Below are 57,671 nucleotides of genomic sequence, written 5' to 3'. Positions count from 1 at the left end.
CAGGTCGCAGGGCACGGCCCAGGGTCGACCCTCATGAAACGAGCACCCGAAGTGCTCGGCATATTCGGCAATGCGGCCACGGCGCACCAGTTTGAGATCCTTCATCCAGGCCAGCTTCTCCATGTCCAGCCCATCCGGGTCGTGAATGTACCCGGACGAGTCAGACAACGTCACCACCTTGCCACCCAGTTGGATGAGCTTTTCTGCGCAGAATATGGCCACGTTACCTGACCCTGAGACCACGCAGGTCTTGCCCTCGATACCGTCACCCCGATGGGCCAGCATCTCCTGCATGAAGAAGGCGTTACCGTAACCTGTGGCCTCGGTGCGAATAAGGCTGCCCCCGAACTCAAGTGCCTTGCCGGTGAGCACGCCGGTGAATTCCTTGGCCAGCCGCTTGTACTGGCCAAACATATAGCTGATCTCGCGGGCACCAACACCGATATCGCCCGCCGGGATGTCTACGTTGGCGCCGATGTGGTGCCACAGTTCCGTCATGTAGGACTGGCAGAAGCGCATTACCTCGGCATCTGATTTGCCCTTGGGGTTAAAGTCAGCGCCGCCCTTGCCGGAACCTATGGGCAGAGTGGTGAGGCTGTTCTTGAAGGTCTGCTCAAAGCCGAGGAACTTGAGAATGGACAAATTTACCGAGGGGTGAAAGCGCAGCCCGCCTTTATAGGGGCCGATGGCGTTGTTGAACTGCACTCGATAGCCGCGATTGATACGCACATTGCCCTCGTCATCTTCCCACACCACGCGGAAGATCACCGTGCGGTCCGGCTCGGTCATCCGCTCCAGAATGCGTGACTTGCGATAGCGTTCGTGGTCACGAACGTACGGGATGACACTGGCGGCAACCTCGTGCACGGCCTGGTGAAATTCCGTTTCGCCGGGATTGCGCTTGGCCAATCCCTCCATGAAATGGTCCAGGTTGAGCTCATCGTAGTTCATCGGCGTGGCCTTCTTATAATTAGTTTATCCAGCCCTCATATTAGACCCGATCAGGGAGATGACAAGAACACCGTCAACCCGTCGCGTTTTTGCCCGCACAGCATTGACAAAAAATCAGCGGGCCAGTAAAGTTCGCGCCCTCAAGGATCAGCAACGTCGATCCCGGAGTCCCGGCACGAGCAAGCCCTGAACCTGGTTCAGCAGACTGCGCTCCCCGGGGAGGTGCATGGCATCTAACTCTGCCCAGGTGGTGAAATTGGTAGACACGCTAGCTTCAGGTGCTAGTGCTCGCAAGGGCGTGGAGGTTCAAGTCCTCTCCTGGGCACCAATTTTAAAAAGGTCGAGCTAACGCTCGGCCTTTTTTGTTTGCGCGTTCGGGCCGGAATCCCTGCCGGCCAAAACGATGGCGCATAGTCTCTCACCGCACCATCGACACTTCTGGCAGGGTGTATTCCCCAGACAGCACCGCAGCGCCGGGCCGGTAGATCCGCAGCAGAAAATTCCAGCCCTCGCTGATGTCGACCCGGTTCGCCCTGGCGCCGCAGGCATCTTCAGAACCGAAATACGCGGTGAAGCTGCCGTCTTCGTTGAGCGTGACATTGCGGTCATTAATCACGTTCACATTGCTTTTCATAAATCCGTCGCTGCCATAAACAGTGATCGACCAGAACGCCTGCGTCTCCGGGGTGTCATAGGTTGCGGTATAGCAGCGCTGCGGGTCGGACGGACCCGCATAATTTATATAGACCGCATCCTTTGCCGGAAACAGCCCCCACGCGCCGGCCGCGGCGAGATGACGTGTCTCTTCATTCACTTCACCACGCGGGCCCATCCAGTCGGGCTCGAATTGCGCAAACTTGCTGAACTCCACTTCATACCGGGAACGTAGCGCCAGCATGCTCTCCAGGTCCCACTGCGGTGCGGTAAACGGCACGGCACTGCCCGCCTTGACTACAAACTGGTCCTGCAGTTGATTGGCAGCGGCCACATCCGCGGGATCGGCGTAGTCAAGCAGCTGCACGCGGTACAGCAGCGTCACATAACGCGTATCGCCCGACAAATCGTAGGTACCGGGTTCGTAGAAAACGGCCGGCGCATAGTGATCATTGTCGAGGACCAGCACAGACAGGTAGCGCCCGTCATCCGTCCCGGGAACCGTGACGGTGGCCCCGCCTGCGGTGTCGATCACGGCGCTGCCATACAGCGTGTCGCGATTCATGCGGATAACCGGCTGATCGGCGAGCAACGCGGGCTCACGCACAAAGGCATTGGTATTGACCTTACCTCCTGCGCGCTGCTGGAAATTGGCGAAAGCGGTGTCCGTTTCGGCGCGAATGTAAGTCTCCGGGGTAACGGTAACGCCATCAGCTATAGCAGCATGGGTCACTCCGGCAAAAACGGCTAATGCCAGGCTGTTTCGCAACTTGTGCATGATGGTGATCCTTTTGTATTGATAGTAATCGTTTCCCGGCATTCCACGGCAACGCACGTCGAGGGGTTTGCGACAGCGAACCTCCTCCTTCTTGACTTGCTGATGACACCGGTCTTATTGTCGGTACCGATCCATCTAGTCTTTACAAATATAACACCCCGAAGCTGAGAGCGAACCGATGTTTGGCGACAACCCCAATGATGCACAGCTCAAGGCGAGCTGGGATGATTTCTGCGAGCAACTCAAGAGCGCCGGCGACCTGGTGTTCCGGGATTCCACGCCCAACGATGATATAGACCGCGCCAAAGGCTTTCGCCTGCTGGCGCGGAACATCGCCCTTGCCCTGCAGTTCAACCTCGAAAATACCGACCCGGACTTCCCCGAACTGCTCCACTACTTTGATCCACTGCGCAAACAGGGGGGCGACAACCCGGATGCACTTTACGTGGGCGCGCCCATCAACGGGGAGCACACCTATCGCATCAGCGGCAACCGCGGCACAGCGCGCTATTTCGCGATCACCGTGCTCGAAGATGGCAACACCCCGTGGGGCGGGGGCGTGGTCGGCAACCTTATCGACAGCGACCTCCACGTTGAGGAAGACGGCTCGTTCGAGCTGATCGTGGGACCGGATGAGCACCCGGGGAACTTCATCAAAACAACAGCGGACACCTGGCGCATCACTTTCCGCCAGTTCTTTGCCGACTGGGAAAATGAAGTGCCCATGAAAGCGCGCATTGATTGCCTGAGCGACGTGGAACACAACCCGGTTTTGAGTCCATCACGCCTGCAGGCCGGGCTGGCCGACTCCGCTGCCTGGGTCAAAGAGTCCACATTCTATTGGGCCGACATGCTGGACCGCTGGAAAGCGCGTCCCAACGACTTTGTCTCCTACCGCCAACTGGACGACAACGCGATCGATGCAACGCCGGGCGGCGAACCCCTGATCTGCTATTGGCAACTCCCCAGAGACGAAGTGCTGGTGATACGTGTGGTCCCGCCGCTGGCCAGCTACTGGGCTGTGGAGTTCGGCAACTACTGGTGGGAATCCATGGACTACCGCTACCAGTTGTGCAACACCAATTGTCACCAGGCCCAGCTTGAAGACGACGGAGAACTGCTGCTGGTTGTTGCCCACGACGATCCGGGCGTGCCGAACTGGCTGGATCCGTCCGGCCACCGCGAAGGCTATATCGCCCTGCGCTGGATCAACGCCGACCACTATCCAAAACCCGAATGCCAGCAGATGAAAGCCGCGGATCTGGCTGCATATTTACCTGCCAATACCAGGCGCATCACCTCGACACAGCGTAAAGCCCAGCTTGCCGCGCGTCGCCTGGGCGTGATCAAGCGGTTTCCTTACTGAGTCGAGAGGCTGATAGCAGCAATGCGCTATGCTCCCAACGAGATAAAACGGCATAAGCAGACTGCCGTTGTAAAAATAGCCAGCTGCTCACGCCTGCGTGTCTGTGCCGGGATCTGTTTGAAGACTGGCGGGCACCCGCAGCGCGCGGGCGGGGCAATCCCGCTTAAATCTCAGGGGTATTGGACAGGTATAAGGTAACCCTTCTACCGGTGCGGCGGTTGTGGCACCATCGGGTCTTTCGTCTGTGGTCATCTAACTGCCATGCATATCCAATGTAGTCGTCACGACCGGCGTGCCAATACCGGTTGGCCAGAAAGGCTCGCTCACTAAATGCGCGATTACTTCCTCAGGCGCCTGCTATTGGTACCGCCCACCTTGCTGGGTATCACCATTATTGTGTTTGCTATTACCCGCCTGGTACCCGGTGGTCCGCTGGAACGCGCCATCATGGAAGCACAGCAGATGGATGCCGCCACTGGCATGAGCAGCCAGGCCGCCGGCCAGGGTATGGCCATATCCGAGGCGCAACTGGACAAACTCAAGGCTTACTACGGTTTCGACAAGCCGGTGCTGCAAAGCTACGTGGAGTGGGTGGGCAAGGTCGCCTCCGGAGACCTGGGCACCTCTTACCGCTATAACGAACCGGTGTGGGATGTGATCGTGGATCGCTTCCCGGTGTCCTTGTACTACGGCCTGGTGACGCTGGTGCTCACCTACGTGGTGTGTATACCACTGGGAGTGGTAAAGGCGATCAAGCACCGCACGGCGGTGGATAACGCCACCTCGGTACTGATCTTCATCGGCTATGCGATTCCCGGCTACGCCCTGGGCTCATTGCTGTTGCTGTATTTCTCCGTGCGCCTGGACTGGTTCCCCATGGGCGGCTTTGTCAGCTACGACTTCGCAGACAAGGACCTGGGCGGCAAGGCGCTGGACCTGTTGCAGCACTCGATACTCCCCTTGACCTGTTATATGGTCGGTGCGTTCGCACTGGTCACCATGCTGCTGAAGAACCACCTGATGGACAACCTGGCGGCAGACTACATGCGCACCGCCGTGGCCAAGGGCGTGTCCTTCAGGCGCTCGGTCACCCGCCACGCCATGCGTAATTCGCTGATCCCCATCGCCACCACCTTCGGCCAGAACATTACCCTGCTGGTGTCCGGCTCCTTCCTGATCGAGACAATCTTCGACATCGACGGCTTCGGGCTGCTGGCACTCACCGCCGTACTGGACCGCGATTACCCTGTGGTCATGGGCGTGGTGCTCATTAGCAGCCTGCTGCTACTGGTGGGCAACATCCTGTCGGATGTGCTGGTCGCCCTGGTCGACCCGCGGATACGGTTCAACTAACGCATGTTTTCCTTCAACCCACAGACACTGAAAAAGCTGCGCCGCTTCCGCCAGATCAAGCGCGGCTATTACAGCTTTCTGTTCTTGTCAGTGCTGTTGCTGGTGCTCGCTTTCGGTGAACTGCTGGTCAACAGCCGCGCACTGCTGGTGAGCTATGAAGGCGAGCTGTTCTTTCCCACTTACACTGCCTTCCATCCGGGCACTGACTTTGGCCTGGACTACAGCTACGAGACCAACTACCGGGAACTGAAAGCACACTTCGCGGCACAGGGGGGTAACAACTGGGTCATCATGCCGCTGGTGCCTTACAACGCTTATGAAAACAACGCACAGGGGGGCATGTTCAAGCCGGTGCCACCGTCCCTGGACAATCAACACTACCTGGGCACAGACACCACCAGCCGGGACATTCTCGCGCGCTTGTTCTACGGCACCCGCATCGCGCTGGTATTTGCCCTGGTTTTTACCGCCTGGGTCTACCTGATCGGCATCTCCGTGGGTTGCGCCATGGGGTACTTCGGCGGTGTTTTCGATTTGTTCTTCCAGCGCGTCATCGAGATCTGGTCGAACATCCCGTTCCTGTACATGGTGATCATCGTGTTCTCGGTGATCCCCTCAAGTCTGGCTATCCCCTCGCGTATCGGCATTCTGTTATTCATTATGGTGCTATTTTCATGGACCGGCATGACCTACAACATGCGCACCGAAACGTATAAGGAAAAGTCGAGGGACTATATTGCCGCGGCGCGTATTCTCGGCGCCTCCGACACCCGCATTGTGTTCCGCCATATCCTGCCCAACGTGCTGGCCACGCTGGTCACCTTTATGCCCTTCGTGGTGGTGTCGGCAATCTCGGCGATCACCGCGCTGGACTTCCTCGGCTTTGGTCTGCCGCCGCCCACGCCCAGCCTGGGTGAGTTGCTCAAGCAGGGCACTGCCAATCTGCGCACCGCGCCATGGATAGTCTCCGCCGCCTTCACCACGCTGGTGGTATTGCTCACCGTGGTGACGTTTATCGGCGAGGCGGTACGCGAGTCCTTCGACCCGAAAAAATTTACTGTATATCGATAAGGAATCCGCAATGAGTAAAGCACGCCCTGAGCGCCCCTGGCTGCGACTGCTGGCCGCCAGCGTTACCACCTTGGCTCTGGCCGCCTGCGGTGGAGATGATGCCGGCACGACAGAGTCCGCTGCGGTAACGGAAGCGCTCGACAACAGCGCAGAAGTACAGGCCTATTACGCGGCCAACCCGGACTTTTTCATATTCAAGAGCATTGCTGACCTGCCAGCCGACCTCACCTGGGAAAGCGGTGCAGAACTGCCGGAAATGGGCTCCCCCGAAGCCCGAAAAGGCGGGACTGAATATCGGGCACTGCAGGATTTCCCACGCACGCTGCGCACTATAGGCCCGGACTCCAATGGCGGCTTCCGGCCGCTGCTGCTGGATGACGTGGAAATGCGCATCGGCTTCCGCCACCAGGACGCCTTCGACTTCATTCCCGGGCTGGCCAGCGAGTGGGCACGGGGTGAAGACGGCAAAACCTTCTATATCCGCCTTGACCCAAGGGGGCGGTGGTCAGATGGCGAGCCGGTGACCACCGACGACTTTCTGTTCATGTTCTGGTTCCACCGCTCGCCTTATATCACCGCGCCCTGGTACAACAATTACTACAGCACCATGTACACCAATATCACCCGCTACGACGACCTGACGTTTTCCGTCACCACGGCGGCGGCCAAGCCCGATGCCGACTCCAAGGTACTGGAACTGACACCCAAGCCACAGCACTTCTACTCAGAGGTGGGTGAAGACTTTGTCGATCGTTACCAGTGGCGTGTCGCGCCTACTACCGGGGCCTACACAGTGCGCGAGCAGGACATCAAGAAGGGCCGCTCCATCGCGCTGACGCGCGTCAAGGACTGGTGGGCCAACGATAAAAAACACTTCCGCTATCGCTTCAATGCCGACCGTATTCACTTCACGGTCATCCGCGACACGGAGAAAATCTTCGAGGCCTTCCGCCGCGGTGACCTGGACCAGAGCGGCCTGAACCTGGCGGAATACTGGTACGACAAACTGCCCGACGATGCCGCCGACGTGCAGGCAGGCTATATTCACAAGTCGGTATTCTACAACCAGCGCCCGCGCCCCAACATGGGCCTGTGGATGAACACCGCCCGTCCACTGCTGGATAATCTGGACGTGCGCCTGGGCATACAGTACGCCACCAACTTTCAACTGGTGATCGACAAGTTCTTTCGCGGCGACTACAACCGCCTGCAGAGCGCACAGGACGGCTTCGGCGAGTTCTCTGCCTCCGGCATCCGTTCACGGGAGTACGATGTAGACAAAGCCCTGGCGCACTTCGCCAGGGCAGGATTCACCGAGCGCGGCGCCGACGGCATTCTGGTCAACGCGGACGGCCAGCGCCTGGCATTCACCGTCTCCACCGGTTACCAGACCATGAAAGACGTGCTGACGATACTCAAGGAAGAAGCCGCCAGAGCAGGCCTGGAGTTCCGCGTGGAAGTACTGGACGGCACCGCCGGCTGGAAAAAAGTACAGGAAAAGCAGCACGATATTCACTTTGCCGGCTTTGGCGTGTTCCTGGAGATGTACCCGCGCTTCTGGGAGCACTTCCACTCGGATAACGCGTACGACGACGCCTTTCTCGACGACGGCAGTATTAATCCCGAACGCAAGATAAAGACCCAGACCAACAACCTGGAAACCTTTGCCGTATTCGAGGTCGATGCACTGATCGAGCGTTACCGGGCCTCCGCGGACACGGAGGAAATGATCGCAATCGCCAACCAGATAGGTAATATTCTCCACGACCATGCGTCCTATGTGCCGGGTTTCTATCAACCGTTCTATCGCGTAGGCAGCTGGCGCTGGATTCGCTACCCGGAGTTTTTCAACCACAAGCACAGCCGCAGTTCCGGCCAGCTGTTTGTGCACTGGGTGGACGAGGAGATGAAACAGGAGACGCTGGATGCGATGAAGGACGGAAAGACCTTCGAACCGCAGATCCGTTACTACGACCAGTGGAAAGAGTAAGCAGCGCCCATGCCCCAGCTTGAGGTAGACAGCCTGGTCACCGAATTCGACACCGACGAGGGCCGCGTACGCGCCGTCGACGGCGTCAGTTTCTCTGTGGAGGCTGGCGAGACGCTGGGGATTGTCGGTGAGTCCGGTTGCGGCAAGAGCGTCACCGCACACTCCATCATGCGCCTGCTGCCTCAACCCATGGGCAAGATCGTCAGCGGCGCGGTGCGTTTTGCCGGCCGCGACCTGACCACCTTGCCGATTGCAGAGATGGAGAAGGTGCGCGGCAACGACATCGGTATGGTCTTCCAGGAACCGATGACCGCGCTCAACCCGGTACAGACCATCGGCAAGCAACTCACTGAGGTCATGCTGCTGCATCGCGATATCAGTGCTGACCAGGCCATACGCGACGCAGTGGAAATCCTTGCCCGCGTGGGCATTCCCTCGCCGGATGTGCGCATGGGCGAGTACCCGCACCAGCTCTCTGGCGGCATGCGCCAGCGGGTGGTGATTGCCATTGCCCTGGCCTGTGAACCGGCGCTGCTGATTGCCGACGAACCGACCACGGCCCTGGATGTCACTATCCAGGCGCAGATCCTCGAGTTGATCCGCGAACTGCAGGCAGACATGGGCATGGCAGTGATACTGATCACCCACGACCTGGGCGTAATCGCCGAGACCAGCAACAACGTGGTGGTGATGTACGCCGGCCGCGTGGCGGAACAGGGCAGCGTCTACGACATTTTTGATCGCCCTGCCCACCCTTACACCCAGGGCTTGCTGGCCTCCATTCCCCGCCTGGAAACCGAACCCAAGTCACGCCTGAGCATCATCGAGGGTATGGTGCCCAGCCTGCAGGACCTGCCCTCCGGCTGCCGCTTCCAGAATCGCTGTACCCACGCCATAGCGGCCTGCGGCGAGCAGGCCCCGGCGATTGAAACCATAGCCGACCAACACCGGGTCAGCTGTGGCCGCTGGAGAGAACTGTGAGCACACCGCTGCTGGAAGTGAACAAGCTGCAAATGCACTTTCCGGTAAAGGAGGGCATCCTGCTGCGCGCCAGCAAGTCCAATCGCGCCGTGGACGACGTCTCGCTGACCATTCGACCCGGCGAGACGCTGGGCCTGGTGGGAGAATCCGGCTGTGGCAAGTCCACGTTGGGCCGCTGCATCAGCCGCCTGTATACGCCAACCGGCGGCAAGGTGTTGTTCGAGGGCACCGATATCACCCACCTGCGCGGCAAGGCCCTTATGCCACACCGCAGACATATACAGATGATTTTCCAGGATCCCATGGAGTCGCTGAACGCGCGCCACACGGTAGGCGAAATTCTGGAAGAGCCCTTTATCATCCACAAACTCGGCGACAAGGCGTTTCGCAGCCAGCGTGTGCGTGGGTTGCTGGACACCGTTGGGCTGCCGGCGCGCTCGGCGACCCGGTACCCCTTTGAATTCTCCGGCGGCCAGCGCCAGCGCATCGGCATTGCTCGCGCCATCGCGCTGAACCCCAGGCTCATCGTGTGCGACGAACCAGTCTCGGCGCTGGATGTGTCCATACAGAGCCAGGTGCTCAACCTGCTCAACGACCTGCAGCAGGAGTTCAAACTGGCCTACCTGTTCATCGCCCATGACCTGGCGGTGGTCAAGCATATCTCTGACCGGGTCGCGATCATGTACCTGGGCAAAATCGTGGAAACAGCGGACGCCGAAACAATCTACCGGCAACCCCGCCACCCCTACACCCGCTCCCTGATCTCAGCGATTCCGGTACCCGACCCGCATCGCAAGGTGCAGCGCCAGGTGCTCGAAGGGGACGTTCCCTCACCCATCGATCCGCCGTCGGGCTGCGCCTTCCACCCACGCTGCCCGGAAGCCATCGCCCGCTGCAAGGTGGAGGCGCCAGAACTGATCGCCGTGGACGGTGATCACCAGAGCGCCTGCCACCTGAGCGAATGCCCCTGAGCGGATCAACAGCCGGCTGCGAGCATGCCTTCAAGCACGATGCAGCAAGACCAGCAGGGCCGGTTACTCCAGCGGCCTTGCTTGTATCCGCCCGGTTAAACTCAAAGATGCATTATGTATCCTTCTTTAGGCTATACTAGACCATTGTTTTTTTGTGGGCATTGCCAATGAGACTGACAGCGTACACAGATTACGCCCTGCGGGTATTGATTTACCTGGCCGTCAGCCCGGAGGAAAAGATCACTATTCGCGGTATTGCCGAGCACTACGGGATATCGCGAAACCATCTGATGAAAGTGGTCCAGGATCTCAGCCAGCGCGGATACGTAGTCGCCCTGCGGGGCAAAAATGGCGGCCTGTCTCTGAATATATCCACTGCAGAGATAAGAATTGGCGATCTGGTGGAGGCAATGGAAAAGGACATGGCACTGACAGAGTGCCTGGGCGACAACAATCAATGCATCCTCACCCCGGCCTGCGGCTTGAAATGTATACTGGATGAGGGCTTGCGCGCTTTCCTGGACACACTCAATCGCTACACTCTTGAAGACGTCGTAGCAGGCCCGCGCAAAGCAGAGCTGATAAAAACCCTCGATCTTCAGTAAGCAGCGCAGCTTTCACACTGGCAAAACCAGTGCGAGTCAATATAATGCATTGTATATACCTCTTATAGACCAGCCCTGCAGCGGCGGGCTGCAGCGACTCTCCATGGAACCGAATATGCCTTCAACTTCCACCGCTCCAGCCTCGGCAGGCGCTGAGACACAAGACAAAAGCACACCCGGGCGCGGCTATGTCGTCGTCATCTATGGTCTGTATATTGGCAGCATCATGGCCGTGGTGACCGCGCCCCTGGGCGCACTCATCGCCCACCTTCGACTGGGCCGCAGCGCTGCGTGGCTGGACACCCACCTGCAGTTTCAGGTGCGCACATTCTGGCTGGGTATCGCAGCCGCGATTATCGCGCTGCTGATATGGCAGGCAGCCGGACAGCTGGGCGTCTCCTCGATTTACGCATGGACATTTGGCTACCTGTTTTTCACCGTCGGCATTATCTGGATGATGGCCCGCTGCGCCGTCGGTATTCACCGGCTTACGTCAAACCAGGCCATAGACGCCCCAAAAAGCTTGTTGTTCGGCCTGGGCAGAAAGGTTTGACGCCAGCACAGGAAGACGACTGGGGGCCACTGTCGACGCTACCGGGAAACCCACTGATGTGGGTGCTTATTCTCAGCGAAATGTTGGTCTTCTCTGCCTTCTTTATCCTTTTCGCCTGGCAAAGGGCGCAAGAGCCTGCTCTTTTCAATGCCTCCCAGCAGCTGCTGGACCCGGTGGCCGGCGGCCTCAATACGATGGTGCTGCTCACCAGCGGGCTTGGCGCGGCGCTGGCTGTACAGGCCATTGCCGCCGGAAATTCAAGGCGCTGCCGGCAGTGGCTCACGCTGACTATGGTCCTGGGCCTGGTTTTCTGCGTGATTAAAATCATCGAGTATGCCGACAAACTGGGTGCCGGCCTGACGCCTGAAACCAACACTTTTTTCAGCTATTACTATCTGCTGACCGCATTTCACCTGGCGCACGTGGTATTCGGACTGGGCCTGCTGGCATTGGCCACCTGGCATAACTCACGGGAAAACGTGGAAACGGTCACCGCCTTCTGGCACATGGTCGACCTCATCTGGGTCATGCTGTATCCACTACTGTACCTGTTGCGCTGAGGCCCGGAACGCATGGACAAACACCTTCCCGATGACCTTCCTGGCCAATCCCGCCTGCTGAAGACCTGGTTAATGCTGATGGCTTTGACGCTTTTTTCCATGTGGTCGGCACAGTTAAGCGACGAATCACGCGCGCTGTCGCTGCCGATATGGAGCGTCGCCCTGGTGTTGCTGAGCGTGGGTTTCAAGGTACAGCAGATTCTGATGGTCTATCTCAACCTGCGCGTGTCCAGCGCCGGCTGGCGCGGGGGATTTCTGTGTCTGCTGGCGGTAACGATCCTGCTGGTAGGCTTGGGCTACTGGTCGGCGAAGGGTTAGCCAGGGGCCGTCCGTAAACACATTATCCGGTCATACCTCCCAGGCAGCCAATAACCTGCCCGGAAATGACCATGCGCTTGCAACACCGGCTTATCGGAGTGGCTTCTGGCTACGCTTCTTCATCGGGATAGTCGGGGTCTGGTGGCAGGGTGTCGGGCTCGTTGCGGGCCCAGCGTTCCAGTTTTTTACCTGCCCACAGCAGCAGCCAGACGAACGCCGGCGCCGCCAACACAAGGCTCACCCCCCAGTCGAAGTAGTTGATGGCGAGTACAAAGGGGGTAACAGCCAGGATACACAGGGCGATACCGGCGACCAGCGCAACCGCCTCGCGGGATACTTTCATCGTGCTTTCGCCATGCGCAGCATCTCAGCTGGCAACGATCTGGCGGTAGATACCGGGCAACGCCTGTGACAGGTGCTCCGGCTTATGCACCATGGCGTAACCGCCGCGGCCAAACAACTGACCGATGTAATCCTGCGCGTCCCGGTCTATGGTCACGCCGAACACTTTCAGCTCCTGCCGCCTGGCATCCAGAATCGCGCGCCGGGTATCTTCAATACCATAGCGCCCCTCGTAGTAGTCGCTATCGTTGGGCTTGCCGTCGGTGAGGACCAGAAGCAGGCGATGCCGGTTGGGGCGCTTGGCCAGGTCTACCGCTGCGTGCCGGATAGCCGCCCCCATACGGGTGTAGTGTCCGGGTTTCAGCGCAGCTATCCGGCGCTCGGTGAGTTCGTTCATCGGCTCGTCAAAGGACTTGAGCGTATTGACCCAGACCCGGTGACGCCGGTGCGAGGTAAAACTCTGGATACTGTAGTCGTCACCGCAGGCGGCGAGACCGTGCGCCAGCACCAGCAGCGCTTCTTTTTCAATATCGATCACCCGGCGGTCTTCCACCCAGGCGTCGGTAGACAGCGACACATCGATGAGTATGGAGATAGCCAGGTCCCGCGCCTGGGCGCGGGTACTCATATACAGGCCGGTGCTGTTTTCGCCCACCGCGGCCAGGTCACAGTGGGCACGCACCACCGCGTCCATATCCAGTTCATTGCCATCTACCTGCCCTCGCAGCCATTCGCGGCGGGGCCTGAGTGCCTCAAACTGCTGCCTCACGCGGCGAATACGGCGGCGCGTTTGCTCATCGTGCGCCCGGTGGTCGCCCTCTTCCTCGTGTACGCCACTCAACACCCGACAGTGACCGGGCTGATAACGCTGCTTGCGAAAATTCCACTCCGGATAAGTATGTTCGCCAGTCAATTGCCCCTCCGCTACCGCGCCGGGTGAGAGATCGAGATCCATCTTCAACTGCGATGCGGCGCGCTGCTGGTTGGGACTGAGAGTAATCTCATCCATCTGCTCCGCGTTGCTCTTGGCGTGCTCATCCTCGTCCTCATCGACCATCCGGTTAACGTTAACCATTTCTGCGAACGACAAGATTTTCTCAAAACGATTGAAGACCAGTGGGTCATCGCGTTCCGACTGGTCCTGACGGCGGCGCTCGGCCTTGCGCTTGTCCTGGATTTGCTCGCTGGCGGGCGCTGGCGGCTCCGCCGAATCATCGTCTTCGGCTTCAAAACCGACAGCTGTTCCCAGGTGATTGAGGTTAGCCCATAACGGCACTGGCAGCGGCTGCCGGTAATTTTGCGGGGCTCGATACTCCCGCAGGCTCATGTCGGTATCGCGCACCGCGGTGTAGTATCTTGTGGCCTCTGCGGACAGCGCGTTCTCAGCGCCCAGCAGGTGACAGATCACTTCCTCCATTGCCGCTTCGGCAGGGGGCAAGTCGCGCTGTGGCCGCATCGATAACATTTCCCGCTGCAGCCAGGCGTGAGTGCCACGCAAGCCGGGAAAGCCATCCAGCGCGGCCTCGGTCGCTGCCACCACCTGACGCAACGCAGCAAGGTTCTGGCGCAGCGGGTCCTTGAACTCACGCGTGGGCGTCATGGCAGCGAGCATTGCCGCCAGCCAGAAATACAGATCACGATTGCGACGGGGGTCATCGAACAGGGCGATACGCGGCGGCAACAGCAGGTTCTCTTCATCGAGCCGGGCCATGTCCAGCATCTCCTCGTCCAGCCCCAGCCGCTGGCGCAGATTGAGTCGGTGCGTGGATGCTCTTGCAGCAATGGACGCGACGGCAACACCGCCCGGACCTCCGCCGGCGCGGAAAAATACCGCCAGCGGCCCTGAAATACTGTCCAGTGTGACGGCTGCTTCCGGAAAACTGGGGAAACTGGCGCTGTGCGCAGAGACCCAGCGGTGCCAGAATCGCCCTACATTCTCTTCAAATTCCAGCCACTCAAACACGGGGGCGGGGCCGTCAGTCTTCGCCGAAGGTGGCGCGAATCGCCTCCATCAGCCCCTCCTGAACGTCGGCGTCATCGCTCAGTGGCTCAACCAGCGTCGCCTGTGCAGCCTGGGTAGCCGGCATGCCATCAGCCATCAGGGTGGCGCAGTAGATCAGCAGGCGGGTGGAGACGCCCTCCTCCAGGTCCTGCCCTTTCATTTCCCGCAGGCGAGCTGCAAGGTTGACCAACGCAGCGCACTGCTGTGCAGCCAGCCCGCTTTCGGAGGCGACAATATTGCGCTCCAGTTCCGGCGGAGGAAAGTCAAAACTCTTGGCGACAAAACGCTGCCGGGTACTGGGCTTGAGTGACTTGAGTATGTGTTGGTAACCCGGGTTATAGGACACCACCAGCATAAAATCGTCCGGGGCTTCCAGCAGTTCACCCGTGCGCTCCAGCGGAAGCAGTCGACGATCATCGGTTAGCGGGTGCAGGACCACGGTAACATCCTTGCGAGCCTCCACAACTTCGTCGAGATAACAGATGCCACCCTCACGCACGGCCTGGGTCAAAGGCCCGTCTACCCAGCGCGTTTCACCGCCCTGCAACAGGTAGCGTCCGGTGAGGTCCGCGGCGGTGAGATCATCATGACAGGAAACGGTAAACAGCGGACGACCGAGCTTGGCCGCCATATGGCTGACAAAGCGGGTTTTGCCGCAGCCGGTGGGGCCTTTCAGCAGCAGCGGCAGGCGCTGCTGGTAGGCGCGCTCGAAGAGCTGGCACTCGTTCCCCACGGGTTCATAAAAGGGGATCTCGTGCGGTATATGAGACTCAGCAGTCGCTGCGGTGTCCATTGCTTAACTCCTGCAACTCGGATTCCAGGCATCCCCACGCCGGCGGTGGTCCGCCATGGCGGGAATCCTTTGATTATATCAGATGTCGTCCCCGCGAAAGCGGGGACTAGAGCGACGCGGATAGCAGCCGCGCCGTGTGTGAACTAGCTTTCGCCAGTGGCCGCGGCTTGTTCCTTCACCGGGCCGAAGATAGAGATGAAGAAAATTATGGCGGCTACGGCGACTACAACGCCCGATCCCAGGCGCATAAAGTAGAACAACTGCAGCTGGTCCTGTACTTCCATGAAGTTCATTCCCATCACGCGTTGCAAGTGGGTTTGCACCACACCAGCAAAAGTAAGGGTGAAGGTCATAAAGCACATTGCCGAACTCATCAGCCAGAAACTCCACATGTTGAGAATCTGGTTATAGGGCTGTACCCGGCGCAACTGGGGCATGGCATAGGTTATCACTGCCAGAATCATCATCACATAGGCACCAAAGAACGCCAGGTGTCCATGTGCAGCGGTGACCTGAGTACCATGGGTATAGTAGTTGACGAATGACAGGGTGTGCATGAAGCCCCAGACGCCCGCACCGAAGAATGCCAGCGTGGCGCTGCCCAGCGTCCACAGCATGGCGCTCTTGTTGGGGTGATTACGACGGCCTTTCCAGAACATGAAGAAGGCAAACATCACCATGGCGAAGAAAGGCAGAACTTCCAGGGTAGAGAAGATGCTGGACAGGGGCTGCCAGTAACTCGGTGCACCAATCCAGTAGTAATGGTGCCCGGTACCCAGCAAGCCGGAGAAAAGTGCCAGGCCGATAATCACATAGAGCCACTTTTCGATCACTTCCCGGTCTACACCGGTCATCTTGATCAGCAGGTAGGCCAGCAGAGACGCCATGATCAGCTCCCACACACCTTCCACCCAAAGGTGAACGACCCACCACCAGTACAACTTGTCGACAGCGAGGTTACTGGGATTAAAGAAGGCGAACAGCCAGAACACCGCCGCCAGCCAGAGACCCAGCATCAATACCAGGTTAATGGCGGTTTTGCGCCCTTTGACCAGCGTTATGCTGGTGTTATACAGGAACATCAGGAAAGACACGGTAATCAGGATTTTGGACCAGAGTGGCTGTTCCAGGAACTCCCTCCCCTCGTGAATACCCAGCTGGTAGCTGAGCAACGCACCCGCACCGGCGACTGCAAAAATAGCCAACTGCACATAGGCAATCATGGGGCTGTGAATTTCCTGCTCGGCTTCTTCCGGCATCAGGTAATACGTACAGCCCATAAAACCCAGGAGCAGCCATACCACCAATAAGTTGGTGTGGCTCATCCGCATGATATGGAAAGGCATGGCCTCTGCCAGAAACTCGGGCATGATATAGACCGTTGCTGCCATAATCCCGAACACGATCTGCAAGGCAAAGAGTGCCATTGCGACCGCGAAGAACGGATAGGCCACCCGCTGTGTTTCATATTTCATTGTTATAACCCTCTAACAGTAAACTTGTTGCGTGCCGTGATGATTGCAGAATGTCCTGCACCTTAGCCCGCCGGGGTGGGCGGCCAGTCCTGGGTGTCGATGGAGTCTGTCCATTGCAGAAAATCGACCAGAGCTTCCAACTCGTCTTCGCTCAGATCAATTTTAGGCATGACACGACGATCAGGGATATTCAGGGGTTGTGCGCGAATCCAGCCTTTGAGCCCGGCGCGTGCTGCCTCAGGGTTGTCTCTCCCGCCATAGCGCGTCCACACATTGCCCAGCTCAGGGGCAAAGTAAGCGCCTTCACCGAGGATGCTGTGGCAGTTGATGCAGCTGTGCTCTTCCCAGACATGCTTGCCGCGTTTCACCTCCTCAGTGAGGGTCTCGCTATTGGTGGACACGTTCACCATGTACCAGTGGGTATGCGCCGTTAGGCCCGCAAACAATATAAAAAAGAACAGCGAGCCTCCATAAAAAATATTTCGTGCCGCTGATCTCGTGAGCACTTCGGACATTGGATTTCTCCCCGATTCTGTTTGTTAGTTGTGAGACTTAACCGGATTAACCGTGCAGTTTATAAACATGTACATGATATGCATTAAATGAAATTGCCGCAAGCCTGACGCTGTCATTTGATATTCCAGGTCAGCTTCATGGATGCGCTGCGACCGGGTGCAAGCAGGTTCTCGGCAGACTCCCGATAACGCCTGTCAAGCAGGTTCTGCAGATCCACTGCCAGCACAACACTTTCTCCCAGGCTCATGCCAACCGCTGCATTGATTGTCGACCAGCCACTGCGCGTGGTTTCGACAATGCCGCGGCGACCCGGCTCCTGCAGTTGCGATGCGCTTTCTCCGCGCAGGTAAAGGTCTGCCCATAAAGAGGACCATGCACCGGGCAGGCCAGGCTCCAGAACAAGGCCAGCTCGACCGGCGAGCGAGGGAATGCCTGTTTTCCAGGTATCGAAGTCGCCATAGTCGTTCTGGCGCTGCATCCAGGTCAGGTTCAGATAGGGCCGCAATCGCTGATCCTGATCTTGCCAGGCCAGGTACAGTTCAACACCGTAGGCTTTCGAAGAGCCGATATTGCGGTAGATTTTGTCATTGAAGCCAAGACATTCGTCGACCTCGGTGCAGAAAACATGATCGATATAGTCTTCGGAGTCGGCGTAGAATGCAGCGGTATCCACCGTCCACTGGTCACTCATCAAACGCCAGCCAAGCTCATAGTTAACGCTAGTTTCCGCCGTCAGGTCGCTCTGGGGGTTGATAAAGCTGGACCCGGCATAAGCGCCGGTCGCAAGCTGCATCAGGGAGGGGTACAGGTAACCTTCGGAAACATTGGCACGCAGCACACTGCCGCCCTGCAGCGTCCAGCTCAGCCCGGCTGAGGCGATCAGGTGGCTGTCTGAGTCGAGGGAGCCGGCACTCAAACCGGGCCGATCGCTTTCGTCCAACTCACCGTCTACCTGGTAATAACGCACGCCTGCCGTTGCTGTCAGCCGTTCGCTTACCGTCCAGCGGTCCTGGAGGAACAGTGCCAGCGTGCGTATATGTGCTTCATCCTCGATACGTTCGATGCCCGTTACCGCTGCCGGCGTCCAGGAGAAGGTATCGACCTGACGCGTCTGGTCTACATCATCATTACTGTATTGCAGACCACTGATCAGGCTGTGATCACCCAGCGGCAACCAGTCTGCCTGCACCAGTAAACCGTCGCTACGCAGAGTGCTTTGGGTATCGATGTCACGCTGGAAGAAAACCGTTGCGGTCTCAGTGACGAAATTGCGCAGGCTGTCCTGAACGAAGCCGGTAACCGTCAATCGATCCAGCGCATACGCACCGGGCTCCCAGTGGTAATCCACCGCAAACCGCTCGCGGTCACGCTGCGGCGTACTCAGCTTCAGATCCGTGACCGGAAACGTGGTGCGCACAGACTCCTCAACGAAAATCTCGGAGCTGGACTCGTAGCGATCCCAGGTCAGGGCGAGCGTATGGTTGCCTGCGGACTTTTCCAGAAACCCGTAATAGCCCTGGTTCTCAAACGCCGTGTTGTCGACACGGCCGTCCGGCGTGCGGCGCAGCCCGTGGTCACTGTCGGCACCGGCAAGGCGATAACTCCAGCCATCCACATTACCGTGCACGCTGGCAAAAAAGCTGTCCCCGCCTGTGGTGCCGTCATAGCCGCCTTTCACTGTGGCCTGCAACGGAGCGGTGCCACCCTTGAGGGTCATCAGGTTGGTGACTCCGCTCAGGGCTTTGGAGCCGTAAAGCACGGAGCCAGAGCCGCGTAAAACCTCAATACGGCTGATCATATCCGGGTGTATGGTCAGCGGTGTCCCCACCTCGCTATGATCCGCCAGTTCATGGCTGTCCACCAGAATTGCGCTGCGGCGGGAGTCCTCGCCGCGAATTCGGATGCGCTTCAGGCCGGCCTGCCCGGAATCAGAGACCTGTAATCCAGGCACATCGCGCAGAAAGTCGGCAACACCACTGCCGGTCATGCGGGAAAGATCCTCCGTGGTCAACACGGTCAGGCTTGCGCTGCTGTTCAGCAGCCGCTCTTCCACACGGCTGGCTGTAACCACCACTTCTTCCAGCTCCTGGGTGCCTACGGGGCCGCCAGCACTGTCCTGCGCCACTAGCATGAGAGTGGGTGCGAGGCCGCATAAGGTGGTGGTCCTGGCTGCTTTATACATCGTGCTTTTCATTTCATTTCCAAAGTTGGGGGACAGTGCTGGCTGTGTTCCAGTTGGGCCTTCAAAGTTGCGTCATCAAGACCCTGCCATGCTTGCAGCAGCGCCGCGTAATCCGGACAAGCACCTGCAGCGCTCTCCCCCGGGGGTTGGTAGATAAACCTGCATTTGCGCAACGTCTCGCCCAGCGCGGCGCGCGCCCCGGCGGGAACAGACCCGATGGGCGTGGTCAGCGCAACCAATGCGGCCTGACAGTCAACCTGCCAATGGCGCTCCATCGCTGCCCCGCTTGCGGTCAACCGCTCATTGACCAGTGCATCGTCTGCGGCGGTTGATGCTACACTGACCGGGACCGCCTGGCACCACGATAGAAGCAAAAGAAGCGCAAACCGATTCATACGCGCAGTAGACAGCAACACGCGCCACAATAAAATGATGCAAATCATTTGCATCTTATAAGAGCTTGCCTATGCTGGCCGCAATCCGCATTACAGGTGAATTTGTGTCTAACTGCCACTCAATAATACCAGGACTGCTGTGGGTAGTGGTGTGCCTGCTGCTGACCCCCGCGGCATCTCACGCAGTCAACCTGGCTGACGCACAGCGGCTGCTGCCCGGCGTAACGACCATCAGCCCGGTCGCTGCCGTCCCGGCTCTCCACGTTGCGAATGGCCCTGCGGGTTCGAAGGTGCTGCTGTTCCAGACCGACGACTTCGTCAATATACCAGCTTATTCGGGCTCGTCGATCAATCTGTTGGTTGCGCTCACCAGCGATGGCAAATTCGCCGGCATCGACCTGCTGTCACACCAGGAGCCCATTCTGGTCGTTGGCATCACCGACAACCATCTCAAGGCATTCGTCGATCAACTGGTCGGCAAACACTCCACCGACCGTATACGTGTGGGCGCGCGCAATCGGGAAGGCTATGTTGGCATAGATGGCCTGAGCGGGGCAACGATCACCGCCATGGTCATTACCCGTACGGTGACACTGGCCGCCGAACGCGCCCTGGCTGCCTATGCGGCCGAGACTGCAACCGCCCCCCTGGTACAGGATGCACCCCCGGAAACGACGACAGCGGTAGCTGCGGAGCCAGATTGGTACTGGAGCTGGGAGCAACACAAGCTACAGGTGATCGTGCTCGGTGCTGCGCTGACTGTACTGTTGCTGGTACTCTTTCTGCAGGACTGGTTAGTCAAGCGCAAGCTGTTTTTTCAGCGATTCCGCGTTGCCTGGATGCTATTCACCGTTATCTTTATTGGCTGGATCTGCCATGCACAGCTATCTGTCGTCAACCTGCTGGGATTCGCTCGCAATCTTGCCGGCGGTTTCTCGTGGGAGAGCCTGCTGCTGGACCCCGTCGTATTCCTGCTCTGGGCCTTCGTCGCGCTGAGCATACTGCTCTGGGGCCGCGGCGTTTATTGCGGCTGGTTATGCCCATTCGGTGCGGCCCAGGAGCTGCTTTCCAAATTATCCCGCAGCTGCGGCCTCGCCGGCTGGCAGATCCCCCACGCCCTGCATGAACGACTATGGGCTATAAAGTACCTGCTGTTGATTGCCATTTGCGGGCTCGCCCTGGACTCTATGGCCAACGCCGCGCGTCTTGCCGAGGTAGAACCGTTCAAAACAGTATTCGTCATGCAGTTTCAGCGACCACCTGCATTTGTTTTTTATGCGCTCGCGCTGCTCGCTCTAACGGTGTTGAACAGCAAGTTTTACTGTAAGTACCTGTGCCCCTTGGGGGCCGCATTGAGCTTCGTCACCCGTTTCAAGGTCTTTGACTGGTTACGCAGGCGGGTCGAGTGTGGCCATCCCTGTCAGACCTGCGCCCATGACTGCCAGATCGGCGCGATCAAACCAACCGGTGAGATTATCGACAACGAGTGCCACTACTGCCTGGATTGCCAGGTGACGTACTGGGATGAGCACCGCTGCCCGCCGATGGTGCGCAAACGCAAGAGACGCCAACAGCACCGTCCGGTTGCCGATACTGATACCGATGCCGTTATCGCCAGCGACTCGCAGTAGTGGCAGAACAGAAAATTGACCTTGGTCATGTTACCAAGGTAAAGATGTATATACTGTGCATCTATAAGGTGGCAATTGGTCGCCATATCGAAGAGGGAAAGAAAATGAAAAGCAAAGCATTAACGTGGAAGCGGCGCGCGGGAGCGGGCCTGGTCTCGATAACCCTGGGGCTCGCTGCAGCAAGCGCCATCGCTCAGGACAGCGACCACCCCGGTGTAACGCCCGGAGAAATGGCGTACAAAGGCGCCCCGGTACCCTCCGGTGAGATGAAGCGAGTAATCTCTCCCGGTGCACCCGATATGACCGAAGCGGAATTCGCAACGGCTACCAAACTATACTTCGAGCGCTGCGCCGGCTGTCACGGCGTATTGCGCAAAGGCGCCACCGGTAAGCCACTTACCCCGGACATCACCCAGGAGCGCGGTACGGAGTTCCTCAAGGCGCTGATCAACTACGGCTCGCCCGCCGGCATGCCCAACTGGGGTACCTCCGGCGACTTCTCTGAAGAAGAAGTCGACCTGATGGCGCGCTTCCTGCAGCACGAACCGCCCTCGCCGCCCGAGTGGGGCATGGCTGAAATGATGGACACCTGGGAAGTGCTGGTGCCTGAGTCTGAGCGTCCGAAAAAGCAGCAGCATAAGTACGATATCGACAACATCTTCTCGGTCACCCTGCGTGACTCAGGCGAAATTGCCCTGATTGATGGCGACAGCAAGGAAATCATCACCATCCTCGAGACCGGCTACGCAGTGCACATTTCCAGGGCTTCGCACTCGGGCCGCTATGTCTACACGATCGGGCGTGACGCCAAGATCGATATGATCGACATGTTTATGAACCCCCCGCAGCGTGTCGCCACGGTCAAGATAGGCCTGGAAGCGCGCTCCGTGGAAACGTCCAAGTTTGAGGGCTACGAGGACAAGATCGCGATTGCCGGTGCCTACTGGCCACCACAGTACGTTCTCATGAACGGCTCTGACCTCAAGCCGACCAAGATCGTTTCCACTCGTGGCATGACCGTGGACACACAGGAATACCACCCTGAGCCCCGGGTAGCGGCTATCGTCGCCTCTCACGAGCACCCCGAGTTCATCGTCAACGTAAAGGAAACCGGAAAAATCCTGCTGGTTGACTACAGCAATATCGAGGCCCTGTCGGTGACTACACTGGAGGCGGCACGATTCCTCCACGACGGAGGCTGGGATGCATCACACCGCTACTTCCTGACCGCGGCGAACCAGTCCAACAAGATTGCAGTAGTCGACTCCAAGGAAAGGAAGATCGCAGCGCTGGTTGACGCCGAAAAGATCCCCCACCCGGGCCGCGGTGCCAACATCATGGATCCCAAGTACGGGCCGGTCTGGATCACCTCCGCCCTGGGCAACGAGAACATGACGTTTATCGGCACAGACCCCAAGAAGCATCCTAAGCACGCCTGGAAAGTAGTGCGTACGCTGAAGGCGCAGGGTGGTGGTTCGCTGTTCGTGAAAACGCATCCCAAGTCGCGTAACCTCTGGGTCGACAACACCCTGCACCCGCAGGAAAGCGTGAGTCAGTCAGTCGCTGTCTACAATGTGGATGACCTGGAAGCCGGCTACGAAGTGCTGCCTATCGCCGAGTGGGCGGGTATCACGGAAGGTCCGGCGCGTGTCGTGCAGCCTGAGTACAACGCTGCAGGTGACGAAGTCTGGTTCTCGGTCTGGAACGGCATGGAACAGGAATCCGCCATTGTCGTAGTCGATGACAAGACCCGTAAGCTCAAGCACGTGATCAAAGATCCTCGCCTGGTGACTCCCACAGGTAAGTTCAACGTGTATAACACCCGCAAAGATATCTACTAAGCGGTATACAGGGAATGGGTGGCCTGCGGTGCAGGCCACCCTTTCTTTTTTCTGGCTACACCCCTGCACCGCCGCTTGATTTTCCCCGCTACTCAACGCAACCTGTGCTTCCGCAACGCACAGGCACACAGCGATGAACCTGAACCAGACCGTCGTTCTATCACCGGAAGTGATCTCCCAGGAAGTGTCCGGGGAGACAGTGCTGCTGGACCTCAACAGCGAGAACTACTTCGGGCTGGATGAGGTGGGCACGCGCATCTGGCAACTGATCCAGGAAACTGGCGAGTTGCAGGCGGTATACGACACGCTGCTGGCCGAGTACGAGGTGGCCCCCGAGCAACTGCTGCAGGACCTGGAGAAACTGCTGACTGACATTCAGGCTGCCGGGTTGGTTACCATCAACCCCGGCCAGCCATAGCGCTGCGCACGCGAACCCAGGACCCATTCAGGCGCCCTGTAGCCGCACGCGATATACCTGATCAACTAATCACCATACAAGCCGAACAACGCTGGCAACCATTCGGCGGTCGCAGGCACATAGGTGACAACCAGCAACACCAGGAACATCACCATATACATGGGCAGCAGCGGGCGGACTATGCGTGACACGGAAGTCCCGCCAATAGCACTGCTGACGAAAAGCAGGCTGCCCACCGGCGGAGAACACAGGCCAATACAAAGGTTCAGCACCAGTACGATACCGAAGTGCAGCGGCGACATACCCAGCTGTTCGACAACCGGCAGGAAGATCGGGGTAAAGATCAGCACGGCCGGGGTCATATCCAGAAAGGCACCGACCAGCAATAACGCAAGATTAATCAACAGTAGAATTACAATCGGGTTATCACTCAGGGATAACAGCCCCTCGCTGACCGCCTGCGGAATATTCTCATAGGCCAGCAGCCAGGACATGGCCGTGGAGGTGGCAATGAGGAGCATCACGATTGCCGTCGTCTCTGCTGATTTCAACAACAGCTTCGGCAAGTCCCCGATGGAGACTTCACGATAGACGATGACCGCCAGGAAGAAAGCATAGAGCACGGCAATGGCACCGGCTTCGGTGGCGGTGAATATACCGCCGACGATGCCGCCGATAATCAGCACGATCAACAGCAGGCTGGGCAGTGCGTCCAGGCAAGCCCGCAGTACTTCCATTGGAGAATGCGGCTGCCCTTTCGGCAAACCCTCACGTCGCACTCGCACCGCGCACAGCGCCATAAGTCCCAATGCCACCATAATGCCCGGAATGTACCCGGCCACAAACAGCGCCGCGATCGACACGCTGCCACTGGCCACGGCGTAAACGATAAGGATATTACTTGGGGGAATCAAAAGACCGGTGGTGGACGCCGTCGCTGTCAGCGCGGCGCTGAAGTCACGGTCGTGGCCCTCCTCGCGCATTGCGGGAATCATCACACCGCCCACTGCGGAAGTGGCCGCCACCGCCGAACCGGAGATAGCGCCAAACAGGGTGCAGGCAATCACGTTGACGAACGCAAGTCCGCCGGGCAGCCGCCCCAGCATGGCCCGCGCGAACTCGATCAGGCGACTGGCAATTCCACCCTGTGCCATCAGGTTACCCGACAGGATAAACAGGGGGATCGCCAGCAGGGCAAAGCTGTTCAACCCCCCGGCCATGCGCTGGGCAACCGTAGCCAGCGCCGGTCCCGGGTCTATGGTGAGCAGCAGCGTAGCCAGGGTGGCCAGGCCGATAGCAAAAGCGATGGGTATCCCTACGAAGAGCAGAATAGCCAACAGCACCAACAACATCACCAGGGACATCAGCCCGCCTCCTCGAAGAAGATATTAATCAGGGCGTAAACGGCAATGAGCACTCCGCTCAGGGGCAGCACCAGATAAACCAGCCCCATGGGCAGGCCCAGCGCAGCAGAGACCTGCTCCAGTTCCAGTGTCAGCAGCACCAGACGCAGACCCCCCGCGCACAACACAGCGAGGGCAAAGACCAGTACCGCGGCTGCGGCAAAAACACGCAGCCTGCGGACCCCTGCGCTTCCCAATGCGTTTTCCAGCAGATCAAGTCGCATGTGCGCTCCGGTGCGGTAGGCGTAAGCGGCGCCCAGCAGACCAATCCAGATCAGCAGGAAGCGGGCCAGTTCCTCGGTCCAGGAACTGGGGGCCTGCAAAAGATAGCGTGACACCACCTGCCAGGTCACGCTGAATACCAGGCCCAGCACCAGTAGTATCAGCAGCCCTCGCAGGGCGCAATCCAGGTAGTCCTGCAGCCTGCGCACAGTAGCGTTCAAGGCAGGTCCTCTATGTAACTCAACAAAGCCCCGGCGGGGGTGCCGCGGTAACTGTCGTGCATGGGTCTGACTGCCTCGCGAAAGGGTGCTTTATCGGGAACGATAACGGTCACGCCCGCCGCCTTGACCGCTCTCAAGGCGTCGTCTGTTGCCTGCCTCCAGAGCTCTTTCTGCAGCGCAACGGAGGCCTGCGCGGCAGTTTGCAGCCATTCGCGCTGCTGCGGCTGCAGAGTCTGCCAGACGTGCTCGCTCACCAGCAGGATATCCGGTACCTGTGTATGCTCATCCAGAGTGTAGTATTTTGAGGTCTCATAGTGGCGCGAGAGATAGAAACTGGGCGGATTATTCTCGGCGCCGTCGACAATACCCTGCTGCAATGCTGTATATAGCTCACCCCAGGCAATGGGCGTGGCCGCACCGCCCAGGGCCTCCACCATCTCCACCGAGGTCTGGCTCTTTTGCACACGAATTTTCTCACCCTGCAGATCTGTCGGGCTGTGAAGCGGTTTATCGGTCATATAAAAACTGCGACTGCCCGCATCGTAATAACCCAGCCCACGAAGGCGCACACTGCGCAGGCTAAGCAGCAACTCAAGACCCCTGTCACTCTCAAGAAAACGCCAGTAATGATCCTGGTCGCGAAACACATAGGGAATACTGAACACCTTGATCGCCGGAGCAAAGCCTTCCAGGGGACTGGCAGACACCTTGGTCATGGCCAGGCTGCCAATCTGCAACAGCTCAATCAATTCTCGCTCACCACCGAGTTGGCCGCTAGGGTGGATTTCCAGACGCATGCTGCCCTGTGAAAGCGCATCGAGCTCGGCAGCCATATATTCCATGGCCTGGTGCACCGGGTGGTTGGTATCCAGGGAGTGGGCCAGCTTAAGACGCTTGACCTGCTGCGCCTCCCCCATACATCCAGACAGCAGCAGGGTGAATACCAGCAGCACTGGCCCGATGGCGCGCCACAGGCCATCTGCCAGGCTTAGGTTCAATGCAGATTACTCGCTGGCGCTCTGGGCATAGAAGTCACGCAGCACATAGAAAGCCTTTTTCCGCTCACCCTTTTCCGACACCAGCCCCTTGCGGTTATAAATATCCTGAATACCGTTGAGAGGGCGCAGCGCACTGCGAAAATCCTTCAGTATCCACGGTGACAGGCCTTTGACCTGCTCGTTGCGCGCGAGCATATCCAGTTGGTGCTCGTAAACCCGCTGCTGGTACTCCTCGGACCATATCATGCCCGGGCCCTTGTCTGACACGTAACCTTTCTTCGCGCCGGCGCCGAACTCGGAGATAATAATCGGTTTACCAAAGACGTTGCGGAACCGAATATCCTTCATGATTTTGAAGATGAAATGCCGCGTGGTCGCCTCATCGACAGGCAGCATTTTGTTGAGGAACGCCGCGTAGTACCAACCGAAGTATTCGTTGTAGCCAATCACATCGACCACGTCGCCCAGTGGGTCTTCCAGCATAACTTCGATCTCGCCGTTGAGCACTGCGTCCATGTCGTCGATCAGTTGTGCCGCCATACCTTGCAAGTGCTGGTGCACTGCGGGGTCATCAAGGGTCGGATCGCGCAGCATTTCAGCCACCAGCCGCTTGATCACCGCGGTGAATTCCTCGGTAACGTTGCCGACCAGGGCAGCAGCCAGGGGGCGATTGCTGAGGTCAAGCGAGCGGGCACGTTCGGCGAGCTTCTGCAGGAATGCCAAGCGCTCGGCCGTCTGGGGCATGGTCTCATTGGCGATGGACCACATAACGATGGACGCGCGATTGAGATCGCGGTGCACGTTGTCAGTGATCTGCTGCAAGGCAACAGCCAGCGTATCCTCGTTGCTCCAGTCAATGTTGGACACGATGGGAATCTCACTCCACACCATCAATCCCATTTCATCCGCCGCGCGCAGCGTATGCTCGTTATGCGGGTAATGGGCAAGGCGGACGAAGTTGCCGTTAAGTTCCTTGATCAGGCCCAGCTGGGCTTCCGCATCGGCGCGGTCGTACGCAACGCCGGACTTGAGAAAAGACTCATCGTGCATGCTGATGCCACGCAGATAGACCGGCTCGCCATTGAGCAGGATCTCTGCACCGCGAACCTCAACACTGCGGAAACCGATGCGATCCTCAACGCCAAAACCCTCCCCGGAAATAGTCACCGGGTGCAGCACAGGTGTCTCGGGTGACCAGAGTGCGAGGTCGCTCTTGAATGAAACCTCTGCACGGCCGTTCTCGTCGGTGCGAGCGGAGACATTTACGCCACCCTTGCCCACCATAAATGATACTTCCCGATTTGCAGCAGCCGGACCGTCCAACTGAACCCAGGCTTTAAACTGACGAGTCTGCAGGTCTTCCAGGAAAACGTGATACTGGTGAACAAAAGTCTCCGCTACGGTAACCAGATGAACGTCGCGGGTGATACCGCCGTACTTGAAAAAGTCAGAGGTGTCGCGGGTTGGCACAGTCGACTCATCCAGCGAGGCATCAACTCGCACTACCAGGTGGTTACTGCCTTCTACTACCACATCGGTCACTTCGACATTGAACGGCACATAGCCGCCACGGTGAGTCGCCAGAGGCTTGCCGTTCAGATACACGTTGGCATTGTAATTCACACCATCGAAGTGCAGAAAGTAACGCTTCCCTGCCTCTGGCTTCAGGTCGACCGCACGCTGGTACCAGACGACTCCACGATAGCGAAACAACCGCTCGTCCTGACTATTCCAGTCACCGGGCACCTGCAGTTGACGTCGCGAATCGAAGCCGAACTCGACCAGCTCCATACCGGTCTGCTCTTGCGGAAGCGCATAATAAGCGCCGCCAAACAGTCCTCTGTCGCCCATATTGTGCTCATCAACGACAATGTTCCAGGCGCCATTAAGGGACGTTTTTTCACGGCCCTCAAGGTTGCTCATCAGGGGCGCGTTGGGTGGCAAGGACGGTACAGATGCGCCAAAGAGGGCCATCAAACCACTTTCTTTTTCGCTTTCAGCTGCCTGCAGCAGCTGTGCGGACAATGACATTATGAGTAGCGCGGTGAAAAACCGGCTCAATTGCTGAATCATTCTGGGTATCGACATGCCTGATCCTCAAGTTCTGGAAAGTAAGTTAAAAGCAAATTTGCTGTCTGGGCCGCTGGCACATTGAAACGAATCGAACGTCACAACGATGCACCCGAAGTCCATATAGGTGAACTCCAGGCACGCTCCTGCAAGGTCGCTGGCGCGATGTCGTCACAGCACCCGGCAAACGCGGGGGGTACATCGTCTGGATTGTCACAGCGCACGCCATTGGCACTGCAAATCCGCTGTTGCCATCGGCACGATGGATTCTCCACTGCGCGGGCGTAGTAATACGCGCTCTGCCCGGGGGTGTAATCAGGATCCGCCCACACCGCACAGAGCTGGGCAAAGCCGCTACCGCGCTGTTCACACGTTTCTATATCGACTGCGGCGCCGTTGTTGGCATCACCCGCAATTTCGTAGACCTGCTCCCGCGATCCACCGTCTTCATCCACCCAGCCTTTGATGATCTGTATGCGCTGCAATGGCGTGCCTGGCAGATCTTCTGCGCCTTCATCCTGCACCGCAGAGGCCAGAAATACGGGCGCGACGTCACCTGTGGACAATTCTCCACCCATGGGCACGCCCAGGGCGTAACCCTGCTCAAGCATGTCGGCGCGTTCGCATAAATCCGCGGGAAGGTCCCTGCCGCCGAAAAAACGTAAACCGATACGTGTACCGCTGGTACCGTATGCCTCTCTACGCTGCATGGCGGCGAACAACGCCTCGCGCGTGTTTTCCTCCGCATAGAGTACCGCCAGTCCACCGGGATTCTGTTCTACCCGGTCGGGCAACTGTGGCAGGGAGCCATCACCCTCAATCTGCTGCGCACCATGATTACCCTGGTAACGGTTCTCTTCCACCGCGCCCGCTGCCCCGATATGGGTGTCAGTGCTGCCAATGAATCCGGGCGTGAAGGGATTGGTGCCCAACTGTGACTCAAGGCGCAAGCCCTCGCGCAAGGCCTCGCGCAAATAGCGGCTATCGTTCGCAGGCGGCTCTCGAAATAACTCGACATACTTGCCAAGGAAACTGCTGTAGGGCAGCTTTTCAAAACCACAGAGCTCATCTGCCGCGAAGTAGCATTCGGAGCCACCTTTGTGCTGAACAATCTCCGCCAGGCGTTCGTAGCGGCTTCTTCGCTCAGCTACCGAAGGCGTCATGCTGGTACCGTCACTCATCAGCGCGGAGTACATGCGCCCACCGCTCAAGTTGGAGTTGTGGGGAATGGTGATCGCCTCGCAATCCTGCACGCTATCCCTGCACTGCTGGTCGAGCTGGGCCCAGAGGTCTTCCACCCACGGTGCATCCAGCGCACTGATGGGACGTGCCGGCACGCGCTCACCGCGAAATATCACGTTGCGATGCATGTTGGCGCCTTTGAGTGTTCCGCTCCACTCATAGCCAACAAACGTGGTGAACGCACATTCATCCTGGTGGTCAGCCGCGGCTTTGATAGTGTCCTGCCACACGTCGATGGTTGCCGCGGCGCAGGACGCCGAGCTCTCTTCACACAGGGGGCTGATGCCCGGAACCCAACTGCCTATGCGGCGCAGCGCATCCACCAATAGCTGATTGCGACCACAGCTCCAGGCCCCGAATTCGGGCGCATCGGGGTCCGAACAGACGCGCACCATGTCCATATTTTCAGCGTGATCGGTGACAATGGCGAAATCCAGGGGACGCGCCAACTGGGTTGAACGAAGGCTGTCGCCCCGTTCGTCAAAAGGTGGCAGCTTGATGCGCGCACCTCTGGCGAACCGATAGGCATCAGAGGGTGTAGCCCTGGAAGCCCCCATACGCCAGTTGGCATCCTGGGAGAAGCTGGTGTGCACATGCGTGTCACCAAAGTGAGCTCGACGAACATCAGTATAGTCCGCGCAAGGGTCGCCGACAGCGCTCAAAGGCAACAGCAACAAACAAGCCCCTATTGCTGCGCCAAACCCTCGCTGCAGTGTCACCACAAACCCGTGCGCGCCCGGACTTCTCACAGCATCACCTTCAGAGGTTGAATTTCAACCGGATACCGTAATAGCGCTGGGAATCCCTGGGCAGGCTCTGCGCCAACGCAGTTTTACCACCAAAGAGCTGCCGGAGATCGGTTACAACGTTGCGGTAACTCTCATCGGCGATGTTGTTCACAAAGAAGGTGATGCGATAGAGGTCCGAGTCCTTTTCATTGATACCGAAACTGGCATTGGCCACCCCGTAGCTGTCCTGTACCGCCAACGGGTTATTGGTAATGCCGTAGTGCACCTCATCCTGCCACGTATAGCTAACGTTGAAGAATCCATGGAACGGCATGCTGGCCAATTCGAGGTGGTAGTTTGCCGCCAGGTTGTACTTCCAGTCAGGTGCATTGGGCAGGCCTGCGCCCTCCAGGTTCTGGGTACTGTTTACACAACCCGCTGCTTCGGTCTGGCCAGAATAACAGGGCGCGCCATCGAAACGCATAATTTCAGTGTCAAGGAAGGCTGCACCAAACTGCACAGTCAGGTTCTGGCCAAGCAGGAGGATGCCATCCAGTTCCAGGCCCTGGGTTTCAAGTTCCCCCACATTGCGCAGTTTGTTAAGGAAATCCCCTTCCGGCGTAATGATCGTATTCTGTGCCTGAAAATCCTCGTACTCGGTATAGAAAAGCGTGGCATTTAACTGCAGCCGCTGGTCCCAGAGCGTGGATCTGACACCCAGTTCAAATGCGTCGGATTTTTCCGGCGCCACAGGCGCGTCGGCATCCGCCTGCGTGAACCCGGTCACCACATTGTAGGCCTGGCCCTTATAGCCCTGTGCGTAGCGCGCATAGAGCATGACGTCGTCCTGGACAAAATACTGCAGGGACAGGTTTCCAAGGATCTCGGAATCACTGTCATCACCCTTGACCTTGCCATCATCAGTGGCCAGATTATTAATGTAATCAATAGATATTTCTTCGTCGTTCCAGCGCAGGCCCGCCGTCAGCTGCAAGCTCTCGGTGAATCGCCAGTTAAATGTACCGAACAGGGCCACGCTCTCTGTCGTCGCAGTTGCGTTCCAATCGGACGGCAAAATAGGTAACCCCTGGTTGCGCACGAAGCTCCGGTCGGTTTCGGCATCGGCGTAATAGAGTCCCACCAGGTAATCGTAACGGTCGTAAACCGGGGAGCTCAGGCGGAATTCCTGGGAGACAAAGTCTGTATCGACTTCAGAATCAGCGCGAAAACCGCCGCTGACTGCCCCGCCGGTGAAAAACCCGAGCACATCCACATCGGAAAAATCCACGTCCTGAACGTTTTCGTAGTTCCAGTTATCGTAGGCACTGATGGAGGTGAGAGTGAACTCCCCGAGATCGACTATAAAGCGGGCGTTGTAACCGGTGTTCTCTGCTGTCGAATCAGGGATATCGTCGCGACGAACGTCGCGGTTTTCATCGGAAGGCACAATCCCGGGGGCAACTTCACCGGGTACAAAGCCAAACACCCTGGCCTCAGGGTCCAGCTCGACCCAGCTGAACGCGCAGCAGGTGGTTTCATCTTTACTGTAATAAGCGCCGAAATCCGCCTGCACCGCATCACTGATGTCCCAGCGCAACTTGCCGCGCAATCCCTGGCTTTCTTCTTCATTGATCTCGTCGTTGTTGGTGAGGTTGTCTAGATATCCATCAAGCTCACTCCAGTGGCCGCTAAGGCGGTACCTCAAATCAGGCGTAACGGGCCCTGAAACTGACGCGGTCACACGCTGTTCATTGTCGTCGGTTGCCGTGAGTTCCAGTCCCGCTTCAAACTCTTCCGCCGGTGCTTTGGTAACGACATTGATGAGACCCGCCGAGGCGCTTTTGCCAAACAACGTGCTCTGGGGGCCGCGTAAAACCTCGATGCGCTCGATATCAACCAGGCTGGTCAGCGACTGCCCCGCCTGCACAGTGCTGACATCGTCTATGACCACCGCCACGCTGGTTTCTACACCGATACTGAATACGCTGGTGCCCACTCCCCTGATCGAAAAGCCGGAATTCTGTTTGTTGTCACCCTGCCCGTAGGTGAGCGAGGGTGAGAGCTTCACCAGATCGGTGGTATTGGCAACGCCGGCATTGACCAGGGCATCGCCAGTGATAGCGGTGATACCCATGGGTACATCCTGAACACTCTCTGCCCGTTTCTGGGCCGTGACAACGACCTCTTCAAGAACCCGTGCGTCCTGCGCCATACCTGGCAGGGACAGCAAGATGGCAGCGAGCGCAAGACTCAGCAGGGTTGGTTGGCTCACGGTGGGGGTTCGCGGTGTGATCATTGGGTTATTTCTCCCTGGGCGCGGCATTAGAGCTGCGGTGTTTTTATATTAGTCGTCATATGGCCAAGTGGCCTGACCAATATAGGTTTGATCCCCGGGGCTGTCAACCCGCAGGGCAAGCGACCTGCTAGGGCGTCCGGTTACGCATGCTCTCCATTGCACACATAACGCCTCGCAGTTCCGCGAGACCTTTCATTCTGCCAACGTAGGAGTACCCGGGGTTTACAGCACCAGAGGCCTCGCCCTCCATCAAGTGCCCATGGTCGGGGCGCATCGGAATGCGATCCGACCTGCCCTCGTCCTCGCGCCTGCGCTCCTCGTCCAGCAAAGCGCCGATCAAACCCACCATGTCGTTGTCCCCGTCAAGGTGATCAGACTCGTAAAAGGAGCCGTCTGCCTCGCGGCGAACGTTACGCAGGTGCACAAAGTGAATCACAGGACCAAACTCGCGCACCATACCCACAAGATCATTGTCGGCGCGTGCTCCAAAAGAACCGGCACACAGTGTGAGCCCGTTACAGGGACTGGGGACACGATCCAGGATAGCGCGCGCATCATCAGCCGTAGACACCACTCTGGGCAGGCCAAACAGGGTAAACGGGGGATCGTCGGGGTGAATGCACAAGCGCACTCCCGCCTCTTCCGCCACGGGTACAACCTCATCCAGAAACGCATAGAGGTTACTGCGCATACCCTCTGTACCAAGCTCAATAAACTGGGCGATGGCGGTCTTGATGCCCTCGCGGTCGTAGGAGCCCTCTCCGCCGGGCAGGCCGGCAATGATGTTTTGCTCCAGCAGCGCCCTCTCGGCTGCAGACATCGCGTCAAAGCGCTGCCGCGCCTTTTCCAGCAGCACCGGATCGTAATCCGCGATTGCGCCATCTCGCTGCAGCATATACACATCGTAGGCCGCGAAATCGGTCATCTCAAAACGCAACGCTTGTGCGCCATTGGGCAAGCTGTAGCTGAGGCTGGTCCGGGTCCAGTCAACCACAGGCATAAAGTTGTAGCACACCACCTCAATGCCCGCCTCGCCGATGCGACGCAGTGACTGCTTGTAATTGTCTATCAGCTGAATGTAGTTTCCGCTGCGGGTCTTGATATCGTTGTGAACGGGCAAACTTTCCACAACTGCCCAGTTCATGCCGTGAGCTTCGATTTCCGCCTTGCGCTGCAGCACGTCCTGCTGCGGCCAGACTTCGCCCGTGGGCACGTGGTGTAGCGACGTGACCACACCCGTGGCACCCGCCTGCACAATGTTGCGCAGACTTATGGGGTCATCGGGACCAAACCATCGCCATGTTTCCTGCATATCTTCTCTTCCTTATCCTGCTATTCGTCGCGGGGAATAATGGCACCGCGATGCTGCACCACCCTGGCGCTGAGTGCCTGGGCGTGGGCAATTGATTCGCCAATACCCGCGCCGCATAATCGTTGGGCCATATAGGCTGCATTGAAGGCATCCCCGGCACCTGTAGTATCGATGGCGTCCACCCTGTCCGCCCGGCTCTGGTATTGCTCGCCTTCGCTACTCACATAAGCCGTTAAGCCATTGCCCTTGATCACAACCTCCGCCGCCCCCTGTTCGCGATAAAACGCCTGACTCGCTGACGGGTCATCGATATCCCATAACAAGGCATCGTCTTCCGAGGTTGCAAATATCATGTCACAGAGGGGCAATACCGCCAGGTAGTGACGCTGCGCCATGGCGCGTTCGCCCCACAACGCAGGGCGATAGTTGGGATCAAAAGCAATTCGGGTGCCCCGGGAACGCAGCTGCTCCAGCATTGCCACCAGATTGTCCAGGCCGGCAGCGGTCACCGCCAGGGTGATGCCGCTGAAGTAGAACACGTCTGGAGGCGACACCTCAGGTACCGTGTCGAAAAGCTCTCTGGCGGGGCTGGCGGAGCGCCAGTAACTGAACTGGCGCTCTCCCTGTTCGTCATTGCTGATCATGTACAAGCCGGGCACACGTCCCGGTGAGATAGCAACGCTATCCGTATCGACACCCTCAAGACGCATTTGTGCGAGAGCCGCTGAAGACAGTGCGTCATCGCCCAGGCGGGTGAGATAACGCACCTGTAGGCCGGCACGAGCCAGATAGACGGCGGTATTGAAGGTGTCGCCGGCAAAGCCCTGCTGATAGAGCCGCTCACCGGCGGCGGGCGCCAACTCAACCATTACCTCCCCCGCACAACAGATAGTTTCTTCGCCGGTCATCGAATCCTCTGTACACTTGACGGCTTGCGCCGGCCTCTGAGATGATAATTGGCCATACCAATTTACCAGTCTGCACGACGTCGCCAGGTTTGGCAAGACGCGAACCGACTACTGACACCATAAAGGCCCAGATGGAAATTAAAGCGGTAAAAACCCGTCGCCTGTACCTGCAGGTCGCCGAGCAGCTGGTGGCCGTCATCCAGAGCGGCAGTATCGGCGCTGGCGAACGGTTACCCGCGGAACGGGATCTGGCAGAACGTTTCGGCGTCAGCAGACCCACCATACGCGAGGCCATGATCGCCCTGGAGATTGCCGGCCTGGTGGAAATCCGTTCCGGCTCGGGTGTTTACGTGGTCGACAACAGCGCGCCCTTCACGCCGGTAGCGGCGGATCAGGGCCCGGGCCCCTTCGAGATCCTTGAGGCCCGCCGCCTGTTCGAAGGCGAGGCCTGCGCATTGGCAGCTGAGCGCATCACCAACGAACAGATCGCCAGCTTAAAGAGCCTGCTGGCGGAGATGGAGCAAGAGAACCGGCAACATGGCGCGCAGGAAAAGGCCGACCAGCAATTTCACTGCTTGATTGCCGAAGCGGCGGGCAACAGCGCAATCAGCGCCACGGTGAACTGGTTGTGGCAGTTACGTAACGAATCCGAAATCAGCCAACGCTTTCACCAACGCGTGCGCGAAGAAGGGATAAAACCCATCATCGAGGATCACCGCCGGATATTACAGGCGCTGGAAGAGCGCGACCCTGCCAGCTCCCGCCGCGCGATGGCCGCCCACCTGCAGCGGGTAATAGATCACCTGCTCGAATCACAGTGAGTTAACGTGACATCTTCTGCACTCCACCCGGACCGACTCTTCAGCAGCGACAGCCGGCAGCGCGAAATAGCAAGGGAACTCTATGGGACGGTGCGCACGCTGCCCATCATCAGTCCCCATGGCCATACCGACCCCAACTGGTTCGCCGATAACAAGCCTTTCCCCAATGCCAGCGAGTTGCTGATCAAACCTGACCACTACCTGCTGCGCATGCTTTACAGTAAAGGTGTCAGTCTCGCCAGCCTGGGCTTGCAGCCTGCTTGCGGCGGCCCCTGCGAAGAGAACCCGGAGCAGGTCTGGCAAACTTTCGCCGACCACTATTACCTGTTTCGCGGCACGCCCACTCGCTTGTGGATGGACCACGTGCTCGGGGAGGTATTCGGGATTGAGCGGCAACTGGACAGCCAGACAGGTGCTGACATCTACGCGGAGATAAACCGGCAGCTTGCAACCCCGGCCTTTCTGCCACGGGCATTGCTGGATCGCTTCAATATTGAGGTGATCGCCACCACCGAATCGCCCCTGGACTCACTACAGGCACACGGCAAACTGCGGGACGCACTAGGCGCGGGCCGGGTCATTACCGCCTACCGGCCCGACCCGGTAGTGGACCCGGATTACGAAGGATTCTCGCGCAATATCGAGCAATTTGAAGCGATTTCCGGTGAGGATTGCGGCAGCTATGCGGGCTACCTCAGGGCACACCGGGAGCGACGGCTGTACTTCCGGGAAATGGGCGCAACCTCCACCGATCACGGTCACCCCAGCGCGCGCTGTGAAGACCTGACCCCGGCCCAGTGCGAAAAGCTTTACCAGGGCGCATTGCGCGGCGAGTTAAATGCCGAGCAAGCAGATCAGTTTCGCGGCCAGCTACTGACCGAGATGGCGCTGATGAGCCTGGATGACGGACTGGTGATGCAGCTGCACCCCGGCGTATACCGCAATCACAACCCCGCGCTGTTCGCGGACTTTGGGCGCGACCGTGGCGCCGATGTCCCGCTGGCTGGTGAGTTTGTGCGCAACCTGAAACCCCTGCTGGACCGGGTCGGCAACCACCGTGACTTCACCCTGATCCTGTTCACCCTGGACGAGACCACTTATGCCAGAGAACTGGCCCCTCTTGCCGGCCACTACCCGGCCCTGCTGCTGGGCCCGCCCTGGTGGTTTCACGACAGCCCTGAGGGCATGTTGCGTTACCGGCAGCAGGTAACGGAAACAGCAGGGTTCTATAACACTGCCGGGTTTAACGACGACACGCGCGCGTTCCTTTCCATTCCGGCCCGCCATGACGTGGCCCGGCGCATGGACTGCCGCTTCCTGGCGCAACTGGTGGCAGAACACCGGCTGGAGATGAATGAGGCTGCCGAACTGGCGCAGGACCTCACCTGCAACCTCGCCCGGCGAGCATACCGGCTTTGACATGAAGAGACTGAGTAACGGTAACCTGGCTGCAGTCACCGCAGGGGTGGCCACACCCGGCTATGACCGCAACACACTCAAACCCGGCATTCTTCACCTGGGCCTGGGCGCATTTCACCGGGCCCACCAGGCTGTCTATACGGACACGGCCATCGCCCGCAGCGGCGGTGACTGGGGCATTATTGGTGTATCCATGCGCAGCGACCGGGTAACCCAACAACTGGCACCCCAGGACGGCCTGTATTCGGTGCTCAGCGAAAACCAGAACCTGCGTGAGCTGAGAGTGATCGGGTGTCTACAGCGGGTGCTGGCGGCGCCACGATCACCCGCAGCTGTGACCGGATTGCTGGCCGACCCCGCTATTCGTGTGGTGACCCTTACCGTCACCGAGAAGGGTTATTGCCTGGGCGAAGACGGCTGGACACTGGCTCGCGCACTGCCATCGGTAAAACAGGATCTGGCCGACCCACAGCTGGCCACTACTGCCATTGGCGTGCTGGCCAGGGGGCTCGCGCAACGCTATCACAGCGGCGGCGCGCCAATTAACGTTATCAGTTGTGACAATCTCGGCGAAAACAGCGCACGACTGCGCGCAGTGCTGCTGCAATACATGGCCTCGGCATTTGCAGAGGCGGTTGACTGGGTGGAAAATGAAGTCGCCTTTCCCTGCTCCATGGTAGACAGGATTGTGCCGGCTACCACGGAGGCCGGCCTGCAACGACAGGCCGCGCTGATCGGCCTGCAGGACGCGGGGGCCGTGGCAACCGAGCCCTTTTGCCAGTGGATCATCGAAGACAAGCTGGCAACAGACGTGCCGGACTGGGCCGCCGCCGGTGCACAGTTCGTCAACGATATTCGCCCCTACGAGGAGATCAAGCTGCGGCTGCTCAATGCCAGCCACTCCAGCATTGCACTAGCCGGATTACTGGCGGGCAAAGAGACCGTGGCCGATGTAATGGCAGACCCGACGATGGCGGGCGAAATCACCGAACTGATGTCCAGGGAACTGCTACCGGCGCTGACCGCGCCCGAGGGCTTCGACCTTTTCACGTACCGGGACCAGCTGCTCGAACGTTTCTCGAACCCCTGCCTGCAGCACCGATGCGCCCAGATCGCCACCGACAGCACTGAAAAAATACGCCAGCGATGGCTGGGCACGCTGATGGCACAGGCCGGTGATACCCTGCTGCTGAGGTCACTGGCGCGCTGGTGCTTTTGGGTTCTGGAAACAGACCTGCCAATAGACGACCCACGCGCAGAAACACTATTGGCATTGCGTGCAAAACCGTCGCCAGACAGCGAGCGGCTGGCGGCGGCACTGGCATGCGTTGGTATCACTCCAAGGCAAAATGGACTGGATGAGCATCGCCTGCAATGCCTGCGGGAGCACATTGCCGGGTTGCAGAGGGCTGGTCACAGCTGACGGCAAGCCAAGGACTGCATACCCACGCTCGCAGCCCGCGCTAGCATAATCGCTGCGCTTGGCGCGGGACAACGCCGTTGCTATTGGTGTAGGAGGCGATTACATTTGTTGCCAGGCCCATCGCCATTAGAGGCATTCAGATGTCCCCCACGCAACCCACCACACACTACCGCGCCTGCCACCTCTGCGAAGCCATTTGCGGACTGGTGATCGAAACCGAGGGGGATAAAATCCTCTCTATCAAGGGCGACAAGAACGACCCCCTGAGCCGTGGCCACATCTGCCCCAAGGCGGTGGCGCTGCAGGACATCCACGAGGACCCGGACCGCCTGCGCCAGCCGGTGAAAAAAGTTACGGCCCAGGACGGCTCTACCGACTGGCAGACCATCAGCTGGGAGGAGGCACTGGACCTCACCGCCAACGCCCTGGTGGACACGATAAAAACTCACGGGGTCAACGCGGTGGGCATCTACGCCGGTAACCCGTCGGTACACAACTACGGCATGATGACCCACCCGGGGAACCTGTTCCGTCACATCCGCAGCCAAAACCGCTTCTCCGCGACCTCGGTGGACCAGCTGCCCCACCACCTGACGTCGCTGTGGCTGTTCGGACACAAATCCCTGTTCCCGGTGCCGGATATAGACCACACGCAGTACTTCCTGATGCTGGGGGCCAACCCGCTGGCGTCCAACGGCAGTCTATGGACCGTGCCGGACGTAAAAAAACGCATCAAGGACATGAAAGCCCGCGGCGGAAAACTGGTGGTGGTGGATCCGCGGCGCACGGAGACCGCAGAGCTGGCCAGCGAGCACTTCTTTATCACCCCGGGCTCGGACGCACTGCTGTTGCTGGGCCTGCTCAACACCCTGTTTACCGAGGGACTGATAAACCCGGGTCATCTGGCGCCCTTCACTACCGGCCTGGCCGAGGTGGAGCAGGCAATTGCCGGATTCACCCCCGAATTCGCGGCGCCGCACACCGGCATCAGCGCCGATGACACCCGCCGTCTGGCACGTGAGCTGGCAGCAGCGGAGGCAGGCATCTGCTACGGGCGCATGGGTCTGTCTACACAGCGCTATGGCGGGCTATGCCAATGGCTGATTCAGTTGATCAACATCGCCACCGGTAACCTGGACCGCCCCGGCGGCAGCCTGTTCGCCACACCGGCAGTAGACTCGGTGGCCAGCAGCGGCCCGGGCGGATTCAATCGCCACCAGAGCCGGGTGCGTGGGCTGCCGGAGTTCGACCGTGAGCTGCCCGCGGCGGCGATGGCGGAGGAGATAACCACCCCCGGCGAGGGCCAGATACGGGCCCTGTTTACTGCCGCCGGCAACCCGGTACTGTCCACACCCAACGGGGCACAGCTGGACAACGCCCTGGAGCAGTTGCAGTTCATGGTGTCGCTGGACCCCTACATCAACGAAACCACCCGCCATGCGCACGTGATCCTGCCGCCCACCTCACCGCTGGAGCACGATCACTACGACCTGTCTTTCCACTTACTGGCCATGCGCAATACCACGCGCTACAACCCGCCGGTTTTCGAACCGCCGGAAGACGCCCTGCACGACTGGGAGATATTCAGCGAGCTGGGCAAACGCGTGGCTGCCGGCCTGGGCCAGGAAGCACAGGCGGCAGTACCACCAGAGCAGATCATCGACATGGGCCTCCAGGCCGGACCGTGGAAGGAACGCGGTCTTAGCCTGGCGGAGCTGAAGAAGCACCCCTCGGGCATCGACCTGGGACCGCTGCAATCACAGCTACCGGGCAGGCTGCTCACCAAAGACAAACAGATTCGCTGCGATACCCCTGAACCGCTGGCAGACCTGGCCAGGCTGCGCGAGGAGTTCGCCGGCGCTGCAGACCAACAGTTAAGGTTGATCGGTCGCCGCCATGTGCGCTCCAACAATTCCTGGATGCATAACTACCGTCGGCTGGTAAAGGGCCGGGGCCGCTGCACCCTGTTGATGCACCCCCAGGACATGGCCTCGCGCGGTATTGACGACGGCGGCGAAGTGAAAGTCAGTTCACGTGTGGGCGAGGTCGCGGTAATCGCACAGGCCAGCGATGAGATGATGCCGGGTGTGGTCAGCCTGCCCCACGGCTACGGCCACAACCGCAAGGGCATACGGATGGGTATCGCTGAAGCGCACGCGGGGGTCAGCTGCAACGACCTCACCGACGACCGCTATCTCGATGACCTGAGCGGAAACGCCGCGGTCAACGGGGTACCGGTGGAAGTGGCGCCTGCCCTCGCCTGATAGTGAGGTGACCGCCCGGACAGCTCGATAACGGGGGCCCGGGCCAGGGTGAATCCGCCGTTACCCCCGCTCCATACCCGCACAATCGTGCCCTGCCTGCTTGCCAGCGGGTTCAACCCGCTTTTTCCCACGATTTTTCTGCGACCCGGCGCCCATCACTTGCTACTATTCCGGAAGCTGTAAACTGAACCGGTTCACAAAAACACAACTGTAAGGGGAAAACAGCATGTCCGGATTCGTGATATTCCTGCTGGTCGCACTGGCACTGGTGATTTATGTCATCAGCATCTACAACAAACTGGTGAGCCTGCGGAACCGTTTCAAAAACGCTTTCGCACAGATCGAGGTGCAGCTGAAGCGGCGCTACGACCTGATTCCCAACCTGGTGGAAACCGCCAAGGGCTACATGGCCCATGAGCGTGAAACCCTGGACGCGGTGGTCACCGCCCGCAACGATGCCGCGGCCGTGCTCAAGGCCATAGAAGGCGGTAATCTCGGCGGGGCCGACATCAGCAAACTGGCCAGCGCGGAAAACGCCCTGCAGGGTGCGCTGGGCAAGCTCAACGTGACCATGGAAGCCTACCCGGACCTGAAAGCCAGCGAGAACATGCAACAGCTTTCCGAGGAGCTGACCACCACCGAGAACCGCATCGCCTTCGCCCGCCAGGGCTACAACGACGCGGTGATGGTCTACAACACCTTCCGCCAGAGCTTCCCGCCGGTGTTCTTCGCTGCTTCATTCGGCCACCCGGAAGACGCGCAACTGCTGGAGTTTGAAGACAGCGCAGAGATTCAGGCTGCGCCCACGGTCTCGTTCTAGCTTACCCGCGGCAAGAGGCGGTGAGGTTGTACATGTACGCTGGCAGTTGCAATCGATGACGGGGAGCAATGTAAGCCTGAACCGTCGCACCGCAGTGGCGGACCACCGCCCGGGCGGGGATGACGGCGCCAGCGCCAGCAGAATCAGCGCCGACTGCAAGCATCGCCTCAGCCGGCTCACTCCCCGGTTCCTGCAGCGCTAACTCATGGACTTTTTCCAGCAACAGGATATCGCCCGCCGCAACACCCGCACCCTGGTGGTGATATTCAGCCTGGCGGTGCTGGCACTGATTCTGCTCACCAATGCCGCGGTGGCCGCGTTCCTTTTCTTTGCCAACGATTACAACGTCTACAACGGCAGCCGCGCCGGCCTGCAGGGTTTTCTCTCCTACTTCAGCTGGCAGCGCTTCGGCGGTATTGGCCTTGCCGTCACCGCGGTGGTGGGGCTGGTGATACTGGTGCGCTGGATACAGCTGTCCACCGGCGGCAAGGTGGTCGCCGAAAGCATGGGCGGCGTGCGCATCCTGCCGCAAACCCGCGACAAGGGCGAACGACGTTGCCTCAACGTGGTGGAGGAGATGGCGCTGGCGGCGAACATGCCGGTACCGGCTGTCTACGTGATGAACCACGAGCGCGGTATCAATGCCTTCGCAGCGGGCATTGTCCCTGCCGACGCGGTAGTCGCCGTTACCCGCGGAACCATCGACCACCTCAAACGCAGCGAATTGCAAGGCGTCATCGCCCACGAGTTCAGCCATATCCTCAACGGCGACATGCGCCTGAACATTCGCCTGGCCGCCATGCTCAAGGGCATTACCTTTGTGGGCGATGTAGGCCACATTCTTTTACGCAGCACCCATCGGGTACGCTCCGGGTCCAGCTCCAAAGGACAGGGCGCGGCACTGCCTATTCTCGGTCTGGCGCTATGGTTGCTGGGCTGGCTGGGTGGGCTGGCGGCGGGGTTCATTAAAGCCGGGATAAGCCGGCAGAAGGAGTACCTGGCCGACGCCAGCGCCGTGCAGTTCACCCGCGACCCCAATGGCATCGCCGATGCGCTCAAGGTGATCGGCGGCTATATACCCGGCTCGCTGGTGCACGCCGCACGGGCCGCGGAGATGTCGCATATTTTCTTCGGCGAAATTGAGCATCACCTGTGGCAGGCGTTTGCCACCCACCCACCGCTACAGCAACGCATCAGACGCCTGGACCAGCAGTGGGACGGTCGCTACATACAGCGCAAGCCAAAGCACTACCCCAACCCGAAACTGGACCCGTCGGCCACCCAGGGTCACGAACGGGCGTCCATCGTGGCGGCGGCGATGGCCTCGCTGGCGGCGGTTGATCGCTTACAACCACAGATGACCGAGGACGACGCCGATTTCGCCGAGGACGCGGCAGATCTGCAGCCCACAGACTATGAGGCGCAGACCGCCGATCAGGAGGGCATCCCCGTGGCCCTGGTGCGCCACAGCCACGAGCCCCTGGGCGCACATGCCCTGGTCTGTGCGCTGTTGATGAGCCCACAGGAAGATATCCACCAGCGCCAGATGGCGGTGCTGGAGGGCAGCGAAGCCCGCGGCCTGGCAGCGCTGACCCACACCCTCTATCCGGCCGTGGCGGAACTGGGCGCACCGCGGCAACTGCCGTTACTGGAGCTGTGCCTGCCGGCGCTGCGCAGTGTTTCCTTCAAACAGTACCGCAGCCTGAAACACACGCTGCTGCGACTGATACAGGCGGATGCGCGTATCGAATTACACGAGTGGTGCCTGTACCAGCTGGTGCGTCACTACCTGGACCCGGAATTCATTCAGGTCAAACCCAGTAGCGCGCGCTACCGGCGCCTGCAAAAAGTAGCGTCTGAGCTGCAGGTGGCACTGTCGGTACTGGCCCATGAGGGCGGTGGCCACACAGAGACAGTCTACCAACTGGGCATGGAAGAGCTGGCACTTTCGGGCCTGCCGTTGCTGCCGCGTGAGCAGTGCAGCGTGGCAGCCTTCAGCAAGGCAGTGCATGAACTGGCTGACTGCTATCCCCTGCTGAAACCCCGCGTGCTCAAGGCCATGGCGCTGGCCGCTGGCGAAGACGGCAGGCTGACGCCTGAGGAGAAAGAGATCATCGCCGCCATGGCCGCGGTGATGGACTGTCCGTCCCCCGAGTTGCTTTAACCGCTGATCCACGGGCAATCATTTTTGCCCCTCGCCTTTGCACGGCAAAATCCTGTGCTAGTCTAAAAACTGTGTCGCAAGAACGCGACCAACACTATCAAATCCATACACCACAACAAGGATGTTTTGGCCATGGAACAGACTATGCCCCTGAGCGCGGGGCAGCTGCAGAGCTATCCGCGCACCACACGTTTCCCTTCCGAAAACCGCTACCGCACCACCGACCGCGTACTGCAGATTCTACTTTCCGGCGATCTCTCGCGACTGCGTGCCGAGTCCGTTGCCGAGAGCATGGGGATCAGCACCACCACACTGCGCAGGCGCCTGCGTGCAGACCATACTCACTATCAGTTCCTGCTGGACCGGGCACGGCAATACCGGTGCGAGCAACAACTGCGCGACCTGTGGCTGCCGGGCAAGTGCCTGGCGGATCAGCTCGGTTACCTGGAGGTGAACAGCTTTTACCGGGCGTTCCGGCGCTGGACCGGTATCACCTACAGTGAGTACAAGGAGCGGTATCACAACTAGCGCCGGTAGCGAGGCGCGGGCCGGGCGCTGAGCACCCGGATGAAAAATGCCGCTGCTCACACGGGTGACTACAAGCCGGGTTTTCGGGTGCGCACTAATTAACGATACTGAGGCCTTTGTAGTTACCTATCATCACCTTATTGCGGCCATTTTCCTTACCGTGGTAGAGCGCTGTGTCCGCACGGGCGATGCAGGCCTCCAGCGTTTCGCCCTTGCGGAAAGAGGCGATGCCAAAAGTCATGGTGATACTCAGGCGCTGCTCGCCGAACTCGAAAAGGTTCTCGGCGATAGTCTTGCGTAGGCTTTCGCCCAGTACTGCAGCGCCATCGAGGTCGGTCTCTGGCAGCAACAGAATGAATTCCTCACCGCCCCAGCGCGCCACTTTGTCTACTTCCCGCAGGCGGCCCTGCAACAGTCTGGCGGCACGCTTGAGTACTTTGTCGCCGCAAACATGGCCGTGCTGGTCGTTGAAGAGCTTGAAGTTGTCTACATCAGCCAGCAACACGGACAAAGGCCGGTCTGTTCGGGCCGCACGACCTATCTCTCTCTCGGCCTCATCGGCGAAGCCACGCCGGTTGAGCAGTCCGGTCAGGTGATCGAACCGGGCGACGCGGGCCAACTGTTCATTGGCCTCGCTCAGTTCAGCCGTGCGTTCGGCAACCTCCACTTCCAGCTCGCGGCACATGGTAGTGAAACGGTTAGCCAGCGACACCGCCATAGCCACAAGGACGGCGATAAAGCCCAGCGGAGCGATACGCGCGGTCTCCAGATGCACCATGTCGATCAACATGTCGTTCACTGCAGCGCCAATAAAGATAATCGTACCCAGCAGCACCGTACGCGCCTCGGCATTGCCGGCGCGCGATTCTCGCAGCAGAACCCAGGGTGCCCAGGCCATAATGGGGATGATCCACAACTGCCAGATACTCAAGGTCTGGTAGTGCACCGTATGCCCGGGGATAAGCACCACCAGTAGCGAGGCAGCGACGAAGCTCACCTGGTAGGCGCGCAGCCAACGGCTTATCGGCAAGCCCAACAGTGACCAGATCATCTGCATACCCACCGCAGGTAGCAGGTACACCGCCCCGAACTCAATCTTTTTCATGCTCAGGAAAGAAAGATCCGTGATGTACTTCCACTGGGTGATCATTACCCCGTAAACCGCAACGTTACAGGCCATCAGGCCAAACCAGAAAAACGCTTCCAGGTTGCGATTCCGCCCGTAGAGGTATAAGTGGTAGCAGCCAAAGAAGAGCGTCATGGCGGCGAATATCAGTCCTGGCAATTCGGCAATCACACCGCCAATCAGCAGGTCACGGAAGTAACCCAGCTTGAACTCGCCGGAGATCGGGCCAGCACCCCAGCTGTCCACCAGCGCTGCTTCTCCGCCCCAGACGCGAAGCGCCAACACCAGACGTCCATCGGCGTCCACGGCGGACTCGGAAATACTCAGCACACGCTCGCGGTCGTAATCGGTCTCGTTGAGCGGTGGCAGGCGGCCAACACTGCCGATCAATTCGCCGCCTGCATAGAGCTCATAGGCGCTGAGCACTTTGCCCATTCTCACCGCCAGTTGATCCAGTAATCGCGTGCCGCGCAATTCAGGGTCGACAATAAGACTGAGGCGGTACCAGCCCATCTGCCCCTGTTCAGGATAGCCACCCGTGGGCCAACGCTGGGGCACACCCAGTGTCTGCCACTGGCTGTCATCCAGCGCCGGGTTGGCCCAGCTCAGATCGTCCCCGGGTTGAAAACGCCACTGCCCGCGCAAAGACAGGCCCTCAGCCAGGTTCGCGGCGCTCACCCGGGGCACATCGGCGTCGGCATCGGCATCGGCATCGGGATGGGCATGGGCCTGCTGGCCCGCCACGAGCAGACAAGCGGCTACAAAAAACAACAACAGCGGACGCAGGAGTACCTTGCTGTAGCCGGCAAGCCACAAGGAGGCTGGCCAGGTCCGGCAAGGCACTGCAGAACTGCTTGCTGTAATGTTGTTCGGGGGCATTGGACTCCCACGGTAACCCGTCTGTAAATCGTGGCCAGTATAGAATGCCGCAGGCCGTGACCGCTTTCAGGTTGCCGGATACTTGAGCCAGTTCACATAAAAATCAGCACTTAAAGCCAATTTCTGTGGCGATAGTAGAAATAGCCCACATATTCCCTGATGGCGTACGTGGATCGCGAAAGCGCCTCTACGGTGGGTAGCCAGCGCAATATTGAGGGCTCGGCGACCAGCTGCTGGAAGTCCGCAGGGGCGGGTATTACCGTAAGCCCCTCGCGCTCAAACAGCGGCACCGCCCGGCGCAAATGGAATGCAGATGTCACCAGAAGGATACGTTTCACTCCCCTGGCCTCCAACAAAACACCGGAGTAGCTCGCGTTCTGCCGGGTGTCGCGACTTTGTTGCTCCAGAAGCAACGCCGTGCGCGGCACACCCATCAGTTCAAGGAAGTCGGCCATCTGCAGCGCCTCTGCGCGACTACCTTCAGGAGCACCGCCAGACAACAACACCAGCGGCGCCTTGTTCGCCTTGTACAGTGCAACGGCATGGGTCAGGCGGTCTGCCCGGGCATTGAGGTCCGCCATACTGCTCATGTGCGTATCGCCGCGCGTGGCGCCGCCGAGCACCACGATCGCTTCCGCAGCAGGCAGCACGGACATGGCTTTGGGTGGGTACTGATCTTCCAGGGATGCCATCAATCGATCCGCCACCAGCGCGGTAGAGCAGGCATACAACCAGGCCAGCGCCACCACCGACAGGGTGGAAGAAATACGCCGCCAACGCCGACACAGCAAGGCCAGTACACCCAGCAGCAGAGAAAAGCTGAGCGGGTAAACCAGAAGTGAAAGCAGCTTGGTCAGGGCAAAAGAAATATCATCTCTCCCGAAGGCATGCGCTATGAACTGCGCCGGGGTGACTGGCACCGTGCAGGGCGGATAAGCGGCGCGCTGGCATTACCGGCTCAGCCGTAACCCGAGGGGTTGGCTTCCTGCCAGCGCCAGGTGTCGGCGCACATCTGTTGCAGTGAGCGCGTTGCCTTCCAGCCCAGCAAGGACTCGGCCATGGCCGGATCAGCCCAGCACTCGGCAATATCACCGGCACGGCGTTCAACGATCTGACAGGGAATCTCTTTGCCGCAGGCTGACTCGAAAGCGCGCACCATATCCAGAACCGATGCGCCCTTACCGGTACCCAGGTTCACTGTCAGCAGGCCGGTGTTCTGCAGCACAAAGCGCAGCGCCGCCACGTGCCCCTCGGCGAGGTCCACCACGTGTATGTAGTCACGCACGCCGGTGCCGTCGGGTGTGGGATAGTCACCCCCGAATATGGACAGTTTTTCGCGGCGACCCACCGCCACCTGGGCGACGAAAGGCATCAGGTTATTGGGCCAGCCCTGCGGGTCCTCGCCGATGCGGCCACTGGCGTGCGCACCGACGGGGTTGAAGTAACGCAGGCGGCCAATACTCCAGTCCGGGTGAGCTGCGTCCCAGTCGGCCAGTATCTCCTCTACCATCAGCTTCGAGCGCCCGTAGGGGTTTGTAGCCGAAGTGGGAAAGTCCTCGCGAATAGGTACCGAATCCGGGTCGCCGTAGACCGTGGCGGATGAAGAAAAAATAATACGATTGACGCCTGCGCGCGCCATGGCGGCCAACAGCACCAGGGTGCCGTTGACGTTATTGTCGTAGTACTCAAGCGGCTTTTCCATGGACTCGCCTACCGCCTTGAGGCCAGCGAAGTGCATCACCGCCGCTATATCATGTTCCGCAAACAGTGCATCCAGGCAGGCGGCATCGCGCACATCGCCTTCCACCAGCGGAATACTTGTGTCGGTGATTGTCTCTACGCGGCGCACGGCCTCGGCACTGGCATTACAAAAATTATCCAGCACCACTACTGCGAAGCCGGCTTCGATCAGGGCAACACAGGCGTGACTGCCGATGTATCCGGCACCGCCGGTAACCAAAATAGTAGAGGACATACGTTTACCTGGTGTTCGTTAAAAAAGTTTACCGAGCAGGCCGGAAAAGATCAGCCTGTCGGTGATAGCCTTGATGTTGCGGTCAATGCCGCCCCCGGACATCGTTCAGAACGTCATGCGGGTTATTTCCAGGGCGCCATCTGCATTGCGTCCCACCTCAAAATCTATCTCTGCTTCCAGCGTGGCACCCCGCCCGCGCTGTGCGGGCAAGGCAGTAATGGCCACTCGTGCCGACCCTTCGCGCGGCGACGTCCCGGCTTGCCATACAACGTCACTGAAGCCGACGCTCAACACCCGGATGTTGCTGAATATTCTGGCAAAATAGTCGTCGATGCCTGCCCTGCCCTCTGCCCTGGAGGTATAGGCGTCGGCCGCGAACAAGCCTGCAAAGGCTGCTGCATCTTTCGCCTGATAGTGCTCACCAAAAAGCTGCAGCAGACTGTCCAGCTCGGCGTCGGTTATCGGTTCTACGGTGGACGCACCGGCCTGCAGTAACGGCGAGGATGCAGCACTGGCAATCGAGTCCGGTGCGGGTTCTGCGTCCGGCGCGGTTTCTGCAACCGCGTCCTGTTCGGTTACATCAGCCTCTGTCTGTGCATTGGCCGCCTGCAGCGCGTCGGCGTTTTCTTGCGGCTTTACGCCTGCGGCAACGGCGGGCGCCGGCAATTTTGGTAAGGCGATCTCGGGGCCGCGCGAAGCCTGGTTGAAGGTATATACGCCGACGCCCATCACGCATACCAACACTATCGCCACGTACAACCACGGACTGCTGAAAATCGATGCGGGCGGTTTGGCATGCGCCGCAACCGGTGTTGAGGTTGCTGCGTCAGACGCTGCCCCAGCGTGCACCGGGTCTGCCGGTTGATCCTGGGCCGAGCTCTCCTCGGCGGTTTCTGCCTGCGCCAGGCTGTGGTCCATAGCGCCCGATGATGCCAGCGCCTCCAGTTGCTGCGGTATTGGATTCACTGGCACGGGTTCGGGCGCCTGGCGAGCTTTACCCATCATAATGACAATGCCGCCGCCAGCCTGTTCTACGTCGTACTCCGCCCGACGGCCGGTGTCGTTGAGGACAGCAAAGGCCTGCTCTACTCTGGGGGTGTGGCGCGTCCCCCAGTGCGGATCGTCAGCGTCCCACTGGGCAGCCAGCAGCCGAGAGAGGTAGTCGTGATGCTGAACAATCTGTTTCTGGTCAGCACGGCGAGTCAGCCCCAGCACGCGATAATGGTCCTTTGGCGAATCGAACATCAGCAGCTGGATATAACGCAACACCGCCGCACGGCAGTCCGCCTCACTCACGGCCAGGGCTGTGGCGGTTTCTGCGATCTGCTCTTCACTCAGGCAACCGTCCTGCGACGCCAGCAACGCGGTCACCCCCGGAGGTAAAGGGGCTGCTGAACGTTGCTCATCGTAGTCGCTGGGGTACCGGTAGTAATCCAGCGCCAGGAACAGTAGCTCGGGTATTTGCTGCATACTCATTCGTCCAATTCAAGGTGCGGCCAAAGTCACACCCGGGAAATACCTCCTTCTATTCTTCAACATACACCAAGGCCCTACAAGCAACGCAATCAATATTCTGGATTACAGCTACCATGGCGCGGCCTTGAATAAAGTCTTCAGTATAAACCCGCCTGCTTCACTAACATTGATGTAAAGTGGTAGGAAAGAAAGTTGAAAGCCGTTCTTTCAGGCTAGCGCGAGCATAGTGCAATTCCAGCAAAACCAGACGGCGCCCCGCGCAAACTGATGGACAGCAGCAAACTGGCGAGCCTCGGCTGGACGCCACTCTTTGACCTGCGCAGCGGCCTGGAGAACGCGTACCATTGGTACATTCAAAATGCGGTTGAAGTCGGGAAATAGTCTACATCAGGGACTAAACTTGCCAAAAAAAGGCAAAAAACTACCGTTTTTACTCTAAATTGTGAACATTTCTGCAAATTTGGGCGCCACCTTTATCGACCTGCCGTGTTCACTACGTATAATCCTCTATAACGGGACACGGCCAGCACGGCGTGTTAATACGCCAGAAGCACTGGTAGCAGGATTTCCCGCTTCAGGCAAACCAAAAGAGTAGACGACTGGAATGCTGTTCACTGCCGTGGTTATTGTTGCATTCGCGATGGCGCGCTTAAGCGTTGGCCTTGGCGTCAGGGCTGGGCTAGTAGACCTGCCAGACGCACGCAAGCTCCACAGCGCACCGACGCCGCTCACCGGCGGCATTTTCATCTTCCTCACCATTTTGATTTGCACATTCGCTACCGGCACAGCTCCCTACAGCAACGGCATGCTGGCCATTGCTGTTGGTGTTTTCCTGGTCGGCGTGTTCGACGACATACAGCACATCAACCCCTGGTTGCGCCTTGGCATACAGTATTGCGCGGGGTTGGCGCTGGCGACATACGGCGGCATAACTCTCTACAACGTCGGCGACTTGCTGGCCATGGGCGACATACCCCTGCTGTTCCTCGCTGTGCCGCTTACCGGACTGGCTGTTGCAGGCCTTTCCAATGCTTACAACATGATCGACGGCATAGACGGCCTGGCTGCCACTACCGTTGCACTACCCTTGTTGGTGCTTTACCTGCTGGCCGTATACAGCGGCCACCCGCACGCCAACTTCTTATTACTGATGCTGATTCCCCTGGCGGTATTCCTGGTTTTCAACCTGGGTCCGAATAATGCGCTGCTGCCAAAAATGTTTCTTGGCGACGGCGGCAGTGTGACGCTGGGGTTCCTGGTCACCAGTTCCCTGGTGTACTTCTCCCAGGGAGAGAACGCTGTGATTCTGCCGGTTACCGCGCTGTGGCTGGTCACCGTACCGCTTATGGACATGCTTTCCACCATGCTGCGCCGCTTGCAGGAGCGCCGTCCGCTGATGGAGGCAGACCGCGGCCACCTGCACCATACGCTTCAGGACATGGGCCTTAATCGCCGTCAGACCCTGCATGTTATGGCCCTGTACGCCGGCGCTTGCGCGTTGACTGGCCTTCTGCTGCAAAACGTTCCAGAGTACCTGAGCCTGGCCACCTACTCCCTGTTGTTCCTTGCCCACAGCGTGTTTGTACTCAAACGGGAACAGGTAGCTGAACACATGCAGGGACTACTTGGCCGCCTGACCGACGGCGCGTGAGCACCCGGCCGCTGGCCGCAGCGCTGCTCACCACTGCGCTGATGCTAACCGGTGCGTTGCCTGGCTGGACCAATAACTCTCCCAACAACACCCCCAACTTCACCCTGGAAGACGGCTACGATGCCTTTGAACAAGGCAACGTTGCCAAGGCCATTGGCATCTGGGCGCAGCTTGCTGACCAGGGCAACGCCACTGCACAACTCAACCTGGGTCAGATATACCGCCTGGGCAACGGCGTAGAGCAGAACGACGCCGAGGCGGTGAAGTGGTACATCATGGCAGCACAGAACGGCTCACAAACCGCCGCTGCGAACCTGATGATGATGGAACAGGACGGCCGCGCCACCCGCGAGGAAGTCGCGCAGGCATTTATAAAACAGCCACAAACTGCGAATATGCCGGTGGCTTCTGTGGCAAAAACACCTGCTGATATCGCACCTGCGCCGGTTAAAGCCCCAAGCGCACCGGTAAAACCCGCCGCGCCGGCAGTGGTCGCCGTTGCCAAGCCGCAGCCGCAGGTTGTGCCAGAAGCTGCGACCATAGCCCGGCCAGCTCCCATTTCGCAGGCCAAGCCTGTGCCCAAACCCAGGCCTGAACCCAGGGCCGAACCCCGGCCCAGTGCACAGCCCACGCTCGCCGCCAAGCCCGCAAAGCAGAAACAGTGGATTGCCACCCTGCCGCGCAGGAACCTGGTGATACAGTTGCTGAAGTCAGCTGACCCCGAATCACTTACCCGCTATGCAGATGCAAAGCTGGGTAGCGCAAAAACGCAAGCGCATATTGTGCCGACCGTGCGCGGAGTGAAAAAGGAGTATTTGCTGTTACTGGGGCCTTATAACACGCTGTCGCAGGCGGATCGCGCGCTCAAGAAACTGCCCGCCGATGTGCAGCAGGGCATGCCCTGGGCGGGCGGCCAGCCCTGGGTGAGAACAGCCGAATCGGTGCAACGCATCAGCAAATGATAGCCGCGGCAGAGAGCCCTGGATAAAGCGATTACGTGAGTACCCGGTTTCAGCGATTGAACAGTCGAGCCGGCCAGCTTTTTTTTACGCGCTTGCGCCTGCGTATACCGCCCACTAAACCCACAGGCAGCGGCACACTATCTGGCTCCGCATTACTCACTACCGCATGCGGCCGGTCCAGCACCATTCGCCAGGCTTCTTCCTCACCAACAATTGCCGCCGCCGCATCGCGCGCCTCGGCCAGCACGGGTGCACGCCCGTCGAGGTTGTGTCCGTCAGATGCCAGAACGTGTGTTACTCCATCTGCCAGAAAACGCTCCGCCGCGCGCTGTGCCCGCGAACCAAACGCACCCAGCAGACTCCCCCCGGTAAGCTGTAACCAGGCTCCCTGGCGAGCGGCGTTGACGAATAGGTCGTAGTCCGCCTCGATATAACTCAGCCGTTCGGGATGGGTGATGACGGGGATATAGCCCGCCAGGAGCACGTTATAAAGCAAGTCAGCCAGAATAGGCGTGGCCACATGGTGGGGCGGCTCAAAGAGAAAATAGCGGCTGCCGTGCAACGAGGGCAGGGTTTTATCCTGCAGACCCTGCACCAGGTCAGGCACCACCTGGATGTCTGCTCCATAAGTGAGCTGCAGAGGAATCCCGGCATCTAACAATTCACACTGCAGATCCCAGGCTGCACGCCGAATGCCTGCAAGGGTGTTGGGAAACACGCCGGGATAGATATGCGGTGTACACACGGTAATCGAAATGCCGTCTTCCACTGCGATCTCCGCCATTTGCAGTGACGTCTCGAGGTCTTTGGCGCCGTCATCAATGGCCGGCAGCATATGGCAATGAAGATCTATCATGGGGCATCCATACTCCGGGCTTCGATCATAGCAATGATTGGCAAACAGGCGCGAGGAAAACAGCAGCTGACCCATTCAGCTTGGTGGCGTTGCTATCCACTACCCTTACCCTTCGCCGAATAAAAAATCTCCGCGGAGACGCCGTTCAGCCGAATGTCGAAGCACCCGCGATGCAACTGCCGGTGGTGGAAGCGACACAGGGTAACCAGATTTTCCAGACTGGTTTCCCCTCCGTCCGCCCAATGCTGGATATGATGAGCATCTACATGCTCTGACTCATGACAGCCGGGATACTGGCACACCCCGTCCCGTTCGCGCAGCGCACGACGAATAGGCGATGGCACGATACGCGACTTTCGACCCACGTTCAGCACATTGCCCGCATCATCTTCTAGCACGGTGACCAGCGATGCGTCGCAGCTCAGCCGCCGCGCGGTGTCCGGAGACAGCCACGGCTTATCCTCGAAGTGGGCCCGACCATGGGTGCAACACACACCCGACCGCTGCTCACGCAGGGTGTTTATGTCCACATGCATAACCACCTGACAGCGCTCTGACCCTTTCAGCCCCTGCAAGCCGCGGTAGTTGGGGTCGGAAGCAAGAAAGTGTTCTACCATGGCCACCAGTGCGTCGGCTCGCACCTGGTTCATGTGCTGTGAAAACGTCTCCGCGGAGATTTTTTCCTCCGCCCGCGCATAGGCAAGGTGACTCGGCAGCTCCTCGACAGCACCCCTCCCAGAACCTGACCCCGCACTCGCAGCATCCGGGTGGCAACCGGCACCCACTCCCGATGCCCCCGCAGAAACACCCGGTTGTGCACACGCAGGTGACGTTTCCGCGGAAACGTCTTCGCCAGTACCCTGCTCACGACGCAGAATCTTGCGCGCGACCTCTTGCATGCGTGCCTTCTGCTTTGCCTTCCACTCTTCCTGACGCTCCTCTTCCAGCGGCCGGGCCACCGCCTGCAAGGCCTTCATTACCAGCTGCCCCTGCTCCGGCGTCAGCCTGGCGTGAATAACCCACATGCCATCCTTGTCCTGAAACCAATACAGCTCGCGCGCCAGTTCACGCGCTGCTTCGACGTCCAGCTCCGGCGCAGTGCCGTGCTCTACCGCTCCAGCTGATGCCTTGGCGGCCCTCACTTCACCCTGCTCATCGCCCAGTAAACCCGCCATGCCCGGCTCTGGCACCGGTTGGTACTTTGACACCAGCTTCTCCAGGTGACCCGCGCTGTTCTGCTCCGCCAGGTGAACCATAAAGCCCTCGTTCTCAGGCGTGGCCACGCGGGTGATTGCGCGCACTTTGGAATAAGAGATGCCGCCCTCGGAGAAGGCCTCATTTATTTCTGGCAGCCCCACCAGCTGCCTTGCCACACGCACCTTCTCCCGCGCTGCGCCCAGCGCAATGCCGCAGTTGGCTGCAAGCCAATGGGCACACGAACGCATTGCCTCCTCTGTGCGCCAGCCGCCACAGCGGTCAAACTCGGCGATCATCCGCAGCAGACGATGATTCGCCGCATTAATCTGCGCCGATAGCAGGGTGATAGCCTGCCCCAACTGCGCCCCGTTCAGCTCATGGCCCCAATCGCTTGCTACCGCTGGCATACCCATAACAATCGCCTTTACTGTTTATTTATACAGTATAGTAGCGCGCCCTGGTCCCTCCCCGAAGCCCGGCGTGCTATCAAATTCAGCCACCTGCTGCGCGACCATGCGACAATACCGCCATGGCAAACCTCCACGACGTCAGCCCGAACCACCCGCACAGGCTTGCCCGCCCGCGTCGACTTCGCAGGCCCGGAAAGCCCACGGCGCATAAAACGCGCTACTACCGACCCCAAGGGCAGAGCCGTTCGCAGCGACCCGGTGGCCGCAAGCGGGAAATGACATTTTTGGTTGGTGCGCTGCTGCTGATCGCGCTTATCATTTGGCTGGACAACGCCAGCATCAAGCCCGTTGAGTTGCTGAGCGTGAGTGACGGCGACACCCTGCGCGTATCTCTGGAAGGCAAAACCTACAAAGTGCGGCTTTACGGGATAGACACCCCCGAATCCGACCAGCCTTTCGGCGGAGCCGCAAAACAGGCGCTGCAGGATCTAGTTGCGAACAAAGCGCTATCAATAAAGGAACGTGACGAGGACCGCTACGGCAGGCTGGTTGCCATAGTCTATGCGGACGGGGAAAGCGTGAACCTGCAGTTGGTAGAAGGCGGCTACGCCTGGTGGTACCGGGACTACGCGACGTTCAACATGCCGCTGGCCTTTGCCGAGTTCAGCGCCAGGCTGGATGACCGGGGACTATGGCAAGAAGAAAACCCCACGCCACCCTGGGAGTGGCGAAGAAACCAACGTTAATGGCCCCCTTCTCCCGACTCGAGAAGACCGCCGCCCGGACCGTGTGCTGTTACTTGGACACTGACCAATGAAACCAGCTCAGGACACCCAGACAAGCAGGGTTTGCAGCACTGGGATCGCCACGGCCACCAGGATAACACCGAGCATGACATTGATGCGGGCGAAGCGAACGTCTACCTCAGCGAAGCGTTGCTCTAGCCTGGCACCTGCTTCAGCAAAGCGTTGCTTTATGCTGGCATCTGCTTCAGCGAAGCGTCGGTCCATCTTGGCATCCATTTCGCCAAAACGAGCATCGACCTGAGCAAAGCGCCGCTCCATTTTCGCCTCTATCCGCGTTTCGAATTCCGTAAAGCGCGTATCGAGGTAGTCCCTGGTGACCAGGGCATCCATATTGTGAACAAAGACTTGCGTCATGGCCTTGGCATGTACCTCCGCCTGCTCTCGCGAAACCCCGGAAGACTCCAACGCGCGGGCATACTCCAACGGATCAAATGCTATGGCTGCCATGCTACGCTCCCGGTCACTTTTTGACCAGCCTACACGAGCGCTACAACAACGAGAACATCAAAACCCACCAGCATGACAACTGACGGCGCATATCAAACCGCTGCCCATACCATACCGCGTCAGGACCAAAGCTACTGCGACCCAGGCTAAGCCGCATTCGCCGTAACAAACCACACCGCACCGGCAAGCTTGAGTTTGCCATCGGTATAAAAAGGCTCCATGACCTGGGCACCCTCATCGACCACTCGGGCTATGGTTTCCGCTGGCTGGTCCACCAGCAGGCGCGAAACCGGGCCCACAGCCATCAACTCCGCAACCGTTTCACGCAGGCCGCCACCGCTGCCAAAATTCATATTCACCGCATGAGGGGCGATAACGATATCACCAAAGCCGCTGGCAGCGAGTATCGACTCGAGCCGCTGGGGATCTGCTAACGCGAAGGGCCCGGGGGCATGCGGGTCTGGAGACTCTGGCGGCGCAATGTGGCGCAGCGCCGCCTGTACGGGCAGCAACGTCCACTGGTTATCCTTCATGGCCTGCCAGCAGCAGAAGCCCAGGCGGCCATCGTCTTTCAGTGCATAGCGCATATTGCTGAACGCAGCAACAGGGTCGTCGAAAAACATAACGCCAAAGCGAGAGAAAAGCAGGTCTACACTGCCGGGGTCAAAGGCATACGTGGCGGCATCGGTCTCCAGAAACGACAGCGCCGCAGCATTTGCGGGTAAGTCCCTGCCCCGGGCAATTTCCAGCATAGGCGCGGAAATATCCACACCCAGCACCTCGCCGCCCGCACCGATAGACTCCGCCAGCAGCACGCTCTGGCTACCCCCGCCGCAACCTATGTCGACAGCGTAACTGCCAGGCTCAGGCTGCAGGTGTGCCAGTAGATCCTGCGCAACCGGCCGCAGCAGCGTGGCCATGGTCTCGTCTTCGGCGGCCCAGCGAGCGCCCGCCTCGCCATTCCAGTACTCGTGTTGTTGTTCATTGGCCATGATGAATCACTCCGTATAGTCAGAGCCCATTCTGGCATAAACAAGCCAACATCCGTATAGACCCGCCCGGGCTGGAGACAGCAAAGCTGGCTCAGGATAACCAGTTAAACAGGGTTTGCAGCACCGGGATTACCACAGCGACCAGGATAACCCCCAGCAGCACATTGATGCGGGCGAAGCGGACTTCCATTTCAGCGAAGCGGGCGTCAATCTGCGCGAAACGCCGCTCCATCTTTGCGTCGATCCTCGCCTCAAGCCGTGGTTTTACCCCGGCACGGCGGACATTCAGTTAAGAGCAGTTTGACTCAA

The 57,671-nt window shown here is 59.2% G+C and carries 50 protein-coding genes and 1 tRNA gene (1 of these 51 running past the window's edge); 25 read left to right on the top strand and 26 right to left on the bottom strand.

Annotated elements, in window-relative coordinates; translation table 11 throughout:
- Positions 1-951, bottom strand: the 5' portion of a protein-coding gene (gene gdhA, locus C0039_RS11410; RefSeq protein WP_101518114.1) for an NADP-specific glutamate dehydrogenase. The gene continues 393 nt to the left of window position 1, outside the view; 951 of the gene's 1,344 nt are visible here — the first part of the coding sequence; its start codon is at positions 949-951; its stop codon lies off the left edge, out of view.
- Positions 952-1,192: 241 nt separating this feature from the next.
- Between gdhA and C0039_RS11405 the strand changes: the two genes are divergently transcribed.
- A tRNA-Leu gene (locus tag C0039_RS11405) sits at positions 1,193-1,279 on the top strand.
- A gap of 90 nt (positions 1,280-1,369) precedes the next feature.
- On the opposite strand, the gene C0039_RS11400 is transcribed toward C0039_RS11405, so the two are convergent.
- Positions 1,370-2,383: a DUF1214 domain-containing protein gene (locus C0039_RS11400; RefSeq protein ID WP_084179253.1), complete on the bottom strand. Its 1,014-nt coding sequence runs from the start codon at positions 2,381-2,383 to the stop codon at positions 1,370-1,372.
- Between the two features lie 178 nt (positions 2,384-2,561).
- Here C0039_RS11400 and C0039_RS11395 point away from each other — a divergent pair, with 178 nt between their 5' ends.
- From C0039_RS11395 to C0039_RS11350, 10 genes are all read left to right on the top strand, one after another.
- Entirely contained in the window at positions 2,562-3,749 is a 1,188-nt protein-coding gene (locus C0039_RS11395) for a DUF1214 domain-containing protein (RefSeq protein ID WP_075999170.1), read from the top strand.
- 330 nt (positions 3,750-4,079) lie between these two features.
- Positions 4,080-5,102 carry an ABC transporter permease gene (locus C0039_RS11390; RefSeq protein WP_075999171.1) on the top strand — a complete coding sequence of 341 codons (1,023 nt, stop codon included), beginning with the start codon at positions 4,080-4,082 and terminating at the stop codon, positions 5,100-5,102.
- A gap of 3 nt (positions 5,103-5,105) precedes the next feature.
- Complete coding sequence (locus tag C0039_RS11385) at positions 5,106-6,173, top strand: ABC transporter permease (RefSeq protein WP_101518113.1); 1,068 nt, start codon at positions 5,106-5,108, stop codon at positions 6,171-6,173.
- A gap of 10 nt (positions 6,174-6,183) precedes the next feature.
- Positions 6,184-8,163 (top strand): extracellular solute-binding protein, encoded by a 1,980-nt coding sequence (locus C0039_RS11380; RefSeq protein ID WP_101518112.1) that lies wholly within the window; start codon positions 6,184-6,186, stop codon positions 8,161-8,163.
- Between the two features lie 9 nt (positions 8,164-8,172).
- Positions 8,173-9,144: an ABC transporter ATP-binding protein gene (locus tag C0039_RS11375; protein WP_101518111.1), complete on the top strand. Its 972-nt coding sequence runs from the start codon at positions 8,173-8,175 to the stop codon at positions 9,142-9,144.
- Positions 9,141-10,115, top strand: a complete 975-nt coding sequence (locus tag C0039_RS11370) for an ABC transporter ATP-binding protein (RefSeq protein ID WP_279304929.1) — start codon at positions 9,141-9,143, stop codon at positions 10,113-10,115. The genes C0039_RS11375 and C0039_RS11370 overlap by 4 nt, the downstream gene beginning before the upstream one ends.
- A 167-nt stretch (positions 10,116-10,282) precedes the next feature.
- Positions 10,283-10,720, top strand: a complete 438-nt coding sequence (locus C0039_RS11365; protein ID WP_075999175.1) for an RrF2 family transcriptional regulator — start codon at positions 10,283-10,285, stop codon at positions 10,718-10,720.
- Between the two features lie 115 nt (positions 10,721-10,835).
- Entirely contained in the window at positions 10,836-11,273 is a 438-nt protein-coding gene (locus tag C0039_RS11360) for a DUF4870 family protein (RefSeq protein WP_076002120.1), read from the top strand.
- Positions 11,270-11,833: a cytochrome c oxidase subunit 3 family protein gene (locus C0039_RS11355; protein ID WP_075999176.1), complete on the top strand. Its 564-nt coding sequence runs from the start codon at positions 11,270-11,272 to the stop codon at positions 11,831-11,833. Before C0039_RS11360 ends, C0039_RS11355 begins: the two co-directional genes overlap by 4 nt.
- Before the next feature lie 12 nt (positions 11,834-11,845).
- Positions 11,846-12,151, top strand: coding sequence for a cytochrome C oxidase subunit IV family protein (locus C0039_RS11350; protein WP_075999177.1), 306 nt, complete (start codon positions 11,846-11,848; stop codon positions 12,149-12,151).
- A 109-nt stretch (positions 12,152-12,260) separates the two neighbouring features.
- Here C0039_RS11350 and C0039_RS11345 read toward each other — a convergent pair whose 3' ends face one another.
- The 7 genes from C0039_RS11345 to C0039_RS11315 all read right to left on the bottom strand — a co-directional run bounded on the left by C0039_RS11345 (position 12,261) and on the right by C0039_RS11315 (position 19,910).
- Positions 12,261-12,494: a hypothetical protein gene (locus tag C0039_RS11345; protein ID WP_075999178.1), complete on the bottom strand. Its 234-nt coding sequence runs from the start codon at positions 12,492-12,494 to the stop codon at positions 12,261-12,263.
- Between the two features lie 24 nt (positions 12,495-12,518).
- Positions 12,519-14,456 carry a nitric oxide reductase activation protein NorD gene (locus C0039_RS11340; protein WP_075999179.1) on the bottom strand — a complete coding sequence of 646 codons (1,938 nt, stop codon included), beginning with the start codon at positions 14,454-14,456 and terminating at the stop codon, positions 12,519-12,521.
- Positions 14,457-14,469: 13 nt separating this feature from the next.
- Positions 14,470-15,288, bottom strand: coding sequence for a CbbQ/NirQ/NorQ/GpvN family protein (locus tag C0039_RS11335; protein ID WP_075999180.1), 819 nt, complete (start codon positions 15,286-15,288; stop codon positions 14,470-14,472).
- Positions 15,289-15,431: 143 nt separating this feature from the next.
- A complete protein-coding gene (locus tag C0039_RS11330) occupies positions 15,432-16,763 on the bottom strand; it encodes a cbb3-type cytochrome c oxidase subunit I (protein WP_075999181.1) in 1,332 nt (443 codons plus the stop codon).
- A gap of 62 nt (positions 16,764-16,825) precedes the next feature.
- Positions 16,826-17,278, bottom strand: a complete 453-nt coding sequence (locus tag C0039_RS11325) for a c-type cytochrome (RefSeq protein WP_075999182.1) — start codon at positions 17,276-17,278, stop codon at positions 16,826-16,828.
- Positions 17,279-17,391: 113 nt separating this feature from the next.
- Positions 17,392-19,473, bottom strand: a complete 2,082-nt coding sequence (locus C0039_RS11320; RefSeq protein ID WP_101518110.1) for a TonB-dependent receptor plug domain-containing protein — start codon at positions 19,471-19,473, stop codon at positions 17,392-17,394.
- Entirely contained in the window at positions 19,470-19,910 is a 441-nt protein-coding gene (locus C0039_RS11315) for a hypothetical protein (protein ID WP_133125985.1), read from the bottom strand. The genes C0039_RS11320 and C0039_RS11315 overlap by 4 nt, the downstream gene beginning before the upstream one ends.
- A gap of 17 nt (positions 19,911-19,927) precedes the next feature.
- On the opposite strand from C0039_RS11315, the gene C0039_RS11310 reads away from it, so the two are divergent.
- From C0039_RS11310 to C0039_RS11300, 3 genes are all read left to right on the top strand, one after another.
- Positions 19,928-21,487 (top strand): 4Fe-4S binding protein, encoded by a 1,560-nt coding sequence (locus tag C0039_RS11310; RefSeq protein ID WP_075999185.1) that lies wholly within the window; start codon positions 19,928-19,930, stop codon positions 21,485-21,487.
- Positions 21,488-21,591: 104 nt separating this feature from the next.
- On the top strand, positions 21,592-23,328 hold the full coding sequence (locus tag C0039_RS11305) for a nitrite reductase (RefSeq protein WP_101518158.1): 1,737 nt from the start codon (positions 21,592-21,594) through the stop codon (positions 23,326-23,328).
- A 133-nt stretch (positions 23,329-23,461) separates the two neighbouring features.
- Positions 23,462-23,746 carry a PqqD family protein gene (locus C0039_RS11300; protein WP_101518108.1) on the top strand — a complete coding sequence of 95 codons (285 nt, stop codon included), beginning with the start codon at positions 23,462-23,464 and terminating at the stop codon, positions 23,744-23,746.
- Positions 23,747-23,811: 65 nt separating this feature from the next.
- Here the strand turns inward: C0039_RS11300 and C0039_RS11295 are convergent, their stop codons facing one another.
- From C0039_RS11295 to C0039_RS11260, 8 genes are all read right to left on the bottom strand, one after another.
- Positions 23,812-25,110, bottom strand: a complete 1,299-nt coding sequence (locus C0039_RS11295; RefSeq protein ID WP_101518107.1) for a TRAP transporter large permease — start codon at positions 25,108-25,110, stop codon at positions 23,812-23,814.
- Positions 25,110-25,559, bottom strand: a complete 450-nt coding sequence (locus C0039_RS11290; RefSeq protein WP_423810686.1) for a TRAP transporter small permease — start codon at positions 25,557-25,559, stop codon at positions 25,110-25,112. Before C0039_RS11290 ends, C0039_RS11295 begins: the two co-directional genes overlap by 1 nt.
- Before the next feature lie 29 nt (positions 25,560-25,588).
- Positions 25,589-26,509 (bottom strand): TRAP transporter substrate-binding protein, encoded by a 921-nt coding sequence (locus C0039_RS11285; RefSeq protein WP_076002122.1) that lies wholly within the window; start codon positions 26,507-26,509, stop codon positions 25,589-25,591.
- 87 nt (positions 26,510-26,596) lie between these two features.
- Positions 26,597-28,678, bottom strand: coding sequence for a glycoside hydrolase family 2 TIM barrel-domain containing protein (locus C0039_RS11280; protein ID WP_101518106.1), 2,082 nt, complete (start codon positions 28,676-28,678; stop codon positions 26,597-26,599).
- Between the two features lie 80 nt (positions 28,679-28,758).
- The gene (locus tag C0039_RS11275; RefSeq protein ID WP_101518105.1) at positions 28,759-30,651 is read right to left on the bottom strand and encodes a DUF3604 domain-containing protein; all 1,893 of its coding nucleotides are present in this window, start codon (positions 30,649-30,651) and stop codon (positions 28,759-28,761) included.
- Between the two features lie 10 nt (positions 30,652-30,661).
- On the bottom strand, positions 30,662-32,926 hold the full coding sequence (locus tag C0039_RS11270) for a TonB-dependent receptor (protein ID WP_165787105.1): 2,265 nt from the start codon (positions 32,924-32,926) through the stop codon (positions 30,662-30,664).
- 127 nt (positions 32,927-33,053) lie between these two features.
- Complete coding sequence (gene uxuA / locus C0039_RS11265) at positions 33,054-34,238, bottom strand: mannonate dehydratase (protein ID WP_101518103.1); 1,185 nt, start codon at positions 34,236-34,238, stop codon at positions 33,054-33,056.
- 20 nt (positions 34,239-34,258) lie between these two features.
- Positions 34,259-35,146 (bottom strand): sugar kinase, encoded by an 888-nt coding sequence (locus C0039_RS11260; RefSeq protein WP_101518102.1) that lies wholly within the window; start codon positions 35,144-35,146, stop codon positions 34,259-34,261.
- A 131-nt stretch (positions 35,147-35,277) separates the two neighbouring features.
- Between C0039_RS11260 and C0039_RS11255 the strand changes: the two genes are divergently transcribed.
- The 8 genes from C0039_RS11255 to C0039_RS11225 all read left to right on the top strand — a co-directional run bounded on the left by C0039_RS11255 (position 35,278) and on the right by C0039_RS11225 (position 44,585).
- Positions 35,278-35,967, top strand: coding sequence for a FadR/GntR family transcriptional regulator (locus C0039_RS11255; RefSeq protein WP_075999193.1), 690 nt, complete (start codon positions 35,278-35,280; stop codon positions 35,965-35,967).
- A gap of 6 nt (positions 35,968-35,973) precedes the next feature.
- Complete coding sequence (uxaC, locus tag C0039_RS11250; RefSeq protein ID WP_075999194.1) at positions 35,974-37,386, top strand: glucuronate isomerase; 1,413 nt, start codon at positions 35,974-35,976, stop codon at positions 37,384-37,386.
- 1 nt (position 37,387) lies between these two features.
- Entirely contained in the window at positions 37,388-38,809 is a 1,422-nt protein-coding gene (locus C0039_RS11245; RefSeq protein ID WP_165787104.1) for a mannitol dehydrogenase family protein, read from the top strand.
- A gap of 140 nt (positions 38,810-38,949) precedes the next feature.
- Positions 38,950-41,073, top strand: coding sequence for a molybdopterin oxidoreductase family protein (locus C0039_RS11240; protein WP_101518100.1), 2,124 nt, complete (start codon positions 38,950-38,952; stop codon positions 41,071-41,073).
- Positions 41,074-41,299: 226 nt separating this feature from the next.
- On the top strand, positions 41,300-41,893 hold the full coding sequence (locus C0039_RS11235; protein WP_075999197.1) for a LemA family protein: 594 nt from the start codon (positions 41,300-41,302) through the stop codon (positions 41,891-41,893).
- Between the two features lie 55 nt (positions 41,894-41,948).
- Positions 41,949-42,095: a hypothetical protein gene (locus C0039_RS21085; RefSeq protein ID WP_157516072.1), complete on the top strand. Its 147-nt coding sequence runs from the start codon at positions 41,949-41,951 to the stop codon at positions 42,093-42,095.
- Positions 42,096-42,098: 3 nt separating this feature from the next.
- Positions 42,099-44,057 (top strand): M48 family metallopeptidase, encoded by a 1,959-nt coding sequence (locus tag C0039_RS11230; protein ID WP_101518099.1) that lies wholly within the window; start codon positions 42,099-42,101, stop codon positions 44,055-44,057.
- Positions 44,058-44,189: 132 nt separating this feature from the next.
- On the top strand, positions 44,190-44,585 hold the full coding sequence (locus C0039_RS11225) for a helix-turn-helix domain-containing protein (protein WP_232334883.1): 396 nt from the start codon (positions 44,190-44,192) through the stop codon (positions 44,583-44,585).
- A gap of 94 nt (positions 44,586-44,679) precedes the next feature.
- On the opposite strand, the gene C0039_RS11220 is transcribed toward C0039_RS11225, so the two are convergent.
- The 4 genes from C0039_RS11220 to C0039_RS11205 form a co-directional block, all read right to left on the bottom strand.
- Positions 44,680-46,554, bottom strand: a complete 1,875-nt coding sequence (locus tag C0039_RS11220) for a sensor domain-containing diguanylate cyclase (RefSeq protein WP_207796429.1) — start codon at positions 46,552-46,554, stop codon at positions 44,680-44,682.
- 146 nt (positions 46,555-46,700) lie between these two features.
- Positions 46,701-47,510 carry a YdcF family protein gene (locus tag C0039_RS11215; protein WP_243391600.1) on the bottom strand — a complete coding sequence of 270 codons (810 nt, stop codon included), beginning with the start codon at positions 47,508-47,510 and terminating at the stop codon, positions 46,701-46,703.
- A gap of 38 nt (positions 47,511-47,548) precedes the next feature.
- The gene (gene galE, locus C0039_RS11210) at positions 47,549-48,565 is read right to left on the bottom strand and encodes a UDP-glucose 4-epimerase GalE (protein ID WP_075999200.1); all 1,017 of its coding nucleotides are present in this window, start codon (positions 48,563-48,565) and stop codon (positions 47,549-47,551) included.
- A 105-nt stretch (positions 48,566-48,670) separates the two neighbouring features.
- Positions 48,671-50,041, bottom strand: a complete 1,371-nt coding sequence (locus C0039_RS11205) for a J domain-containing protein (protein WP_101518097.1) — start codon at positions 50,039-50,041, stop codon at positions 48,671-48,673.
- A gap of 604 nt (positions 50,042-50,645) precedes the next feature.
- On the opposite strand from C0039_RS11205, the gene C0039_RS11195 reads away from it, so the two are divergent.
- Positions 50,646-51,692 (top strand): MraY family glycosyltransferase, encoded by a 1,047-nt coding sequence (locus C0039_RS11195; RefSeq protein WP_101518096.1) that lies wholly within the window; start codon positions 50,646-50,648, stop codon positions 51,690-51,692.
- The gene (locus tag C0039_RS11190) at positions 51,689-52,654 is read left to right on the top strand and encodes an SPOR domain-containing protein (protein ID WP_101518095.1); all 966 of its coding nucleotides are present in this window, start codon (positions 51,689-51,691) and stop codon (positions 52,652-52,654) included. Before C0039_RS11195 ends, C0039_RS11190 begins: the two co-directional genes overlap by 4 nt.
- 49 nt (positions 52,655-52,703) lie before the next feature.
- On the opposite strand, the gene C0039_RS11185 is transcribed toward C0039_RS11190, so the two are convergent.
- Both C0039_RS11185 and C0039_RS11180 read right to left on the bottom strand, forming a co-directional pair.
- Entirely contained in the window at positions 52,704-53,510 is an 807-nt protein-coding gene (locus C0039_RS11185) for a tyrosine-protein phosphatase (RefSeq protein WP_101518155.1), read from the bottom strand.
- 92 nt (positions 53,511-53,602) lie between these two features.
- Complete coding sequence (locus C0039_RS11180) at positions 53,603-55,120, bottom strand: HNH endonuclease signature motif containing protein (protein ID WP_101518094.1); 1,518 nt, start codon at positions 55,118-55,120, stop codon at positions 53,603-53,605.
- Positions 55,121-55,392: 272 nt separating this feature from the next.
- Here C0039_RS11180 and C0039_RS11175 point away from each other — a divergent pair, with 272 nt between their 5' ends.
- Positions 55,393-55,863, top strand: coding sequence for a thermonuclease family protein (locus C0039_RS11175; RefSeq protein ID WP_101518093.1), 471 nt, complete (start codon positions 55,393-55,395; stop codon positions 55,861-55,863).
- A 78-nt stretch (positions 55,864-55,941) separates the two neighbouring features.
- On the opposite strand, the gene C0039_RS11170 is transcribed toward C0039_RS11175, so the two are convergent.
- The 3 genes from C0039_RS11170 to C0039_RS21080 all read right to left on the bottom strand — a co-directional run bounded on the left by C0039_RS11170 (position 55,942) and on the right by C0039_RS21080 (position 57,594).
- Positions 55,942-56,370: a hypothetical protein gene (locus tag C0039_RS11170; protein WP_101518092.1), complete on the bottom strand. Its 429-nt coding sequence runs from the start codon at positions 56,368-56,370 to the stop codon at positions 55,942-55,944.
- Positions 56,371-56,516: 146 nt separating this feature from the next.
- Positions 56,517-57,362: a class I SAM-dependent methyltransferase gene (locus tag C0039_RS11165; RefSeq protein WP_101518091.1), complete on the bottom strand. Its 846-nt coding sequence runs from the start codon at positions 57,360-57,362 to the stop codon at positions 56,517-56,519.
- A gap of 91 nt (positions 57,363-57,453) precedes the next feature.
- A complete protein-coding gene (locus tag C0039_RS21080; RefSeq protein WP_165787103.1) occupies positions 57,454-57,594 on the bottom strand; it encodes a hypothetical protein in 141 nt (46 codons plus the stop codon).
- Positions 57,595-57,671 lie beyond the last annotated feature (77 nt).

The organism is Pseudohalioglobus lutimaris (assembly GCF_002866825.1).
Classification (GTDB): Bacteria; Pseudomonadota; Gammaproteobacteria; order Pseudomonadales; family Halieaceae; genus Halioglobus; species Halioglobus lutimaris.
The sequence above is the reverse complement of the archived record's forward strand: the minus strand, read 5'-3'. Positions and strand labels throughout refer to the sequence as shown.

What these genes read in the sequence shown, in the direction of transcription:
- C0039_RS11400 (WP_084179253.1), bottom strand. Translation starts at nt 2,383, where the DNA reads ATGCACAAGTTGCGAAACAGCCTGGCATTAGCCGTTTTTGCCGGAGTG.
- C0039_RS11395 (WP_075999170.1), top strand. Translation starts at nt 2,562, where the DNA reads ATGTTTGGCGACAACCCCAATGATGCACAGCTCAAGGCGAGCTGGGAT.
- C0039_RS11390 (WP_075999171.1), top strand. Translation starts at nt 4,080, where the DNA reads ATGCGCGATTACTTCCTCAGGCGCCTGCTATTGGTACCGCCCACCTTG.
- C0039_RS11385 (WP_101518113.1), top strand. Translation starts at nt 5,106, where the DNA reads ATGTTTTCCTTCAACCCACAGACACTGAAAAAGCTGCGCCGCTTCCGC.
- C0039_RS11380 (WP_101518112.1), top strand. Translation starts at nt 6,184, where the DNA reads ATGAGTAAAGCACGCCCTGAGCGCCCCTGGCTGCGACTGCTGGCCGCC.
- C0039_RS11375 (WP_101518111.1), top strand. Translation starts at nt 8,173, where the DNA reads ATGCCCCAGCTTGAGGTAGACAGCCTGGTCACCGAATTCGACACCGAC.
- C0039_RS11365 (WP_075999175.1), top strand. Translation starts at nt 10,283, where the DNA reads ATGAGACTGACAGCGTACACAGATTACGCCCTGCGGGTATTGATTTAC.
- C0039_RS11360 (WP_076002120.1), top strand. Translation starts at nt 10,836, where the DNA reads ATGCCTTCAACTTCCACCGCTCCAGCCTCGGCAGGCGCTGAGACACAA.
- C0039_RS11350 (WP_075999177.1), top strand. Translation starts at nt 11,846, where the DNA reads ATGGACAAACACCTTCCCGATGACCTTCCTGGCCAATCCCGCCTGCTG.
- C0039_RS11345 (WP_075999178.1), bottom strand. Translation starts at nt 12,494, where the DNA reads ATGAAAGTATCCCGCGAGGCGGTTGCGCTGGTCGCCGGTATCGCCCTG.
- C0039_RS11335 (WP_075999180.1), bottom strand. Translation starts at nt 15,288, where the DNA reads ATGGACACCGCAGCGACTGCTGAGTCTCATATACCGCACGAGATCCCC.
- C0039_RS11330 (WP_075999181.1), bottom strand. Translation starts at nt 16,763, where the DNA reads ATGAAATATGAAACACAGCGGGTGGCCTATCCGTTCTTCGCGGTCGCA.
- C0039_RS11325 (WP_075999182.1), bottom strand. Translation starts at nt 17,278, where the DNA reads ATGTCCGAAGTGCTCACGAGATCAGCGGCACGAAATATTTTTTATGGA.
- C0039_RS11320 (WP_101518110.1), bottom strand. Translation starts at nt 19,473, where the DNA reads ATGAAAAGCACGATGTATAAAGCAGCCAGGACCACCACCTTATGCGGC.
- C0039_RS11315 (WP_133125985.1), bottom strand. Translation starts at nt 19,910, where the DNA reads ATGCAAATGATTTGCATCATTTTATTGTGGCGCGTGTTGCTGTCTACT.
- C0039_RS11310 (WP_075999185.1), top strand. Translation starts at nt 19,928, where the DNA reads ATGCTGGCCGCAATCCGCATTACAGGTGAATTTGTGTCTAACTGCCAC.
- C0039_RS11305 (WP_101518158.1), top strand. Translation starts at nt 21,592, where the DNA reads ATGAAAAGCAAAGCATTAACGTGGAAGCGGCGCGCGGGAGCGGGCCTG.
- C0039_RS11300 (WP_101518108.1), top strand. Translation starts at nt 23,462, where the DNA reads ATGAACCTGAACCAGACCGTCGTTCTATCACCGGAAGTGATCTCCCAG.
- C0039_RS11295 (WP_101518107.1), bottom strand. Translation starts at nt 25,110, where the DNA reads ATGTCCCTGGTGATGTTGTTGGTGCTGTTGGCTATTCTGCTCTTCGTA.
- C0039_RS11285 (WP_076002122.1), bottom strand. Translation starts at nt 26,509, where the DNA reads ATGGGGGAGGCGCAGCAGGTCAAGCGTCTTAAGCTGGCCCACTCCCTG.
- C0039_RS11280 (WP_101518106.1), bottom strand. Translation starts at nt 28,678, where the DNA reads ATGTCGATACCCAGAATGATTCAGCAATTGAGCCGGTTTTTCACCGCG.
- C0039_RS11270 (WP_165787105.1), bottom strand. Translation starts at nt 32,926, where the DNA reads ATGATCACACCGCGAACCCCCACCGTGAGCCAACCAACCCTGCTGAGT.
- uxuA (WP_101518103.1), bottom strand. Translation starts at nt 34,238, where the DNA reads ATGCAGGAAACATGGCGATGGTTTGGTCCCGATGACCCCATAAGTCTG.
- C0039_RS11260 (WP_101518102.1), bottom strand. Translation starts at nt 35,146, where the DNA reads ATGACCGGCGAAGAAACTATCTGTTGTGCGGGGGAGGTAATGGTTGAG.
- C0039_RS11255 (WP_075999193.1), top strand. Translation starts at nt 35,278, where the DNA reads ATGGAAATTAAAGCGGTAAAAACCCGTCGCCTGTACCTGCAGGTCGCC.
- C0039_RS11245 (WP_165787104.1), top strand. Translation starts at nt 37,388, where the DNA reads ATGAAGAGACTGAGTAACGGTAACCTGGCTGCAGTCACCGCAGGGGTG.
- C0039_RS11240 (WP_101518100.1), top strand. Translation starts at nt 38,950, where the DNA reads ATGTCCCCCACGCAACCCACCACACACTACCGCGCCTGCCACCTCTGC.
- C0039_RS11235 (WP_075999197.1), top strand. Translation starts at nt 41,300, where the DNA reads ATGTCCGGATTCGTGATATTCCTGCTGGTCGCACTGGCACTGGTGATT.
- C0039_RS21085 (WP_157516072.1), top strand. Translation starts at nt 41,949, where the DNA reads ATGACGGGGAGCAATGTAAGCCTGAACCGTCGCACCGCAGTGGCGGAC.
- C0039_RS11230 (WP_101518099.1), top strand. Translation starts at nt 42,099, where the DNA reads ATGGACTTTTTCCAGCAACAGGATATCGCCCGCCGCAACACCCGCACC.
- C0039_RS11225 (WP_232334883.1), top strand. Translation starts at nt 44,190, where the DNA reads ATGGAACAGACTATGCCCCTGAGCGCGGGGCAGCTGCAGAGCTATCCG.
- galE (WP_075999200.1), bottom strand. Translation starts at nt 48,565, where the DNA reads ATGTCCTCTACTATTTTGGTTACCGGCGGTGCCGGATACATCGGCAGT.
- C0039_RS11205 (WP_101518097.1), bottom strand. Translation starts at nt 50,041, where the DNA reads ATGAGTATGCAGCAAATACCCGAGCTACTGTTCCTGGCGCTGGATTAC.
- C0039_RS11195 (WP_101518096.1), top strand. Translation starts at nt 50,646, where the DNA reads ATGCTGTTCACTGCCGTGGTTATTGTTGCATTCGCGATGGCGCGCTTA.
- C0039_RS11185 (WP_101518155.1), bottom strand. Translation starts at nt 53,510, where the DNA reads ATGATAGATCTTCATTGCCATATGCTGCCGGCCATTGATGACGGCGCC.
- C0039_RS11180 (WP_101518094.1), bottom strand. Translation starts at nt 55,120, where the DNA reads ATGGGTATGCCAGCGGTAGCAAGCGATTGGGGCCATGAGCTGAACGGG.
- C0039_RS11175 (WP_101518093.1), top strand. Translation starts at nt 55,393, where the DNA reads ATGACATTTTTGGTTGGTGCGCTGCTGCTGATCGCGCTTATCATTTGG.
- C0039_RS11170 (WP_101518092.1), bottom strand. Translation starts at nt 56,370, where the DNA reads ATGGCAGCCATAGCATTTGATCCGTTGGAGTATGCCCGCGCGTTGGAG.
- C0039_RS11165 (WP_101518091.1), bottom strand. Translation starts at nt 57,362, where the DNA reads ATGGCCAATGAACAACAACACGAGTACTGGAATGGCGAGGCGGGCGCT.
- C0039_RS21080 (WP_165787103.1), bottom strand. Translation starts at nt 57,594, where the DNA reads ATGGAGCGGCGTTTCGCGCAGATTGACGCCCGCTTCGCTGAAATGGAA.